This window comes from Serratia sp. GW822-FHT06E05, assembly GCF_058799445.1.
Genome location: NZ_JBXALM010000006.1, coordinates 1 through 55,900 on the forward strand (window position 1 = coordinate 1; position 55,900 = coordinate 55,900).

Below are 55,900 nucleotides of genomic sequence, written 5' to 3' on the forward strand. Positions count from 1 at the left end.
GTGGTGGGTGATGACGGGCTCGAACCGCCGACCCCCTCCGTGTAAAGGAGATGCTCTACCAACTGAGCTAATCACCCTCATTCTTCTCATTTCTTACTGCTTTACTGCTCAACAAGATGGTGGGCGATGACGGGCTCGAACCGCCGACCCCCTCCGTGTAAAGGAGATGCTCTACCAACTGAGCTAATCGCCCCGTCTTGTTGGAGTCGCATTATAGGGATAGTTGAAAGTGAGTCAACGGTTTTTAAAATGATTTCAATCGTTCGCCGCAAATTTAAACAGGATGCGATATTTATCGCCAGCAATGCTGATTCTTTGCACATTGTTATGCGAAAAGCGCCGCAGAGATGATGAAAGCTGATGCAGCAATATCGTGTCAGCGTTGAGGAATTAGCGCGTGGTGATACAATGTCGGCCACTTTTTTAAATTCCGAGCAATCGTCGGCAACCGCTGACATGCGTTGCGTAATAAGGCAGTGAACCCAATGAAAATCAAAACCCGTTTTGCACCGAGCCCAACCGGCTATCTTCACGTCGGTGGCGCCCGTACTGCGCTTTACTCCTGGCTATTCACTCGCCATGCGGGCGGTGAGTTCGTTCTGCGTATCGAAGATACCGATTTGGAACGCTCAACCCAGGATGCTATCGACGCAATTATGGATGGCATGAACTGGTTAAACCTGGATTGGGACGAAGGCCCGTACTTCCAGACCAAGCGTTTTGACCGTTATAACGCGGTGATTGACGACATGCTGGTGCAGGGAACTGCTTATAAATGCTATTGCTCGAAGGAACGTCTGGAAGCGCTGCGTGAAAAGCAGATGGAAAACGGTGAAAAACCGCGTTACGACGGCCACTGCCGCGACAGCCAATGCAGCCACACCGACGACGAGCCGCACGTGGTGCGTTTCCGTAACCCACAGGAAGGCTCGGTAATCTTCGATGACAAGATCCGTGGTCCGATCGAATTCAGCAACCAGGAACTGGACGATCTGATCATTCGTCGTACCGACGGTGCGCCGACCTATAACTTCTGCGTGGTGATCGACGACTGGGATATGGAGATCACCCACGTGATCCGCGGTGAAGACCACATCAACAACACCCCGCGCCAGATCAACATCCTGAAAGCGCTGGGCGCACCGGTACCGGAATACGCCCACGTTTCGATGATCCTCGGTGACGACGGTAAAAAGCTGTCTAAACGTCACGGTGCCGTGGGCGTGATGCAGTATCGCGATGACGGCTATCTGCCGCAGGCGTTGCTGAACTATTTGGTGCGTCTGGGTTGGTCACATGGCGATCAGGAAATCTTCTCTATTGATGAGATGAAAGAATTCTTCACGCTGGAAGCGATCAACAAATCCGCCAGCGCCTTCAATACCGAAAAGCTGCAGTGGCTGAACCATCATTACATTAACCATATGCCGGCCGAAGAAGTTGCCGTGTATCTGGCGTGGCACGTGGAGCAACTGGGCATTGAAACCCGCAACGGTCCAGAGCTGAAAGATATCGTTAAGCTGCTGGGCGAGCGCTGCAAAACGTTGAAGGAAATGGCTGAGTCTTGCCGTTACTTCTACGAAGACTTCAGCGAGTTCGACGCTGACGCTGCGAAAAAACACCTGCGCCCGGTTGCACGCCAGCCGCTGGAAGCGGTACGCGCCAAATTGGCGGCCATTACCGCCTGGACGCCGGAAAACGTGCATGACGCCATTCAGGGCACGGCTGATGAGCTGGGCGTCGGTATGGGCAAGGTAGGTATGCCGCTGCGCGTAGCGGTCACCGGTGCCGGTCAGTCACCAGGCATGGATGTGACCGTGCATGCCATCGGTCAGGCACGTTCTTTACAGCGTATCGATCTGGCATTGGCTTATATCGCCGGGCGTGAAGCTCAGGCCTGATAGTTTCTGAGCCCATAATAAAAAGCCCCGTGGAGCAATCCCGGGGCTTTTTTTGTCGCTGTCGATCAGGCCTGTTCAGCGGCCGGCACGGTGGGGCGGTAGGCGAGGAAGTACATCAGGCCGACGAAACCGGCGCCGCCCAGCGCGTTACCGAGAAACACGGCCGTGAAGTTGGGCAGGTATTGGCTCCAACTTAAACCACCGGCAAAAATGGCCGCCGGGATAATAAACATGTTCGCCACCACGTGCTGGAAGCCGATGGCGACAAACGCCATCACCGGGAACCACATGCCAATCACTTTGCCCGGCACATCCTTGCTGGCAAAGGCCAGCCACACCGCCAGGCACACCAACCAATTGCAGCCTACGCCGGATATAAAAGCGTGCAGGAAGTCGGCATCTACCTTGGCTTGTGCAATGGACAGGGTTTTGTGCAGGAAGGCGCCTTCGGTCAAGCCAAGCAGGTGGCCAAAGAAATAGGCGACGGCCAGGCTACCGGCGAAGTTGGCCAGGGTGACCCAGAACCAGTTGCGCACGACAGCAAGCAGCGAAATTTGGCGAGCAAACCAGGCTATCGGCAAGGTCATCATATTACCGGTCAGCAGCTCGCCGCCAGCCAGAATCGTCAGGATAAGCCCTATCGGGAAGACGGCAGCGCCCAGCAATGCGCCGAAGGAGCCCCATTCGGCCGGCAGGGTGCCGATCACGTGGATATCCAACAGGAAGCCGGTCGCGATAAAGGCACCGGCGAGAAAGCCCAGAATGAGCAGGTTGGCGAGCGACGCCCGGCTTTTGTTTACGCCGGCCTGAATGGCTAACGCAGCGATTTCTTTTGGTGAATGCAACGACATAACTGACTCGGTTTATTGTTGTGGGATTTAAGACGCGGGGAAGTCTATGCCTGTGGGCGAGATGACTCAAGGATATTTCGCTAACATTCCGTTAATTAAAAATCAACACAATGGATAAGGTTTTTTGTTTTTTGTGAAGTCAGGCGGCGATGGCTGATTTTTGTCCGTCATGGCGATTTTTTAGCGTGAAACGCGCTGATTTGGCGGCTTTTTCAGCGCTTGATCGACTAATTCAATTTAGCCGTTGACAGTTTTTCAGGGGTTTCATATTATGCGCCCCGTTCACAGGATTTCGTGATTGTGGATTGGGGCTATAGCTCAGCTGGGAGAGCGCTTGCATGGCATGCAAGAGGTCGACGGTTCGATCCCGTCTAGCTCCACCAACCTTTATCTCAGAAGGGTTGGGAAATACCGTAGCGCCGGTTAAAGCGTACCACTTTTGTGGGGCTATAGCTCAGCTGGGAGAGCGCTTGCATGGCATGCAAGAGGTCGACGGTTCGATCCCGTCTAGCTCCACCACCATTTAAAAAGCCGACCTTAGGGTCGGCTTTTTGCTTTCTGTCTTTTCCCATATTGAATCACCGTAACGCCTCCTGTTATGCCAGCAGTTACAGAAGAATCGCAGGCAATAAAAAAGGCCGCCGAAGCGACCTTTGCATGACTGGCTTTTAAGCTTAGCCCAGAACCAGGCCTGCGATCGACGCAGACAGGATGCTGACCAGCGTAGAACCGTAAACCAGCTTCAGACCAAAGCGGGAAACCACGTTGCCCTGGTGCTCGTTCAGCCCTTTAATCGCACCGGCTACGATGCCGATGGAAGAGAAGTTGGCGAAGGAAACCAGGAACACCGACAGGATACCCAGGCTGCGCGGAGAGAGTTCAGCAGAAACCTTCTGCAGCTCCATCATCGCCACGAATTCGTTGGAAACCAGCTTGGTCGCCATGATGCTGCCAACCTGCAACGCTTCGTGCTTAGGAATACCCATAATCCAGGCGAATGGATAGAAGAAGTAGCCCAGGATTTCCTGGAAGCTCAGGCCGAAGATGGCGCTGAACAGGCCGTTGAGCGCGGCGATCAGGGCAATAAAGCCGATCAGCATCGCAGCAACGATAATCGCGACTTTGAAACCCGCCAGGATGTATTCGCCCAGCATTTCGAAGAAGCTCTGGCCTTCGTGCAGGTTGCCCAGATGCAGCTCTTCTTCTTTACTGGTGTCATACGGGTTGACCAATGACAGCACGATAAAGGTGCTGAACATGTTCAGTACCAGCGCCGCCACCACAAACTTGGCGTCCAGCATGGTCATGTAAGCGCCGACGATGGACATGGAAACCGTGGACATCGCGGTTGCCGCCATGGTGTACATGCGCTTTTCTGACATCTTGCCCAGAATATCTTTATAGGCGATGAAGTTTTCAGACTGGCCCAGGATCAGCGAGCTGACGGCGTTGAAGGACTCCAGCTTGCCCATACCGTTTACTTTTGACAGCACGGTACCAATAATGCGGATGATAAACGGCAGTACTTTAATGTATTGCAGAATACCGATCAGCGCAGAGATAAAGACGATTGGGCACAGTACCTTCAGGAAGAAGAAGGCCAGACCTTTGTCGCCCATACCGCCGAATACAAAATCAGTCCCTTGCCCAGCAAACCCGAGCAGCTTGTCAAACAGCGCGGCAAATCCTTTTACAAAGCCCAAACCCGCTTCCGAATGCAGGAAAAAATAGGCCAGCAGTACTTCAATAACCAACAGTTGAATAACATAGCGAATGCGGATGCTTTTACGATCGCGACACACTAAAAGTGCCAGGATCGCGACGACCACTAACGCCAACGCAAAGTGCGCAATATGGGACATGTTTGCTCCAAACTTGAGGCAGGCTGAATTTCGGATGTCATTTTATGTAACGCCACGTTTAAAAACGAGAGCTCTATTGCAAATATGGAAAATCATAGGGGGAAACATCTTAAACTTGTACGGTAAAGCATAAAAAATCAAGAGGTTAATCAATCCATATGAAATTCATATTCTTGCGCTAAATGGATCATCCAAAGGATTTTTCCCAGGATAGAACTTCGTTCAGTGCGGTAAATGTTCACTTACCCGCCAAACCTTTCGTTAAACCCGTGGTTATTTTCTATCGCAGAGATAAGCATTACCGCTCTAAATGCACTTGATAATTATTATCATTTACATAATATAACCACAGGCTTAATAGAAGTAAGGGTTCAGAACATGCTGAACAGTGATGTGGTTGAAACCACCAGTCGTCCTGCCAGGAAGATCAAACTTTCCTTGATGGGCCCCGCATTCATAGCGGCTATCGGCTATATCGATCCCGGTAATTTTGCTACCAACATCCAGGCAGGCGCTTCCTTTGGCTACACCCTGTTGTGGGTGGTGGTGTGGGCCAACGTCATGGCGATGTTGATCCAGCTGTTGTCCGCAAAACTCGGTATTGCCACCGGTAAAAATCTGGCAGAGCACATTCGCGATCGTTTCCCGCGTCCGGCGGTTTGGGCCTATTGGGTTCAGGCGGAAATCATTGCCATGGCCACAGATTTGGCCGAGTTTATTGGTGCAGCGATTGGCTTCAAACTGCTGCTGGGCGTCACGCTGCTGCAAGGGGCGATCCTGACCGGTATCGCCACGTTCCTTATCCTGATGCTGCAAAAACGCGGGCAGAAACCGCTGGAAATGGTGATCGGCGGTTTGCTGCTGTTTGTTGCCGCAGCTTATATGGTGGAATTGGTATTTTCACAACCGCAGTTGGAGCCTTTGTTGAAAGGCATGGCGATACCGGACCTGCCGAACGGCGACGCGGTATTTTTGGCTGCCGGGGTGCTCGGCGCGACCATCATGCCGCACGTGATTTATCTGCATTCGTCATTAACCCAGACCGGCGGTGAGCATTCAAAAGCCGATCGCTACGCGGCCACCAAGTTTGACGTCGCCATTGCCATGACCATAGCCGGTTTTGTTAACCTGGCGATGATGGCTACCGCCGCTGCGGCCTTCCATTTTAACGGCCACAGCGGCATTGCCGATCTCGATCAGGCTTATCTGACGCTGCAGCCGCTATTGGGCCAGGCGGCAGCGACCATCTTCGGACTGAGTCTGGTCGCTGCCGGATTATCTTCCACCGTGGTGGGGACGCTGGCAGGGCAGGTTGTGATGCAGGGATTTGTACACTTTTATATTCCGCTGTGGGTGCGCCGGGTGGTCACCATGCTGCCGTCGTTTATCGTCATTATGATGGGCATGGACGCTACGCGTATTCTGGTACTGAGCCAGGTGCTGCTGAGTTTCGGTATTGCGCTGGCGCTGGTGCCGCTGTTGTCGTTCACCGGCAACCGCGAGCTGATGGGGGAGATGGTCAACAGCCGCAGCATACAGGCGATAGGGAAAGTGATCGTGCTGGTGGTGGTTGGGCTGAACGGCTACCTGCTGGTCAGCAGCCTTCTCTGAGCGGACACCAAATGAAAGGCCGACATTGAGTCTAATGCGGTTCACTAAAGCTCAATATCAGCGGAAACCCGGGTCGCCCCGGGTTTCTCGCTCTGTTAAATGCGGGAGATTAGGCGGGCTGACGACCTTTGGCCGTCAATCATCGTGGTCATGGTGGCGATGATCGCGATCGTCATGACGTCGGCCTTTCCCGTGATGCTTCTCATGGTGCTTATAATAGTGCTTATCGTATTTACGATAGCGCCCCTCATGATAGTAATAATTCTTGCGCCAGTAATTGTTGTCGCGCCAGCGATAACCATCCCAGTTGTAGCCCCGACGATTGCGTTCACCCAGGTACCGACCCTGATGGCCCTGCCACCAGTCGCGGTCGCGCCAGTCATAACCGTCCCAGTAACGGCCGCGATTGTCTTGCTCACCGATACGTAATGAGACGCCCGGCATCAGATCGATACTCAACCCTTCTGCCTGCGCTGGCTGGATGGCAGGCAGCATTGACACCACCAACAGAGCGGCCAATAACAGAGGTTTAAACATGAATGCTCCTTTCCGCCGTAGCGGCTTGGCCGGTTTTACAATTAATGAAGCGCGTTCATCAGTTTATAAAACAGCCTTATAGTTTTACCTGCAATATCGGCATATTAGCCTTTGTGGATAGGGTTGAATCTTAGCGGCATTCTTAAAAACGGGGCAGGGGGAGTGATTTAAGATTTGTCTGGCGCGGCAGGCGTTATCGCCGACGATAAACCGGCGATAATTGTAAGCGATTACATTAATATTTGCTCGATCTGCTTAATTTCATCATCGCTAAAGGTGCGGTTAGCCAACATGCCTACGGCGTCTTCAATTTGGCTGGTCTTGCTGGCGCCAATCAGTGCCGAAGTGACGCGATCGCCACGCAATACCCAGGCCAGCGCCATTTGCGACAGCTTCTGTCCGCGCTGCTGCGCCAGTGCATTAAGTCGACGAATTTTTCCCAGTTTATCCTCGGTGAGCTGATCGGGCTGCAGGAACTGGCTGCTGCTGGCAGCGCGTGAATCCTGGGGAATGCCCAGCAGATAACGATCGGTCAACAGGCCGCCGGCCAGCGGTGAGAAGGCGATAGAACCCACGCCGTGTTCTTCCAGCGTATCCAACAATTCTGGCTCCACCCAACGTTCGAACATGGAGTATTTCGGCTGATGGATCACGCAGGGCGTGCCGAGCTGCTGCAGAATGCTGAACGCCTGGCGCGCACGATCGGCAGGGTAGTTGGACAACCCGACGTAAAGCGCCTTGCCCTGTCGTACCAGCAAATCCAGGGCGGCCATGGTTTCTTCCAGCGGCGTATCCGGATCCGGTCGATGGTGATAGAAGATATCCACGTATTCCAGCCCCATGCGCTGCAGGCTTTGATTTAGGCTGGCGACCAGGTACTTTTTCGAGCCCCAATCCCCATAAGGCCCGGGCCACATGGTGTAACCGGCCTTTGACGAGATGATCAGTTCATCGCGCCAGGACTTCAAATCCGCCTTGAGAATGCGACCGAAGTTTTCCTCGGCGGAGCCGGGCGGCGGGCCATAATTGTTGGCCAGATCGAAATGGGTAATGCCGAGATCAAACGCGCAGTGAATCAGCTTGCGAGCGTTGTCATACAGCGTGACGTCACCAAAGTTATGCCATAAGCCAAGTGAAATGGCCGGGAGCTTTAGCCCGCTGCGGCCGCAGCGACGGTATTCCATACTTTGATAACGTGAAGAATCAGCCTGGTAGAGCATACGAACCCTTTTCAGCGGAGGTGAAATGAATTTTAGTGTATGCGCTTTCACCGCATTTGTCAGAGGCTGCGATCACGCTAAACAGCCTGTATATCAACATGGCTTATCAGAGCGGCCCAATGCCAGCCAATGGGGCAGGGATGTAACGCAGGGTTTCCAGTTACCTTTCAGACATAAAGTTCGAAATTTATACAACATCTTCGATACTTAATACTGAAAATCCTAACCCTTGGCAGGTGATGATCATGAATAAGAACTATACGGTGGCTGATTACCTACTCGATCGTTTAGCTCAGATCGGCATCCGGCACTTCTTTGGCGTGCCTGGTGACTATAACCTGCAGTTTCTTGATCACGTGATCGATCACCCGCAAATCACCTGGGTAGGGTGCGCCAATGAACTTAATGCCGCCTATGCTGCTGACGGTTACGCGCGTTGTAAACCAGCCGCTGCCTTGTTGACGACTTTTGGCGTAGGTGAACTGAGCGCAGTCAACGGTATTGCCGGCAGCTATGCCGAATACCTGCCGGTGATCCACGTGGTGGGCGCCCCGGCTCTGCGTGCGCAACGGGCTGGAGAATTGTTGCATCACTCCCTGGGCGACGGGGATTTTGGTCACTTCGCCCGCATGGCGAAAGAGGTGACCGTGGCTCAGGCCAGCCTCACCGCCGATAACGCCGAAGGGGAAATAGATCGCCTGCTGACTACCGCGCTGTTCGAGCGTCGTCCGGTCTATCTGCTGCTGCCGAGCGACGTGGCTGAAGCGCCGCTGGTGTCAAAGCCTGCCCCATTAATGCTACGACAGGCCAATCTTTCACCGGCATCACTGCAGGGCTTTATCGCCGCCGCACGGGAGTTGCTGTTACCGGCACGGCGGGTTTCTCTGCTGGCCGATTTCCTGGCCGAACGCTTCGGTGCTGAAAAGGTGCTGGAGCAGTGGATGAATGAGGTGGATATGCCGCATTCAACCTTGCTGCTTGGCAAGAGCGTATTGGACGAAACTCATGCCTGTTTCACCGGGACCTACGTCGGTGCGGCTAGCGAGCCACAGGTAAAACAGCTGATTGAGAACGCCGACGTGATCATTAATGTTGGTGTACGTTTTACCGATACCATTACCGCCGGATTCAGTCAGCACCTTCCTGCCGAGAAATGTATTGATCTTCAGCCCTTTGAAGCGCGTGTGGGGCAGCAGGTATTCAGTCAAATCCCGATGCGTGACGCGGTTATCGCGTTACACCAGTTAACGTTGTCGCTGACCAACCAATGGCAACGGTCAGAAATTAAACGTTCAGCGTTGCCGGATCCGAACGGCAGTGGTCTGGATCAGCACGGTTTCTGGCAACAGATACAGGGCTTTTTGCGGCCGGGCGATATCCTGCTCGCCGAGCAGGGGTCCGCCTGTTTTGGCGCGGCATCGCTAAGCTTGCCACAAGGCTGCCGTTTCATCGTCCAGTCGCTGTGGGGATCTATCGGTTACACGCTGCCGGCGGCGTTCGGTGCACAGACGGCGGAGCCGGAGCGGCGAGTGGTGCTACTGATTGGCGACGGTTCAGCACAGCTGACGGTGCAGGAATTGGGATCGATGTTGCGCGATGGGCTGAAGCCGGTGATCTTCCTGCTGAATAATGACGGATACACCATTGAACGGGCAATCCACGGCCCGAACCAGCGTTATAACGACATCGCTCATTGGAACTGGACCCAACTGCCGCAGGCGTTAGGTGCTGAACGCCAAGTGAAAGCGTTACGCGTTAGCGAACCGGAACAGCTGCGCCAGGCGCTGAGCGAAGTGGCCGACAGCCCACAGCTGGCCTTTGTCGAAGTGGTGCTGCCGAAGATGGACATTCCCGAACTGCTGCAAACGATCTCAAGTGCCCTTCAGTCACGTAACGCGGCGGCCTGAACCTGTTAGCTTTCCAAAAGCCGCTCCAGCATCCAGTACCCCGCCGGTCCCGGCGGGGTCAGCTTAGACCAAACCGCATCCACCGATATCAGCTTGGGCCAGCCGCGCGGACGCAGCTCGGTGAGCCTGTTGTGACCGTATTGCTGCACCAGCCAGCGGGGCAGTACCGCCCAGCCAAACCCTTGTTCCGCCATTTCCAGCAACAGCAGATAGCTGGGGGCTGACCATACCAGCCCGCCAGAGCGGGCGGTTTCGGCACCGGTATAGGTGTTCAGGATAAGTTGCCGCGTGCTGGACAGTTGTTCAGGCGTGGGCGAGGCAGTTTGCGCCATAGGGTGCGAATGTGCGACGAACAGCCCCATTTCGGTTTGCTCCGGCAGCCGGGCAAAGGCGATGTCTGGCGGATACTGTTTTTGCACCTCAACCATGCCCAGGTGCGCGCGACCGATTTGCAGCAGGTCAATCACGTCACCTTCTTCAGCGATCATCCACTCCAGTTCGATATCCTGATAACGCTGCTCGAACTGCTGCATCAGTCGGTCATGGTGTTTCGGCTGATAGGTATCGGAAAACACTACGCTTAAGCGCGGCTCTATATTGTCCGCCAGCCGAATGCTCAGGGCATCCAACCGTTCGCTGGCCGCAAGAATTTCCTGTACATGGCCCAGCACTTTCCGCCCAGCGGCTGTCAGTACCGGCTGGCGTGCCTGGCGATCGAACAGGATCAAACCCAGATCGGCCTCAAGGTTGGCGATGGCGGTACTGATGGTCGACTGGCTTTTACGCAGCTTACGGGCCGCGGCGGAAAAAGAGCCCAGGGCGGCGGCTTCAACGAAGGCCAGCAAAGCTTCGGGGGAGTAACGCATGATGTATCTACTTTATAGATGGAACCTATCTTTAATCTACTCAAAAACTCGATGATAATCACCTGGTTTTCATAGGAGGCGAATAAATTCGCTCCTGGTAACACGGGCGCGGCTTGCAGCGCCCCTACAAATTTATAAGGTAAAAAACAGGTGATGTATGCAACTGCAAAACAAGTCTTTCATTGAACGTATCGTCCACGCCGTCGGTTTTGAGGCTATCGCAGTGATGATTTGCGCCCCGCTGGGCGCCTGGCTGCTCAACCGTTCGATGGTGCAGATCGGTGCGTTGGCGGTGATGTTATCCACCGTCGCCATGGTTTGGAACATGGTTTATAACACGGTATTTGACCGCCTGTGGCCGGTGAGCCGTGTGGCACGTAATCTTAAAGTGCGGGTGTTTCACGCGCTGGGCTTTGAGGCCGGTTTTGTGCTGATCGGCGTGCCGATTGCCGCCTGGATGCTGAGCATTTCTTTCGTTCAGGCCTTTATGCTGGAGATCGGTTTCTTCCTGTTCTTCCTGCCGTACACCATGCTCTATAACTGGGTGTACGACACGCTGCGTCAGCGCTGGTTCGAGGCGCGCCAGCCGGTTAACTCCGGTGCGAAATAAGCCGTCGTATCCGTCGTGATTCTGAGGTAATGTCGAAGAATTACGGCGATGAAAACGAGGAGCAATGATGAAAGTGCTGGGACTGCTGGGCGGTATGAGCTGGGAATCGACCATTCCTTATTACCGCACGATCAATGAACAGGTTAAGCAACGGCTGGGTGGTCTGCATTCCGCTAAGATCGTGCTCTACAGCGTCGACTTTCACGAGGTGGAACGCCTGCAGCATCAGGGCGACTGGGACGGCGCTGGACGCTTGTTGGCTGACGCGGCGACCTCATTACGCGCCGCCGGTGCGCAGGCCATCGTCATTTGCACCAACACCATGCACAAGGTGGCGGATGCGGTCGAGCAGGCCAGCGGTTTACCGCTGATCCACATCGCCGACGCCACTGCGCTGCAGGTGCGCCAACAGGATATTCGTCGCGTTGGGCTGCTCGGTACGCGCTTTACCATGGAGCAGGAGTTCTACCGTGGGCGACTGCAGGAAAAGCACGGTATCGAGGTGGTCACTCCCGTAGCCGCCGATCGTGACATTGTGCACCGCATTATTTATGAAGAACTGTGCCTGGGTAAAATCCGCGATGCGTCGCGTGACGAGTATCGCCGCATTATCGGTGATCTGGAGCAGCAGGGGGCTCAGGGCATTATTTTCGGCTGTACCGAAATTGGTCTGCTGGTCAGCGCGCAAGATGCGTCAGTGCCGGTATTCGACACCACCGAAATCCATGCGCGCGCCGCAGCGGAATTCGCGCTGGCTTAATCTTCGCGCGGGGGAAGCTGTTTGCCCTTGCCCACCAGCATCAGCGGTTTGCCCGCCAGCACCAGCCAGGCGGGCAGCATCACGATGCACAGCACCGGCAGCAGATGCAGTTCCGGCACCACCGCAACGGCCATAAACAGGCTGAGCCAGCCGTCACGCGTGACCACCAGTACCAACCCCATAATGGCGCAAGAGACGGTAATGGCTGCCGGCACGGCCGGCACGTGCTGATGCAGCATCAGCCCCAAGGCTACGCCGACAAACACCGCTGGGAAGATGCGCCCGCCGCGAAAGCCACTGGCAGCGGCAATCACCAGCGCCGCCAGTTTAGTCAGCGTAATCAGCATCAGTTCCGTGACGGAGAAATTCTCACCGATGGCTAACTGCTTCATTTCGTCCAGCCCTTTGAACAGCGTGATTTCACCGCCGATCAGCGCCAGCAGGCCGAGCACAAAGCCGCCTAACCCCAGCATCAGCACCGGATTCTTAATCGAATGAAATAGGCGATGAATGTGCGGAAAACTCCACACGGCTACCATACCCAGCGCGATGGCGATCAGGGCGACTATCGAGCCGCTGAAAATATCTGCCAGCCGGGTCGCGGCATAGGCATCAATTTGCAGTGAGAAATTCGGGGTGAAAAATAGCTGGGTGGTGACCGCTCCCGCCGCTGCCGCCATCAGCGGGGCAAATAGCCTGTCCCACAAGGGAACGTCATTATTGCCCGCCAGGGTTTGCGAAAAGATCAGCGCCGCGGCGACCGGGGTGCCAAACAGCGCGCCGATGGTGCCGGCCGCCGCGAGAATAATCCAGTCCATACGCGGCACTTTCGGCAGCAAACGCGAACCTGCCGCCACCACCAGCGCAATATTGATGGCGGTGATCGGATTTTCTGGCCCCAAACTGACGCCGCCCGCCAGGCCAATAATCAACGCCAGCCCCAGCCCAGGCACCGCAGAAAGCGGCAACGGCATACCGATCAAAGACTCGGTCGCCGGATCCGGCCCTGCATGGCCGGGGAGAAAACGGATAATCAGCCCGACGGCGACGCCGGTGAGCGTTAACATGCCCACCAGCCACCAGGGGGAGTGAGTGTCGATATTCAACGCTGCGGGAACATTGACCCAGAGCAGCCGTTGCAGAGCCTCGGCGAACTTCATCACCAGAATGAGCACCAAACTTGAGGCAGAACCGATAATGAGAGCAGGCAGAGCGAAGGCCAACATGGCATTGGCGCGCGGGTGCAACATGCGGGGATCCCTTGTCAATGGCCCTCTGGCTGGCAGGGCGAACGGGTGATTGGGTTATAGCGCTAGCTTGCCAGACAATCGACACGCTGGCACGCAAAGAAATTTCCGGCTGGGCCAGCTCCACAGCGGAGTAATAGTGCCTACGAGTTATGACGGTTAACAGCTACTGCGCGACGTTTTTTGCCGCAATTTGTTTCAAATCGCCTTGAAGCCGCCAGGCTGAAACGTTTTTTGTGATCTGGATCGCTAATGGACGGCAGCGCGGAGGATGGTGATTGTTGTTTTTGCGGCGGGATTTTACAGTGTGGGCAGCTTTCTATTATTCATTTTGCGGAGAAGATACTGATGACCTATGCCCTCGTAGGTGATGTAGGCGGCACCAATGCCCGCCTGGCGTTGTGCACTGTGGCGACGGGTGAAATTACCCAGGCGAAAACCTATTCCGGTCTGGAGTTTGACAGTCTGGAGGCGGTGATCCGCCAATATTTGCAAGAGCATGATATTCAGGTGCAGGACGCCTGTATCGCGATTGCCTGCCCGGTCACCGAAGACTGGGTTGCCATGACCAATCACACCTGGGCGTTTTCGATTAAAGAGATGAAGGCCAACCTGGGGCTGAGCCATCTGGAAGTGATCAACGACTTCACCGCCGTGTCGATGGCGATCCCGATGCTGTCAGAAGACGACGTGTTGCAGTTCGGCGGCGGTAACGCGCAAAAAGACAAACCTATTGCGGTATACGGTGCCGGGACTGGCCTGGGGGTGGCGCATCTGGTGCACGTCAACCGCCGCTGGGTGAGCCTGCCGGGCGAGGGCGGTCACGTGGACTTTGCGCCGAACAGCGAAGAAGAGGACATCATTCTGGAGGTGTTGCGCGCCGAAGTGGGTCATGTCTCCGCCGAACGCGTCCTGTCCGGTCCCGGCCTGGTCAATCTTTACCGCGCTATCGTCAAGTCGGATAACCGGCTGCCGGAAAAGCTGGAGCCGAAGGACATTACCGAGCGCGCATTGGCCGACAGCTGCATCGATTGCCGTCGTGCCCTGTCGCTGTTTTGCGTAATTTTGGGCCGTTTCGGCGGCAATCTGGCGTTGAACCTGGGGACCTTTGGCGGCGTTTACATCGCCGGGGGTATTGTGCCGCGCTTTATGGAATTCTTTAAAGCTTCCGGTTTCCGTGCGGCGTTCGAGGATAAAGGACGTTTCAAAGATTATGTACGTGAGATCCCGGTATTCATGATCACCCATGGCCAACCGGGCTTGCTGGGTGCCGGTGCCCACCTGCGCCAGACGCTGGGGATGCATCTGTAACCTGACGCAGCGATAAAAAAGGGGCGCAACCCAGTGGGTTGCGCCCCTTTTTGCCGTCTAAGCTATCAGGCTTTAGCCAGATGCGCCGGCTCGAATGTTTCTTCTTCCTGCGCTACCGCTTTCGGTGCCTTGATGAACAAGGTGATAATCAGGGAAGCGATGGACAGCACGCCAATCACCATAAAGGTCGCGTGGAAGCCGCCGAAGTATTTGGCGACAAATGACCCTGCCAGCGCGCCCAAACCGAAGCCTTGATAGATGATGCCGTAGTTTTTGCTGTGGTTTTTCAGGCCGAAGAAGTCACCGACAATCGCTGGGAACACGGTGATGTTGCCCCCGAAGCAGAAGGCGACTGCGCCGACGCAGATAAAGAACAGTGTGTGATTCAGGGTGAGGAAGCTCAGCGCCACAATCGCCAGCACGGTAACCAGCATGGTGAAGCTGATGACGCGCATCCGGCCCACTTTGTCAGACAGCGTGCCCAGAATGATGCGGCCTGCGGTGTTAAAGATAGCGACGGCGGACACGGTGTTGGCGGCGGTCGCCAGGTCCATTCCGGCCAGTTGCACGCCCATGTCTTTGACGATACCGATCAGGTAGAGACCACTCATGCAGGCAGCGAAGAAAATCATGAACAGCAGGTAGGCTTCTTTGGTCGCCAGCATCTGGCGTACGCTGAAGTCGTTGCCCAGGTTACCCGCGCTCTGCTGTGCGGATTTGCTTGCCAGTACGGGTTCTTTCAGCAGCAGGGAGCCCAGAACAATCAGCGCCATAACAATGGCACCCCAGTAGAAGAAGGCACTGGAGACGCCCACGTCGGCAATCAGCGCGGCGTTGACGTATTTGAACAACAGGCTGCCGCTACCAAAAGCCCCCACAGAGATACCCGAGATCAAGCCTTTGTTGGCCGGGAACCATTTGATCAGGTTGGACAGGGTAGAGATATAGGCGATACCTACCGCGAAACCGACCACCACGCCGGCCAGCAGGTAAATCATGTCCAGCGAGCTGACGTAGGCGCTGGCAATCAGCCCAAGACCTACCAGGATACCGGAGAACAGCGTCAGGTTACGGATGCCGAAGCGTTCCTGCAGTTTGCCGGCAAACAGGGTGGCGAAGGCCAGGAAGAAGCTGGTGATGGAGAAGGTGGTGGCGACGTCACCGAGGCCCCAGTGGAACTTGTCGACCAGCGGCTGGTTGAACAGGCTCCAGGTATAGATAGTGCCGAGACCCATCTGGCAGATGATGGTGCCCAGAACGATTAAGCTGCGATTTACCGGTTTAGTGTTCATGGCCGGTCTCCTTCCTGTGTGTGTATTGCCGGGCGGTCAGCCGTTGGCGAGAATTTGCGGTAGCGTCTGTAGCCCCGCGGTATGGGCATATTATATGGCTGGTAGTACCACTCGGCGGCGGATCGGGAATGAGTTGCACAAGGGAAGGAATGAAATGCATCTGGCAGCGCATGAGTTGCCGTTTTAGGGGGTAAAAGGGGATGAAATGCAGCTGATGCCACGTGATCTACATCAAGAATATCAGCGATTTATTGTAAATCATCGGTGCAAGATTGTGGGTAAATTGTGAAGGATGTGTGCGAAAGGCGTAAATGGGCACTGTTCCTATAGAGCGGCGGCGGGCACAGGCCTATGTTAGCGGTGAACGGACGGGTTCCGCTTTGCAGGAGTCGTTAAGATGAAAAAAACAGTGTTGTTACTGGCCGCACTGCTGTCGCTGCCGTTAGTGAGCCATGCGGACGTGTCCATCGGTGTGAATGTGCCGGGGCTTTCGTTGCATATCGGCGATCGCGATAATCGCGGTCACTATTGGGACGGCGGTCGCTGGCGCGATCCACGCTGGTGGGCTGAACATCGTGGCTATGAACGTCCGCGTGGCTATTACTATGGCCCACCACCGCGGGTGATCTATTACGGTCCGCCACGGCGCGAATGGCGCGATCGCCCGCATTACCGCATGCCGCCTCCGCCACCGCCAGGTTATTACTACGGGCCGGGGCCACGCTGGTAGCCGCTGGCGATTACAGGCGCATCAGCTTGCGAAACTCTTTGACCTTGCTGCGGCTGACCGGCACTTCAAAATCGAGGTCGCTCAGCCGCAGAATATAGGTGTTATTGAACCAAGGGACGATCTCGCGAATTTTTGACAGGTTGACGCAGTAGGAACGGTGGCAGCGGAAGAAATGCTCCTCGGGCAGGCGGCCGTAAAATTCGGTGATGTTCATCGGCATCACAAACTCTTCGCGCCGGGTGTAAACCCGCGTCACTTTCTCATCGGCGGCGGCATAGTAAATGTCGTTGATGTCGGTAACGATTATCCGCTCGTCTTTGATCAGGTTAATGCTGTGGCTGCTGCGGTTCGGTGCGCTGGCCTGTTCCGGCAGGTGGGCCGGGCGGTTATGCAGCGCCTCCAGCTTTTGCAGCATGGTGACGATGCGTGCCTCGTGATAGGGCTTGAGGATGTAGTCAAACGCTTCGATTTCGAACGCTTCCACCGCATGTTCTTTATAGGCGGTGATAAACACTATCGAAGGCCGGTGCGCAAATTTGCTGATGTTTTGCGCCAGCAGTACGCCGTCCAATGACGGAATATTGATGTCGAGGAAAATGGCGTCGACCTGGTGGTTTTGCAGGTATTTCAGCACGTCCAGCCCGTCATCGAAGGTGGCTTCGATGACGATATTGCTGTGTTTCTTGATCAGATAACTGAGCTCCTCCTGAGCGAGAAACTCGTCTTCGACAATGATGGCTTTCATGATGGCTCTCCGGCTGGCAGCGCGCTGTTATCCACCGGCAGTTTGCCGCCGTTTTTGCTGATGTAAAAGGCAATCTCGGTGCCGGGTTCCAGACGGCGAATTCGCAACCCTTCGCCGTACAGCAGGGAGACGCGATGATGCACGTTCAGCAGGCCGATATTGTGCCCAGGCATCTCATTGCGGGCGACGCGTTCGATGACCTGCGGGTCGATACCGTGACCGGTATCTTTGACCGAAATCCTGACCCGATCGCCCTGATCTTTCACCGCAATCACCACTACCCCTTTGCCCTTGCACGGTTGAATGCCGTGCACAATGGCGTTCTCGACCAGCGGCTGGATCAGCAGGCTGGGAATACGCACCGAGATGTCGTCATCGATATCATAGATCACCGTCAGCTTGGCGCCGAAACGCGCCTGTTCGATGGCGATGTAATCTTGAATTTGATGCAGTTCCTTGCGGATGTCGATCAACTCGTCGTTCAGCTCCAAATTATAACGCAGGTAGCGCGACAGGTTGATAATCAGCTGACGAGCGGTGTCCGGATTGATGCGGATCGAGGACGAAATGGCGTTCAGGGCGTTGAACAGGAAATGAGGATTAATCTTGCTCTGCAGGGCGCGCATTTCAGCCTTGTCCGCCATTTGACGCAGATGCTCAATACGCGAGACCTCCATTTGGGTGGAGATGATCTGCGACAGACCGACCGCCATCACCTTCAGCGTATTGGTGATCTGGTGGGCGTGGCAGTAGTAAATTTTCAGCGCGCCGGTCACTTTTCCCTTTTCCCACAGCGGGATTACCAACTGCGAGTGGATCTGCGGCGTGGCCGGGTTTTCCAGGTTATTTTTGATGATGATCTTGCCGTGCCGGATGCTTTCGCGGGTGACGCGACTCAGCCCTTCACGCCCAATGGGGTATGCCTCTTCGCCCACGCCGACGTAGGCCAGCACCTGGTGGGTATCCGTGATGGCTACCGCATCGGCCTGAATGTCATGACGAATGATGTCGCAAATGGTGGCCAGCGTTTCGCTGTTGATATTACGGAAATAGGGCAGCGTTTTGCGGGCAATATCCAGCGCCAGCTTGGCTTGCCGCGCGGCAATCACTTCTTTTTCGTCTTCCACGCTCTGCACCAGCAGCACGATCAGGCCGATGCACACCGTGCCGAGGATCATCGGCAGGGCGATTTTGGAGACAATATCCAGCCCCAGCTCGGTCGGCTTGGCCCACAGCACGATCAACAGCATGGTCAGACATTCGCACAGCATGCCGCCGACGATCCCGGCGCGCCAACGCTGCTCTTTCTTCACCTTCAGGTTGATATAGCCGGCGCTGATACCGGCAATGATGCTGGTGATCAGACAGGGAACCGAGGTGATACCGTCGATATCAATCAGGTAGCGGTGCACCCCGGCGATAATCCCCGTGACTATCCCTACCCAGGGGCCGAACAGGATGCCGCCGGCCATGATGGCGATCACCCGCACGTTGACCAGCGAGCCTTCCACGTTGACACCTGAATAGGTGCTGAACAGCGCAAACAGCGAGAAAATGGCGGTGACCATGCCCAGTTCTAGCGGCGTATGGTCCTCTTTTTGCAGCAACTGGCGGAACAACCGGGTGCGAGTGAGGAAAAACAGGCAGATCAGCATCAGCGCTGCGCGATCGAATACCGCTAACAGCATTTCAAAAAAAGGGTGCACGACGGGCTCTCGCTGCGGCGGAAAGATAGGGCGGAGTATATCACAGCGGATTGGCCCCGTGGCGGCCGGCGGCGCACCACGGGGACGCGGTTATTTGATGCCTAACTGTTCTTTGCCGAGTGGGGTCAGCAGGTCGACCGTGGCGCGCCCGTCGAAATCCACCTCGAAATCATCGGGGGCGAAATCCGGCGGTGTTTTGCCGCTCATAAAACTGGGCAGTTGGCGTTGCAGGTAAGCGTCGTTCTTCTCGCAGCCTGGTGCGGCGGCGATGTACATCACGTTGCTGTCGAACTCGCCGTTATGTTCGTTTTCCACCGCATGGATCACGTCGCAGTGCCAGAACACCGTGTCGCCCGGTTCCAAATCGGGAATAGGGGAAATCCCACTTAATAAAAGGGGATGCCATTTTTCGGAGATCGACAGCGCTCGGCCTGGCGCGGCATCGCACAGATCGTCATCCGCGACGTCATCCTGCAGCGCACGCAGCAACACGTAGGCCATGGCGTTGGCAATCGGCACCAGGTTCAGCGTGCCGGCGTGGGTACGCTGCGGCGTTAATGCTGTCCAGCCCTGGAAGGTGCGGAACATCGAACACACCGCCGGTGACGCGATTTCACGAACTTCGGTGCGACCATCGGCGGCAAAGGGATCGTAAGCCTGCCAGTTGCCTGAGAACACGTGACGATAGACGTAACGGAAATTCTCATCCAGCCAGCGTTCGATGGTGCCGCTGTCGACGTGCGGCGACAGGCCGAGCGAAGAGGAGTTTGGCGGACGGCGGCGGGTGCGATCGGCATAGGTGGTAACGCGCGTCGGGTCAAAGTGCTGTTTGCCGTTACTCTCGGTTTCCCACAGGCTGTTGAGGAACACCTGCACAGCGTGCATGCGCGCGTCCTGACGCGCTTCCACCTGCGGTTTTGACCAGTAAATACCGTAGATTTGCGGTTTGCTGGCGGCCAGTTTACCGAAGTAGTTATCTTCGGCAGCGCCTTTCAGGCGTTCAACGAAGTTGTTGCGCTCAAGGTAGTTGCCAACTTCCCGGTTCCAGGCTTCGGCTTTATCGCGAGGAAACACGCCGCGGATGGCGCAGGCACCACGCTGTTTGATCAAGGCTTTTTGCTGCTCGCTGACGCGTTGCTGCAGAATATCTTCGGCATCAATTTGCGGCACCGGGTTCTGACCGGCGGCCAGTTCCTGGCGAATTTGTTCAACCTGCTGGCGGATGTTGTCTTCCAGCGCCAGAAAGGTTTCGCGGTAATTTGGCAAAGCCTGTCGCAATTGCCGTTTGACGGCGGTAATGGCGCTGGGAATATCGTCAATCAGTAAGGAAGCCATGGTGTTCTCCTCGCGCTGCCGCTGGGCAACGACGGACGGTTGTAGGGGACCGGGTAAGGCGTTATGGTTTTGTTGTTTTGACGTTAATGATTATCTAAATTTAATAGAGGAAAATAAAGGGATATCTTTCATTCGTAACTTCCTCATTTTCGTTTTTCGGAGATTTTAGATGAAACTGGTCACTGAACGTTTGACCCTGCAGTCGATAACGGCCAACGATTGGCCGCTGTTTCTGCGCCTGTATCAGGATCCCGAGGTGATTCGTTATATCGCCGATCCGCTCAGTGAAGCAGAAATTCGCACGCGCTTTGAAGCCAGACTCCCTGTCTGGGACAAATATGGGGAGCAGTGGTTGTGCCTGGTAATGCGAGAAAAGGCCAGTGGAGAAGTGGTAGGGATGACCGGTTTTCGTCCGCAGTGGTTACCTTACCAACAGGCGGAAGTGGGCTATGGCAGTTTGCCGTCCGGGCAGGGCAAGGGCTACGGCAAGGAGTCGCTGCGGGCGGTGCTGGATTTCGGTTTTAACGCCTGCGATTTTCATAAGCTGACGGCCACCGTGACCGAAGGTAATATCGCCTCGCGCCGACTGCTGGAGTCATGCGGTTTCTTGCTGGAGGGGACGTTGCGCGATAACTACCGGCTGGCGGGACAATGGCGCGATGACTGGCAGTTCGGGCTGTTGGCGAGGGAGTTCAGGGCCGGTAAATAAAAATATTGCGCGAGGTATCGACAAGCCTGCCGGGGCTGAGATATGTTCAATATCCGGTCAATCGACAGATTGGCCAGCGTCGCTCGGATGGTCCGGGCGCTAACGTCACTTTGAGGTCCCTATGGCTGATAATAGTCCGCAACGCCGTTTCACGCGTATTGAACGTCTTCCCCCTTACGTATTCAACATCACCGCCGAACTCAAGATGGCTGCACGCCGTCGCGGCGAGGATATTATCGATTTCAGCATGGGCAACCCCGACGGGCCGACGCCGCCGCACATTGTGGAAAAACTCTGCACCGTTGCGCAGCGTGACGACACCCACGGCTATTCCACCTCGCGCGGTATCCCGCGTTTGCGCCGTGCGATTTCACGCTGGTATGCCGACCGCTACCAGGTGGAGATCGATCCCGAAACTGAAGCCATTGTCACCATTGGTTCGAAAGAAGGCCTGGCGCACCTGATGCTGGCGACGCTCGATCATGGCGATACCGTGCTGGTGCCGAACCCGAGTTACCCGATCCATATTTACGGTGCGGTGATCGCCGGCGCGCAGGTGCGTTCTGTGCCGCTGGTGGACGGCGTGGATTTCTTTGGTGAGCTGGAGCGCGCCATTCGTGAAACCATTCCGCGTCCGAAAATGATGATCCTCGGCTTCCCGTCGAACCCTACCGCCCAGTGCGTTGAGCTGGACTTCTTCGAACGCGTGGTGGCGCTGGCTAAGCAATACGACGTGCTGGTGATCCACGATCTGGCTTACGCCGACATCGTTTATGACGGCTGGAAAGCGCCGTCGATCATGCAGGTGCCGGGTGCCAAAGATATCGCGGTAGAATTTTTCACCCTGTCGAAAAGCTACAACATGGCGGGTTGGCGCATCGGCTTTATGGTCGGCAACCCGGAGCTGGTCAACGCACTGTCACGCATCAAGAGCTATCACGACTACGGGACGTTCACCCCGCTGCAGGTCGCCGCGATTGCTGCACTGGAAGGCGACCAACAATGCGTACTGGATATTGCAGAACAGTATCGCCAGCGCCGTAACGTGCTGGTCAAAGGGCTGCATGAGGCGGGATGGATGGTGGAAAATCCGAAAGCTTCGATGTACGTTTGGGCCAAAATCCCCGAGCCTTATGCGCATCTCGGTTCGCTGGAGTTTGCCAAACGCCTGTTGGCGGAGGCCAAGGTCTGCGTATCGCCAGGCATCGGCTTTGGCGATTATGGCGACACCCACGTGCGTTTTGCATTGATTGAAAATCAGGATCGTATCCGCCAGGCGGTTCGCGGTATCAAAGCGATGTTCCGTGCTGACGGGCTGATCAAGCCGGTCAAGAGCAGCACCCCGGCCGCGACCAAGTAATGCCTTCAGGCCGGTGCATTCGCGCCGGCTTTTTTCTTCCCACTAAGGTTTTCTTCATTATTTACCCACTATGATCCAATAAGATTTTCTTTATTTATTTGGAAGCCTGTATGGGTAATCGTTACGCAAAATCGCAAATTGTTTTGCACTGGCTGACGCTGCTGATGGTGATCCTCACCTATGCGGCGATGCTGCTGAAGAACTCGGTACCGGATGATCTGGCGTCGCTGGTAAAAAATCTGCATTTTAACTTTGGGCTGGCGGTCTTTTTGCTGATGTTCATCCGGTTGGGATTACGTCGGCGTTATGCTACACCGGCAACCACGCCGCCGCTGGAAGAGTGGCAGGAATGGGGTGCAAAAATCTTTCATGCGTTGCTCTATCTGCTGTTTCTAACGTTGCCGGTGTTGGGCGTACTGACGCTGGCTTACGGGGGAAAGGAGTGGGTTTTGCTGGGCTGGCAGGTCCCGCAGTTTGTTACGCCAGAGCCGTGGTTGCGCCGGATAATCAAAAGTACGCATGAGACCCTGGCCAATACCGGTTACTTTATTATTGGCGCGCATGCGTTGGCGGCGCTGTACCACCACTATCTGCGTAAGGACGATACCTTGCGCCGCATGATGCCGGGGAAATAGCCGGGGAGCAGAAACAACAAAGGGGCGCTGGTGCGCCCCTTTATCTAAATTCCCGGTCATGCCTTGGTTATGCAACCATCAGCATAAAGGTGCCAATCCATGTCACCAACATGAATGAAACGCCCATAACAAAATATTTCACTGAACAACTCCCGTTTGGAGTCCCTCGCAAGCCAATGATCCCGATTGTTGTGCTGAGTATTTTGTGGGTAGTCCAGGGCAAATAGGCGGATCCTTCAAAAGGAAGAACAACGTCCTCGGCCACGGATTACCCGGTCGTCGCGCTTCATAGTCCTTGAGGTAAAACATGAACCACGACAGGATCGGCGCTAATGTACTCCCATTGCCAGCCTGATTACAATACTGTGTTTTTGATCACATTTTTTGGCGATTTCTTAACCAGCACTGACTGTTTTTAAACGATTTTTATTTACCTTTTTTATCAGGCAAAAGAGGATTAGCCCGCTGACGCGGGCCTTATAATTATGCTTGCTGTGATGTTATGAAAAGGGATCAGGCGACGGCGTTGGCGCCGGTCAGCAGGATGACCCAGAAGACAAGGCACGACAGCAGAATAACGGTCCAGATATTGCGGCGACTCCACTCCATTTTTAGCCTTCACTTTTTGCTTTTGGTGATTCGGTAACGAACACATCGGCGAAAAGTGAAGAATATTTAGCCCCCGACAAAAATATTTTTCTTAACCCCGACGAACTTCTGCTACCGAGGTCTGGACTTCATAGCCCAACAGGTAAAGCGCCTGTTCCAGCGCTTCCACCTTTGAGGCATAGGCCACATCCAGCAGGCGATCCATCTGGCCGGCGTTAAAGCCCAGTTTGCGCGCCAGATCGGCTTTGGAGGTGGCACTGGCCAGCATAATGTTATGCAGTTCGAGTTTTAGCTTCACCAACACCGGCAGGTGGATAGCCAATTCATCCGGCAGAGCAGGGGAAGGGGCAGGCACCGTACGGCCTTCTTCCATTTCCATGGCGATGGCAAGCAGCAGGCTTTCCTGCGCTTCCAGCTCGATATCTTCACGTTTATAGCAGGCGGCCTGCTGTTCAGGAAAATCGCGAAAGTGAATCTGCCAGGCGTCGCTTTCGTTATCGAAGGCGTAATGGGCGGGGTAGTGGCAAGACATGGCATTTCCTGTTTGGGCCGGGAGAGATGTGGCATTGTGACCGCTTGCCCCGCAGATAGCCAGCGGCGACGCGCCTAACCGGCTTTACGTGCCAGGAACCCTGAGGGCAGCAGCAGTGCGCACAGCAGCCCTAACAGGCTTATCAGGATCAGCCAGCGTTCGACAGGGCCGGGATGGTAGTTATTCACCACGCTAAGTCCATACAGCATCAGGGCCAGCGGCCAACCGAGCGTGCCGATGTCGTTGAACCGAAAGGCGGTTCGGGCGACAAACCACAGGGTTAACCCTATCCAGCCCAGCGACCACAGCATTATGCACAGCAGGTAGACGAACACCGCAAAAAACTCGCCGATGTCGCTGTGTGCGTAGACACGAAACCGATTTTCATCCAGATAGGGCGACAGATAGGACAACAAGATCAGGCCAGCGGCGAAAATAAGCATGGAGAAAAGGTAGGTGCGGCGAGTAATACATTTTTTAAAGGTGTTTTTAGCGATCTGTCCGAGAGAATCCAAAATTACACTCCGTTGTATCAGTCATTGCCGACGGGAAGAGCCACTAAAAAAGCAGCGTAGGGAGGCTTTGCGTCGAGTCAAAATGAGAGTTTATCTCATTTAATCAAGGTTTAGGTTTTTGTCTGTATCGCGGACTTACCCTAAGTGGTGCTTTGTTTCTGTGCTTTGTATCACATTTCGAAAATACTTCGACTTGTTGCTCTGTGATGAGCGACATAATCCAGTTTGTTCGCACCCGACAATGGATTAACATAACCCACACTTATCACTGGCCTGGCTTATATGGATATCCGATGCGTCATTTAGTTGTTCTTCTCCCTCTGCTTACCTTACTCACTGCCTGTAGCAGCGGGCCGAAGTCGACCCCGTCCGTGCCTCAGGACAACGCCGTAAAAGGAGGATTCCTGTTGACGCCGGCGCATTCCGGTCAGCCGTTGGGCGGCGATTTCGCCAATAACCCGAACACCGCCCGCTTTATCGATAAAATGGTGCGGGAGCACGGTTTCGATCGCCAGCAACTGCATGACGTATTGGCGCAGGCCCGTCGGCTGGATTCCGTGCTGCGGCTGATGGATCGTCAGGCGCCGACGCCAAGCACCCAGGGACCGACCGGGCCAAACGGCTCCTGGTTGCGTTATCGTAATAAATTCATCACCCCGGACAACGTGCAAAACGGTGTGCAGTTCTGGAATCAGTACCAGGACGCGTTGCAGCGTGCCTATCAGGTTTACGGCGTACCGCCGGAGATCATTGTCGGTATTATCGGCGTTGAAACCCGTTGGGGCCGCGTGATGGGTAAAACCCGCATTATCGATGCGCTGGCGACGCTGGCCTTCGACTATCCGCGTCGCGCCGACTACTTTGCCGGCGAGCTGGAAACCTTCTTGCTGATGTCGCGCACCGAAGGGGATGACCCGTTGGAGCTGCGAGGTTCATTCGCCGGGGCAATGGGTTACGGTCAGTTTATGCCGTCTTCATTCAAGAGCTATGCGGTTGACTTCAACGGTGACGGCCACATCAACCTGTGGGATCCGGTGGATGCCATCGGCAGCGTTGCCAACTACTTTAAAGCACACGGTTGGGCCAAGGGTGAACCCGTGGCAGTACAGGCAAATGGCCAGGCGCCAGGATTGGAAAATGGGTTTAAAACCCGCTATTCCGTCGCCAGTCTGGCGGAGGCCGGGTTGAGCCCACAGGGATCGCTGGGCGACAATCAGGAAGCCAGCCTGCTGCGTCTGGATGTTGGCACCGGTTATCAGTATTGGTACGGTCTGCCAAACTTCTACACCATCACTCGCTACAACCACAGCACCCATTATGCGATGGCGGTTTGGCAGTTGGGTGAAGCGGTGGGCCGGTCGGCACGCGGCGGATTCTGATGCAGGATCAGCAATGAAAAAGGCCGCATAAGCGGCCTTTTTTACATCGGTGACAATCAGAAATCGTAGCGCAAACGCACCAGAGTCATGTCGCCGAGGTTATCGGTGCTGGACGTCAGTACGTGTTCCACGTCCACACGGAAGCCGTAATCAAACTGTACCGTCACGCCAAGACCGTTATCGAAACGCTGATAGTTGCGGCCGGTTACGTACTCAAGACGGTCACCCATAAAGTACGGCATCACGGATTTCACCGCATATTGGCCTACCGGCACAGTATACCCCGCCAGATATTCAATCCCCCAGGCATCGCCGGCGAAGTAGTCGTTAACGTTGGCTTTTTTGGTGGTCAGGAAGTTGTTGTACCAACCGCCGCCGAAGGTCAGGGTCCAGTTGTCCGGCTTCCAGCTGATCGCCGTACCGACAATATTCTGATCGTAATTTTTCGAGCCGCTGGTGGAAGGATTGCGCATCTCGGCGCGGGTATAGTTCCACGCGGTACCCCAGGTCAGGTCCGGTGTCAGATGGTAGTCCACGCCCAGTGAGCCGCCGCCCTGGCGTTTATAGCGCAGACCGTTGCCCGGCAGGTATTCGCCATCGCTGAACAGGTAAGAGGCATAAACATCCGCATCGCCGAAGCTGTTTTTGTACTTCAGCATCTTGCGTGAACGGTAGGAACCGTCGTAATCGCCGTTGATGCCGTTGCCTGGCGCCTGAGCCAACATGTCATAGTCCCAGATATCGGTTTTGGCACCGACCACGTCATAGTAAATGCTGTTTTGCTGGCCGAAGGTCAGCTGCCCCCAGGTTTTGCTTTTCAGGCCGGTGTAGAGCATACGGCGGCTGGTGTCATTGGCGCCGTCGGCGTAGTGGTTATCCCAGTTGAACAGCGCAGGAATATTGACACCCAGCTCGTAATAGCTGATCCAGCTAATATCATCGAACAGGTAGTAATCGGCGGCAAAGCGGAAACGGGTACCGCCGTCGAAACCGTTACGTTTGTAAGAGCCCTTATCGCCATCGCCGGTCATATTGTTGAACTGCGGGCGGATGCTGCCGCCAACGGTAAAGTTAAGACGGCTCAACGGATCGCCGGCCTGTGGGTCCTGCTTCAACAATGTGATCTCAGCCTGGGCAGCGAAAGAAGCACTGCCAACGACCAGTCCCAGAGCTATAGCCTGAGTTAATGTGCGCAATTTGTATGTCATTTTTTATCCCTGTGTATAGATTGCCAACCTCTCCGAAACCCTCTGGCATCAGTGAGTTGCCCAGGCTGTTTTCTGAGCGTTTTCATTGTTTTTTGGCGTGAGTAAAGCGGAACGCATATGTAACACAATGTGCGTCACAATGAGTTACTTTTCTTGCTAATTATTTGGTTTGTTTTTAACCGGCTCGATGCTGGGGAGAGGCAAGGTGAGCGAAAAATGCTCAGCTGGAGGGCGTGGGGGAGGTCAATCTTCGGATGAATTCATCTAACACAAAGCTCTATATTTATCACTTGTCAGAGAATGGCATATACCGTGTAATTTCATCGTAACGAAATATATTTAAATGGATTTTACGCCTTGTTATTTAACACGGGTTATTTACAAGTCAGATGAAATTGATAAGGGTTGTGGAGGTTATTATGAAAGGATGTTTCATACTGTTAATCGGGCTTTTTTCAATGCCGTTAATGGCGGCTGAATCGCATGTTTGTCAGTCAAAATCTTATGATTATGCCAGTGTCGGGGAGATGCGGCTGAGTGATGATACCTTGTTTAACTGTCGCGACATTGGCCGCATGACTATTCCGGATCTCGCTAAACGAGGTTGGAAGGTCATTCATGTGGCACAACAAACTGAATATACCGGGGATACTGACAGCGACAGTGAAGTGATTAAAATGTACCAGGAAATATTGGTCTTTAAAGAATAATTTTTTCGGCTTCCCTCGATTTTATTGTATATCACCTGATTATTCGTGGTGAGGGAGGCGTGCATTTATAACTCAGCGGTTTGCGGGAGGCTAGATGAGTGCCAGAAATAATATAGACGGCAAAGCCGGCGCCGCCATGGTGATGATATGTGCCATATGGGGGCTGCAGCAGGTTGCGATCAAGGCAGCCGAGCCGGATATTTCCGCCGTGCTGCAAATTGCCATCAGATCAGGGATTGCCGCTTTGGCGGTCTATCTCTTGGCGCGTTTTAAAGGCGAAAAGTTTTTATTGGATCCCCGCACGCTGTTAGCCGGTTTCGGCGTTGGGCTGTCGTTCGCGCTGGAGTTCTTTTTCGTTTCTGAAGGCTTGCGCTATACCAGCGCCTCGCACATGGCGGTCTTTCTGTACACGGCTCCCCTTTTTTCTGCCATCGGACTGCATTTTTTCATCAGGCACGAGCGTTTGTCGGCTGTACAGTGGGCCGGTATTGCCATCGCTTTCTGCGGTGTGGTGCTTGCGATTTCCGCTATGGGTGAGAGCTCTGGGGGCGTGAATCAGCTGCGTGGCGATATTTATGGCTTATTAGCGGGGTTATCCTGGGGCGGTTCTACAATCCTTATTCGAACAACCGGTTTGGCGAATTGCTCGTCAAAACAGACGCTGCTGTTCCAACTGACGGGCGCCTGCATTGTGCTATCCCTGTTGGCGATGACGATGCAGAACGTACATTTCACGCTGAGTTCCGTGGCCTGGAGCAGTTTGGTATTTCAAACGGTTATCGTCTCATTTATCAGTTATTTAATTTGGTTCTCCCTGCTGCGTCATTACCAGGCTTCTTCGCTGGGTATCCTGACGTTTATGACGCCTATTTTTGGCATTCTGGCCGGCGTGGTGATCTTGGGAGAACCGCTGCAGATCGAGTTCGTCTTGGGTTCAGTGCTGATCGTTTTGGGGCTTATTGTCGTGAGCTGCTCATATTTGTTTTATTTTACCAGAAGGATTGCACCAAAAATATAAACTATGGACGTTGATATTCATACCTATCAGATAAACTGTGAAAGCCAATTCATTATTACCGTACAAGTGTCAAAATATGCCTGGGGTTATCCTTTGATCACCTTAAGCGATAATGGTGATTTCTTTGTAGTGAAAAATACGAAACGGGGGGAATTATCAAACCAAACTCCGGTTGAAATAATAAACTTTGCTAATAACTATGCTGTGGTGTGGGATAACAGCCGCAAGCATATTTATTATTCAAAGGCCGGACGATTGTACAGCTGTGCGCTTGAGTTTTCGTATACTCCGAAAAAATGGTGATCATTTCGATCTTTTCGCCTTTGGCCCCTCAGACCAGAGGGGTTATTTTCATCATCCATTCTTTGAATGCGATAATCTTAGGCCACTGACGCCCAGAGAGCGTCGACATAAAATAGCTGTGTTCGCAGGGCAAGATCATCTCGGTAAACGGGATAATCAGTTCGCCGCTTTTGATCCAGTCCTGCACCAGATTGAGTCGCCCCATCGCCACGCCAAGATGCTGAGTTGCCGCCAACACCGCCAGGTCCGAACGGTCGAACTCCATGCTTTTGGCGTCGGTATCCAGGCCCAAATCAAAATGCTGTGACCAGATCTGCCACTCGTCTTCACCGGAGTTGTATCTGTCATGCAATAGAGTGCAGTCTGCCAGGTTCCCAGGCGCATTATAAAGGTTATGCGTTTTGGCGTATTTCTCCGTGCAGATTGGGACCATGGACTCCCGCATAAAGATTTCGTCCAGCTGTTTATCCGATGGTGGACGGCCAAAATACATGGCTAAATCCACGCCCCGATTGGCCAAATTGATATTTTCCTGCCCGGTGAGAATGTTTAAATGAATGGTCGGATGCAGAGCAATAAAATCGCCGATGCGGGGTATCAGCAAACACTGGACCAGAGAGGGGTGAGAATAAATGGTCAGGCTGCCCGTCAGCTCGCGGTTTTTGATATCCAGGATTTCCTGTGTCAGGGCATCGAAGGAATGATTTAACGCCCATTGCATTCTCTCGCCATCCGGTGTTAGCGTAATTCTGCGGTGGAATCGTTGAAATAAAAGAAACCCCAGCTCTTTTTCCAGCAGGTTAATTCTGTGGCTTACGGCGCTGGGAGTAATAGACAGTTCTTCTGCCGCCAGTGAAAAAGATAAATGACGGGCGACGCATTCAAAAGTATGCAGACGAGAAAATTGATAGCTGGTCAGCGGGTTTGCTCGTCGTGAATATTTTTTGTTGGGAAACATGCTATTACTCCATCCGGATCATTTGCCAATATTAACATTTTAACGGAGGGAACTAAAATACGATTTTAAGTTTTTTAATGCTGTAGGTGTGACCGTTTAATTTGTCATTTTTAAGCGTGATGAAAATATTTTTTAGCCTGAGAATACTAATCACTGATTTGCAGTAAGTGATCTTTTCGTGGTGCGGCAGGAATACGGATTTTTGATGTTAGGGCAAGAGGGAGAGTCCGTTGCCCTAAAGTTCTGATTACCACATCAAATCATCAGGGACGACAAAATCGGCGTAAGGATCTTCTTCGTCTTTGGCTTCCTGGCTGAGTTCAGCGCTCAGTACAATATAGCTTGCATCGCGCTGTGCAATTTTATTGGCCACGACCGCAGGGATAATAGCATATTCACCCTCAGGGTTATTATCACTAACCAGCCGTGCAATGGCGAGACGCCCATTAATTAACTGAGATTGAGTCAGTTTATCCACGCGTACATTTTTAATTAAATTGTTGTCTGTGAAGTTATAACTAATGTCACCATTTGAAATGACGATCCTGTTCATTTCAATCAGCTGCTTTACCTGAGCTTTATATTCTTTAGATAAAGCGGCCTGCTTTTGCTGTTCACTCAGCTGTTTATCGCGCTCTATTTGCGCCTTTTTGTTGATTTCAACGGCTTCTCTTGCCTCGCGAGCCTGAACGCGTGATTTTTTCGTGGTTCTTTGTACTTTCTCCAGCTTTTTACTGCTTACTAATCCCGCTTTGAGCATCTGCTCTTGTAATGTCAGCTTTGTCATGTTCGTTTCTAAAATCGATCAAATAGTATCTGTGATTATACCTTTAATATTCGACGTTGTGCCAGATTGTGGGCGAGAGGATGCATCATTCTGATAAAACGGGGTTTATTGACCAAATTTGAAGTTCGATAAATCACTCAGGATTGGAGGGGGCGTACGTCGTGTGTTAGTGGGTGAGGCAGAGGCGAGTATATAAATTAATGGTGTCCCCGACTGGAATCGAACCAGTAACTAGCCCTTAGGAGGGGCTTGTTATATCCGTTTAACTACGGGGACGCTGCGGGCCGGCAACCTAGGCTGCCGGGGCAGTATACCTTTTTTTACCCGCAGAATAAGCGCTTAGCGGTGCGTTTGCTCATTCCCTCGCCAATATGCGGTGATTTTCGCGCGCTGCGCTGATCGCGATCACGGTTTTCTCGCCTTGCCGCTTTGTTTTTCCGCCGCCAGCCGCTCTGCCTTGTTTTTGTCGCTCATGTCGTTGCGGATCTGCGCATGGCTGATCAACGCAAAGATAAAGGTGCCACCAATAATGTTGCCGGCCAGCGTTGGAATAGCGAACGGGTAGATAAAATCATGCCAGGGAATGACGCCACTAAACACCAGATAAAGGATCTCTACCGATCCCACCACGATGTGGGTCAGATCGCAGATCGCCACCAGGTAGGTCATCAGTACAATCACCCAAATCTTGGCGGCCCCGGCGGAAGGGAACATCCACACCATGGTGGCGATGATCCAGCCCGCCAGAATGCCGTTGGCAAACATTTCGGACGGCGAGTTTTTCATCACTTCTTCCGACAGGCTAACGAAGGCGCTGCGGGTGTTCTCGTCGAAAATCGGCATGTGGATAAACGCCAGCGACGCCAGCCCGGTCCCCACCAGGTTCCCCAGCAGCACCACGCCCCACAGGCGAAACAGAAGCAAGAGGTTTCTCGACGTCGGTTTTTGCATGATCGGCAGTACCGCGGTGACGGTATTTTCGGTAAATAGCTGTTGGCGGGCCATGATCACGATGATAAAGCCAAAGGTGTAGCCGATATTTTCGATAAAGAAGCGGCTGGGATCGTCCGGCAGGCGGGCGTGGAAGATGCCTTTCGCCATCAGTGAGGCTCCCATCGACAGCCCGGCGGCCACCGCTGACCACAGCAGTGCCAGCCAGTCGCGCTCCAGCTCTTTTTCGCCTTCCATGCGGATCAGCTCATGCACCGCCGCTGCACGCGAGGGCAGGTTCTCTTCCTTTACCTCAATTTCGCTCTTGCCCTGTTCATGCTCTTTGCTTTCTACCTGCAGGCTATTTTCCTGCTCTGCATCCGGGCGCTGCTGCTGATTGCTCATTATCCGTTATCTCCATCAAAGACTGTCAGGGTCATGATTAAGCGTAGTTGGCTCAGGGAAGCTGTGAAAGCGATGTGGCAAATTGCAGAAAAAAGTAACAAGAGTTTAACGTTGCCGGGTTTTTCTACGCATTTTTGATCTGGGGCGCAATATTACCCCTATTGGAGTAGTTGAGGGGCCCGCTGCGGGCTACGTGCTGCAGATGGCTTATGCTATGATCGCTATCCCAAAGAAAAATATGAGTTCTCCCGATGCTGGAAGCTAAAAATCTGAGTTGCGTCCGTGATGAACGCACCCTGTTTAGCGCGTTAAGCTTTACGGTAAAACCGGGCGATATTATTCAGGTGGAAGGGCCGAACGGCGCGGGAAAAACCAGCCTGCTGCGCATTCTGGCGGGCCTGGCAAGACCGGAAAGCGGAGAAGTCTGCTGGCACGGGCAAAATACGTTGCGTCATCGCGAACGTTATTATCAGGATTTGTTATTCCTCGGCCATCAGCCGGGGATTAAAACCATGTTGACGCCCTTTGAGAACCTGCAGTTTTACCAGGCGGTGCGCGGTGCGCCCGATCGTCAGGCCATTTGGCAGGCGCTGGAGCAGGTCGGTCTGGTGGGTTATGAGGATTTACCGGTGGCGCAGCTTTCCGCCGGTCAACAGCGGCGTGTGGCGTTGGCGCGGTTGTGGCTCAGCAGTAGCCCGCTGTGGATCCTGGATGAGCCGCTGACGGCGATAGACAAACAGGGTGTGGCTGAATTAATAAGCCTTTTTGAGCAACATGCTCAGCAGGGCGGCATGGTATTGTTGACCACGCATCAGGATTTGGCCGGCGCAACGCAGGCGGTAGGGAAAATAAGCCTGACGGAAAACCGCGTGGAGACTCTTTAATGTTTTTGACTGTATTGCGCCGTGAGCTGAAGATTGCCTTTCGCAAAGGGTCCGAAATCGTTAATCCGTTGTGGTTCTTCCTGATCGTTATCACGCTGTTTCCGTTAGGGATTGGGCCAGAACCGCAACTGCTGGCGCGTATATCGCCGGGGATTATCTGGGTGGCGGCGCTGCTGGCGGCCCTGCTGTCGCTGGAGCGTTTGTTTCGCGATGATTTCCTCGACGGCTCGCTGGAACAACTGTTGTTATTGCCAACGCCGCTGCCGATGACGGTGTTAGGCAAAGTGTGTGCTCACTGGGTAGTAACAGGCTTACCCCTGTTGATCCTGTCGCCGCTGGTGGCGCTGCTGCTGTCGTTGGACACTCACACCTGGCTGGCGGTGGCGTTTACGCTGTTGCTGGGTACGCCGACGCTGAGCCTGATTGGCGCTATCGGCGTGGCGCTGACCGTCGGGTTGCGCAAGGGGGGCGTGCTGCTGAGCCTGCTGGTGCTGCCGCTGTATATCCCGGTGCTGATATTTTCCACCGCCGCTATCGACGCCGCCTCTATGGGCATGCCGATAGACGGTTACCTGGCGATACTGGGCGCGATGCTGGCGGGAAGTATAACGCTGGCGCCTTTCGCCACCGCAGCGGCGCTGCGAGTGAGCGTGCACTAGCTAACTTATTGAAACGCGGGTTAACGCCACCAAGAGCGTGTTCCACCGCACAAGCAATTTTCGTCGCCCCGGTAAACGGGGCGGCCACCGTATAAATTTACCGTGAGCAATGACGACAATGTGGAAATGGTTACATCAGTTTGCCCAGCCTGAACGGCTGTATCACGTCTGTGGCCGCTTTATCCCCTGGCTGGGACTGGCCGGAGCGGCTTGCCTGTTGCTGGGTTGGGTCTGGGGATTCGGTTTCGCACCCAAGGATTACCAGCAGGGCGATAGCTTCCGCATCATGTATATCCATGTGCCGGCGGCGATGTGGTCGATGGGGATCTATGGCTCAATGGCGGTAGCGGCGTTTATCGGCCTGGTGTGGCAGATGAAAATGTCCGATACCGTGGTGGCGGCGATGGCACCGGTCGGCGCGGTGTTTACCTTTATTGCGCTGGTCACCGGCTCCGCCTGGGGCAAGCCGATGTGGGGCACCTGGTGGGTGTGGGACGCCCGCCTGACGTCTGAACTGGTGTTGCTGTTTCTTTATATTGGCATTATTGCGCTGTACAACGCCTTTGAGGACCGCCGCCTGGCGGGCCGCGCCGCCGGCATTCTGGTGCTGGTCGGGGTGGTGAACATCCCGATCATTCACTTCTCGGTCGAATGGTGGAACACGCTGCATCAGGGTTCCACCAATATGCAACAGAGCATCGCGCCAAGCATGCGCACCCCGCTGCGATGGGCAATCCTCGGTTACCTGCTGTTTTTCATCACTCTCACCTTGCTGCGCTTGCGCAATCTGATTTTGTCTCAGGAACGCCAGCGCCCTTGGGTGGCAGGGCTGGTTAACAAGGAGCGTCAACCATGAATGCAGCCTTTACTTCCTGGCAGGCGTTTTTCGCCATGGGCGGCTATGCCTTCTACGTTTGGTTGGCGGTAGCCGTAACCCTGCTCTCGTTGCTGGGGCTGGTGGCCCACACTTTCTGGCAGCGCCGGCAATTGCTGGATGAGATTGGACGCCGTCAGGCACGCGAAAGACGTATTCGTCATTCGCAGCAGTCGAAACAAAAAACCGCTAACCCGCGGGAGAAATCATTGTGAATCCTCGTCGTAAAAGTCGCCTGTATTTGGCGATCGTAGTGCTGATCGGCGTTGCGCTGACCGCGACTCTGATGCTGTATGCGCTGCGCTCCAACATCGATCTGTTTTATACCCCAAGCGAAATTCTGCAGGGCAAGGGCGAAAATCATGAGAAGCCGGAGGTGGGCCAACGCCTGCGCATCGGTGGCATGGTGATGCCGGGTTCGGTAAAGCGCGATCAGAAAACGCTGCAGGTCAGTTTCAAAGTTTATGATGCACGCGGTGCAATCGACGTCACTTACACCGGCATTCTGCCGGATCTGTTCCGTGAGGGGCAGGGCGTGGTGGCACAGGGCGTGCTGGGCGAAGGCAACGTGGTGAATGCGCGTGAAGTGCTGGCGAAACACGATGAAAAATACACGCCGCCGGAAGTGGCCGACGCGATGAAAGAAAACCATAAGGGGCCAGCTTCGGCCTACGCCAACCCGCAGAACGAGGGCGCTAAATCATGATGCCGGAAACGGGAAGTTTTCTGCTATGCCTGGCGCTGGCGATTTCGCTGCTGCTGAGTATTTACCCGCAGTGGGGCGCGGCGCGTCAGGATCGTCGCATGATGGCGGTGGCGCGCCCACTGACCTACGGCATGTTTGCGGCTATCGCCCTGGCGTTCATCTGTCTGGTGCACGCCTTTGTCGTTAATGACTTTACCGTGGCCTATGTGGCCGCCAACTCCAACACCCAACTGCCGGTGTATTACCGCATTGCCGCCACCTGGGGCGCCCACGAGGGATCGCTGCTGCTGTGGGTGCTGTTGCTGAGCTGCTGGTCGCTGGCGGTGGCGCTGTGCAGCCGTTCGATGCCGCAAGATGCCGTGGCGCGCGTATTGTCGGTGATGGGCATGATCACGGCAGGTTTCCTGCTGTTTATCATCATGACCTCCAACCCCTTCACCCGTACGCTGCCGAACTTCCCGATCGACGGTAGCGACCTTAACCCGCTGCTGCAGGATATCGGCCTGATTTTCCATCCGCCGCTGCTGTACATGGGGTATGTCGGTTTCTCGGTGGCCTTTGCTTTCGCCATCGCTTCACTGATGGCCGGTCGCCTGGATACGGCCTGGGCACGCTGGTCGCGCCCTTGGACCACGGCTGCCTGGGTGTTCCTCACCATGGGCATCGTGCTGGGCTCCGCCTGGGCCTATTATGAACTGGGCTGGGGCGGCTGGTGGTTCTGGGATCCGGTCGAGAACGCTTCATTTATGCCGTGGCTGGCCGGTACCGCGCTGATGCACTCGTTGGCGGTGACCGAGAAACGCGGCACTTTCAAAGCCTGGACGGTATTGCTGGCGATTACCGCCTTCTCATTGTGTCTGCTGGGCACTTTCCTGGTGCGCTCCGGGGTGCTGGTTTCGGTGCACTCCTTTGCTTCCGACCCGGCACGCGGCATGTTTATCCTCGCTTATCTGGTGATCGTGATAGGCGGTTCTCTGCTGCTGTATGCGGTCAAGGGCGGGCAAGTGCGCAGCCGGGTGCAGCACGAAACCTTCTCGCGTGAAACCTTCTTGCTGGGCAATAACGTACTGCTGATCGCCGCCATGCTGGTGGTGCTGTTGGGGACGCTGTTGCCGCTGGTGCATAAGCAGTTGGGCCTGGGCAGCATTTCTATCGGCGAACCGTTCTTCAACACCATGTTCACCTGGCTGATGGCACCGATGGCGTTGCTGATGGGGATTGGCCCGTTGGTGCGCTGGCGCCGCGACGAGCCGACCAAGCTGTGGCGCCGCCTGAGCGTGGCGCTGGTGATTACGCTGGTGCTGTCGATCCTGCTGCCGTGGCTGTTGCAAGACAGCATCGCCGGCATGACGGTGGTGGGGCTGATCATGGCTGTTTGGGTGATAATCCTGACGCTGATGGAACTGCACGAACGTGCAACGCATCGCCACGGTTTCTGGCGTGGGCTGAGCCATCTTTCCCGCAGCCACTGGGGGATGGTGCTGGGTCACCTTGGCGTGGCGGTAACGGTAATCGGCATTGCCTTCAGCCAAAACTACAGTGTGGAACGTGATGTCCGCATGAAAGCCGGCGACAGCGTGGATATCCATAACTATCACTTTGTGTTCCGTGACGTGCACGATATTCGTGGGCCGAACTACAGCGGCGGCGTCGGCATTATCGATGTCACGCGCAACGGCAAGCCGGAAGCGACGTTGCACGCGGAAAAACGCTATTACAGCGTGGCGCGCAGCATGATGACCGAAGCGGCGATTGACGGCGGCTTCAGCCGCGACCTGTACGCCGCGCTGGGCGAAGAGCTGGACGACGGCTCTTGGGCAGTGCGGTTGTACTACAAACCTTTCGTACGCTGGATCTGGTTCGGCGGGGTGTTTATGGCGCTGGGCGGTATCCTGTGCATACTCGATCCGCGCTATCGGATGAGCAAAAAACTCAAGCGTGAAGGCAAGCTGGAGGAGCAGGCATGAACCGTAAGCTGCTGTTTATCCCATTAATCCTGTTCCTGCTGCTGGTGGCGGCGTTTATGGTGCAGCTGACGCGCAACGCCGGTGGCGAAGACCCGACCATGCTGGAATCGGCGTTGATCGGCAAGCCGGTGCCGGCTTTCAAGCTGGAATCCCTCGACCAGCCTGGCAAGACTTACGACCAAGCGGTGCTGCGCAATGGCAAACCCATGCTGCTGAACGTCTGGGCGACCTGGTGCCCAACGTGCCGTGCCGAACATCAATACCTCAATACGCTGGCCGCGCGAGGTATCCGCGTGGTGGGGCTGAACTATAAAGACGATCGCGGCAAAGCGGTGACCTGGCTGAACTCGCTGGGCAACCCGTACGCGCTCAGCCTGTACGACGGCGACGGCATGCTGGGGCTGGATTTGGGCGTGTACGGCGCACCGGAAACCTTCCTGATCGACGGGCAGGGCATTATCCGCTACCGCCACGCCGGAGACATGAACGAGCGCGTTTGGCAGCAGGAAGTGCTGCCGCTGTACAAAAAATATGGGGGTGAGGCATGAGGCTGCTGACCCTGATATTTGCCGCGTTACTGAGTTGGAGCGCCGCGGCGGCTATCGACACTTATCGGTTCAATTCGGTCGAGCAGGAACAGCAATACCGGGAGCTGACCGAACAGCTGCGTTGCCCGAAATGCCAGAACAACAGCATCGCCGACTCTAACGCCATCATAGCGGCCGATATGCGTACCAAGGTGTACGAGTTGATGATGCAGGGGCAGAACAAGCAGCAGATTATCGACTATATGGTGGCGCGCTACGGTAATTTCGTCACCTACGAACCGCCGGTGACCCCGGCGACGCTGATCCTGTGGGTAGGCCCGTTGCTGTTTGTGTTGATCGGCGGTGCGGTAGTGATACTGCGCACCCGCCACCGTCGTACCGGTGCCGTTAACGCTAACGATGAATTCTCCGAGCAGGAGCAACAGCGTCTGGCGGCGCTGCTGAAAGAGACTGACAGGAAGAAACCCTAATGGCTTTTTGGCTGATTATTATTGTCCTGCTGGTGGGCGCTGCGGCGTTGCTGGTGGTACCGGCGATGCGCCACAGCGGTAAAAGCACCGCGGCGAGCCGCGATACGCTGAACAAGGCGTTTTATCAGGATCGTCTGCATGAGCTGGAGCAGGACGAACAGCAGGGCGTGGTTGCTGAGCGCCCTGAACTGGTGAAAGAGCTGCAACAAAACCTGCTCAATGACATCCCTGGCCAGCAGAATACGCAGGAGAAACCCATTAACCGCTGGGCACTGGTGCCTGGGGTTGCCTTGCTGGTGGTGGTCACCCTTGGCTTTTATCTGAAAACCGGTGGGTTGGCGCAGGTACTGGACTGGCAACAGGTCGAGGCGCAAATGCCGGATCTGCGCGCGCGCGTCGCTAATGAACGCGCCCAACCGTTGAGCATGGAAGAGATTGCTCGCCTCGGGCTGGGGCTGCGTACCGCGTTGCAGCAGGACGATCGCAATATCAACGACTGGATGATGCTGGGTCGTGTGGGGATGGCGCTGAATAATGCCACCACCGCCACTCAGGCATTTGCTCATGCTTATCAACTTGATCCGAATAGTCTGGAAGTCCGTCTCGGCTATGCAGAAGTCTTGACGAGATCCAACGATCCGGAGGATAACAAGCAGGCCACTCAGATGCTGCGCAAGATGATCGCCGAAGATCACACCAATATGCGCGTGCTGAGCCTGTTGGCGTTCAACGCCTTCGAACAGGGGGATTTCAAGCAGGCGATTGGCGCCTGGCAGGTTATGCTGAAGTTGTTGCCAGCCAATGATCAACGCGCCGAAGTGATAAAGCGCAGCATTGAACAAGCAAAAACACAGGCGGGCGAAGAAACTGTTAAACTTGGCATTAACGTGACGTTATCGCCACAGGCGACGAACGCTTTGCCGCAGCAGGGGACGCTGGTAATTTCAGTGACCGATGGCACCAATCCAGTGCCGGTTGCGGTAAAACAACTGCCCTTAAGCCGTTTCCCGCTGTCATTTTCTCTGGATGACAGCAACGCCATGATGCCTGAACGCCTGCTTTCGGCTCAGCATCAGGTCAAGGTGCGGGTGCGAATTTCTCAGGATGGTCTGGCCACGCCACAGGCGGGTGATTGGTTCGGCGAGAGTGCGCTGCAGAATTTCAGCGGCAAAGAGCAGATTGACGTTCAGATAAACAAACAGGTCCCTTAAATAAAAAGACCGAACGTGTTTTTATGGAGAAAAATATGAACTTTCGCCTGACTGGGCTGGCTTTCACAACGGTGTTATTGGTGGGCTGTGCCAGCGCGCCACAAGATGAACCACAAGGGCGATCCGATCCTCTGGAAGGATTTAACCGGACGATGTTCAACTTCAACTATAACGTCCTGGATCCGTATGTACTTCGCCCGGTGGCCGTGGCCTGGCGCAACTACCTGCCCATGCCGGCGCGTAATGGGATAAGCAACTTTACGTCTAACCTGGAAGAGCCGGCCAGCATGGTCAACTCCTTCCTGAAAGGCGACCCCTATAAGGGGATGATCCACTTTAACCGTTTCTTCCTCAACACCCTTCTGGGGATGGGCGGTCTGATCGACGTGGCCGGGATGGCTAACCCGAAACTGGCTCGCGAAGAGCCTAACCGTTTCGGCAGCACCCTGGGGCATTATGGCGTCGGCTACGGTCCTTATGTGATGTTGCCGGGCTACGGCAGTTTCACCCTGCGTGAAGAGGGCGGTGACTGGGCGGATACGGTCTATCCGGTGCTGAGCTACCTGACCTTCTGGATGTCGGCGGGCAAATGGGTGGTTGAAGGGATTGAAACCCGTGCCGAGCTGTTGGATTCCGACGGCCTGCTGCGCAACTCTTCCGATCCGTACCTGATGGTGCGCGAAGCCTACTTCCAGCGTAACGACTTCCTGGCGAACGGCGGCTCGCTGAAACCTGAGATCAATCCGAACGCTCAGGCGATCCAGGGCGATCTGGACGAGATCGACTCGCAGTAATCTCGCTCGGTGAAGGAAAAGAACCCGCTTTGATGGCGGGTTTTTTTATGCTTTGAGATCGGCGGGCAAAAAAAAGCGCCCTAAGAAGGGCGCTCCTGGCTTCGTCATCGAAAAGATTAGAAGCGGTAGTTGAAGTTGGCGCCGTACAGCCAGGCCTTGCCCACGGATTCGAAGGTATATGGACCTTCTTTGATGGTGACTTTCTGGCCGTGCATGTAGGAAACACCGACGTCAACTGAGGCGTCTTTGTTGAATGCGTAGCTGGTACCTGCGCTCAACCAGAAGCGGTCCTGATCCGGGATAGAGATAGAACGGTTCTGGGCCGGCACCGGGCTGTCATCGAAGGCGATACCGGTACGGAAGGTCCAGTTATCGTCGTAGAAGTAGGTAGTACCCAGTGCGATGCGGTAAGCGTCTTTAAAGCCTTCGTGCTTCTCAAACAGGGTTTGACCGTTGTTGCCGGTAGCTTTCAGCTCCTGGAACTGGCTCCAGCTGGTGTAAGCCAGGCTGTAGTGGATAGCCCACTGCGGTGCAACCTTGTTGTAACCCGAGATTTCCCACATTTCCGGCAGGTTCAGATCCAAAGAGCCTGGGATGGTGGTGCCGTCGGTGCCCATTGGTAGGCCGAGAGCGCCAAGGCGCGAGTTATAGGCGGATGGCAGGCTGCTCTTGTAGTCGCCGTCAAACTTGATTTTGACTTCGGAACGGTAGGTGAAACCGTAACGGTTGTTTTCATCCACTTCGTACAGAATGCCGGCGTTCCAGCCAAAGCCCCATTTGTCACCCTTCAGGTGAGAAATTTGAGTATCCGCCGGGATCTGTGAGACCGGGCCGGCCAATTGAGGTGGCAACTGGCCAGAACCTGCGATCAACTTCGGCAATTCACCGGCATAACGCTCGAGCTTGGCTTTGGCGTAAACCGCGTCAAAGCCCAGACCGAAGCTGAATTGTTGGTTCAGACGGTAAGCACCGCTCAGGTTCAGGTTAAGTGTGGTCAGGTCAGTTTTACCGCCGTAAGCCCCTGCGGTGTAACCGTCGTTGAATTCTGTCGCCAGGCCGTAGTTGCTGGTGACCGAGCCGCCTACGGCAAACTGATCGTTAATCGGTTGAACATAATGCAGGTTTGGCACCCAGGCGGTAGGGGCGATGTTCTTGGAGTCGAGGCTGGCACCGGAAGGTGACTTGCCGGAGATATCTACATCCGGATCGATAAACACCGCACCGAAGGAAAGTTCCGGGCGGGTATACATCATCAGCAGGGCCGGGTTGCGGCTGGCGGAAGCTGCAGTATCCGCCATGGCGCCCTCGCCAGAATACGAACGTCCTAAACCAGCTGATGAAAACTCATTCAGCTGGAATCCTGCGGCAGACACGTTTGAAGAAATAATTGCCACTGCAGCTGCGAGAGCTGATTTAGTAAATAGGTTTTTCTGGCTCATGACCAAAACCTCATTATGTGTTTATTATTTAAACTATGTTACTTAAAGTAACAAGGAGCGCGGGATTGTAGGGTCCGTTATCATTCAGACAAATCAGACCAGTGGCTGAATTATAGGTCCGACCTGTGAAAATGTTGCAACAATGTTTTTGAGATATTTCCAAATTGATATCAAAAAGGAGATCTGCATAACAAAAAACCAGCGATGCATAACAATATTCTTACCATTCCTTAGCAGACGTCGATTTTCATTTGTGATTTCCATCACTTAAAACACCTATAAAAAGTAAGTGCTAGTGATCGGTTTCATCGCAGAGTAAAATAAACGCAGAATCTTGTGTCTTTGCGCCAGTAGCTAAATGGCAATTTGGACTCGCGTAACGGCGGTCCCTGAGGAGAATGAATCATGTCCAATCCAATTAATAAATGTAGTGCCCAGGAAACTGCCGCCTGTTGCTGTGTTGATGTCGGTACCGTGATGGACAATACCGATTGCACCGCCTCCTACAGCCAGGTGTTTGCCAATCAGCAGGATGCAGAAAAAATGTTGGCCACGTTGACCGAAAAAGCCCGCGGTGTGGAATCCGACCCTTGCGACATCAGCAGTAGCATTAAACCGGTTGACGGTGGCGTGGAACTGGTGGCTGATTTCACCTTCGCCTGCCAGGCAGAAACCCTGATTTTCCAGCTCGGCCTGCGTTAATCACGGCTTTAAAACGGTGCGGGGTCATCCCGCACCGCTCGCTTCCTCCCCAATCCCCCTCTAGAAAGTTGCTCCTGCTCTCAGTTTTCACTTCTGCCGGTTTGCCAAATGTAAACATTTGGTTAACAATGACCCCATCAGGTCAGACCTCTTCTTGACCGTTGCGCTGGCGTTATTCTCTTCAGGAGCGTTTATGAGTAAGGCACTGCCGTTGGTGACCCGTCACGGTGACCGTATTGCGATTGTAAATGGACTGCGGACCCCCTTTGCCAAACAGGCGACCGCTTATCACGGCATTCCAGCGGTGGATCTGGGGAAAACGGCGGTAAGTGAACTGTTAGCCCGCAGCGGTATCGATCCGGCGCTGATTGAACAACTGGTGTTCGGCCAGGTGGTGCAAATGCCTGAGGCGCCGAATATTGCGCGTGAAATCGTGCTCGGTACCGGCATGAGCGTGCATACCGATGCTTATAGCGTGTCGCGTGCCTGCGCTACCAGCTTCCAGGCGATTGCCAACGTGGCGGAAAGCATCATGGCAGGCAGCATCAGTATCGGCATCGCCGGTGGCGCTGACTCTTCTTCCGTTCTGCCTATCGGCGTCAGTAAAGCGTTGGCGCGCACGCTGGTGGACGTTAACAAAGCCCGTACCCTGTCGCAGCGTCTCAAGCTGTTTAGCCGACTGAAGTTCCGTGACCTGATGCCGGTGCCGCCGGCAGTGGCGGAATATTCTACAGGGCTGCGCATGGGCGATACCGCAGAGCAAATGGCGAAAAGCCACGGCATCACCCGGGAAGAGCAGGATGCGCTGGCGCACCGCTCTCACCAACTGGCTGCCAAAGCCTGGGAGCAGGGGCTGCTGCGCGACGAGGTGATGACGGCCTATGTGCCGCCATACCGTACGCAAATCACCGAAGACAACAACGTTCGCAAAGATTCCAGCCTGGCGTCCTACGCAAAGCTGAAACCGGCATTCGATCGCAAGCACGGTAGCGTTACCGCAGCCAACAGTACGCCGTTGACCGACGGTGCGGCAGCGGTGCTGATGATGAGTGAGTCGCGAGCGAAAGAGTTGGGGTTGCAACCGCTGGGTTATCTGCGCAGCTTTGCCTTCTCCGCCATCGATGTGTGGGAAGATATGCTGCTCGGGCCGTCTTACGCTACGCCGCTGGCGCTGGATCGCGCCGGTATCGGCCTGGCCGACCTGACCCTCATCGACATGCATGAAGCCTTTGCTGCCCAGACCCTGGCGAACCTGAAAATGTTTGCCAGCGACGAATTTGCTCAGAAAAAGCTGGGCCGCAGCCGGGCGATTGGCGAAGTGGACATGGAAAAATTCAACGTATTGGGTGGCTCAATTGCTTATGGTCACCCATTTGCCGCTACCGGCGCGCGCATGATCACCCAAACGTTGCACGAGCTGAAGCGTCGTGGCGGCGGACTGGGGCTGACGACCGCCTGCGCAGCCGGAGGGTTAGGGGCCGCAATGATCGTAGAGGTGGAATAATGAGCTTTGAAAACGCATTGCATGAACAGCGGGCCAAACCCTCGGCCTTTCAACTGACCCTTCGTCCGGACAACATTGGTGTGATCACCATCGATGTTCCGGGGGAGAAGGTAAACACCCTGAAGGCCGAGTTTGTCGAGCAGGTCAACGACGTACTGATCCGCGCGCAGCAGCATCCGGCGCTGGAAGGGCTGGTGATTATCTCCGGCAAGCCGGATTCGTTTATTGCCGGGGCGGATATCAGCATGATTGCCGCCTGTACCACCGCCAAAGAAGCCGAAGCGCTTGCGAAAAAAGGGCAAAGTACGCTAGCACAGATTGCCGCATTCCAGGTCCCTGTGGTGGCGGCTATTCACGGCGCCTGCTTAGGCGGCGGGTTGGAGCTGGCGCTGGCGTGCCACAGCCGCGTTTGTTCTCTGGATGACAAAACCGCACTCGGCCTGCCGGAAGTGCAGCTTGGTTTGCTGCCGGGCTCCGGCGGCACCCAGCGTTTGCCGCGGTTGATTGGTGCCAGCAAGGCGTTGGACATGATCCTGACCGGCAAACACATTCGGGCGCGTCAGGCGTTGCGCATGGGGTTGGTGGACGATGCCGTGCCCCAGTCAATTTTATTGCAGGCTGCCGTCGAACGGGTCAAGCAAGGCTGGCAGAGCCGGCGCGAATTGCCGTGGCAGGAGCGTTTGCTCAACGGCCCGCTAGGCAAAAGCCTGCTGTTCAGCATTGTGCGCAAGAAAACGCTGGAGAAAACGCACGGCAATTATCCTGCCGCAGAACGCATTATTCAGGTGGTGCGCACCGGTCTGGATCACGGCAGCGCCAGCGGTTATGAAGCCGAGGCGCGGGCGTTTGGGGAATTGGCCATGACCCCGCAGTCCGCCGCGTTGCGCAGCCTGTTCTTTGCCTCTACCTCCTTGAAGAAAGAACGCGGTGGCAATGCACAACCTCATGAACTGCACCGTATCGGCATTCTGGGTGGCGGCCTGATGGGCGGCGGTATCGCCTGTGTGACCGCCACGCGGGGTGGTTTGCCAGTGCGGATTAAAGACGTTAACGAAACGGGCATTAACCACGCGTTAAAATACAGTTGGGACGTGCTCGGCAAGCGGGTACGCAGTAAACGCATGCGCCCGGCGGAACGGCAAAAACAGATGATGCTGATCTCCGGTTCGACCGATTACACCGGTTTTGAACGGGTGGACGTGGTGATTGAGGCGGTGTTCGAAGACCTGGCGCTGAAGCAGCAGATGGTGGCCGAGATAGAACAGCACGCGGCGCCGCACACCATCTTTGCCTCCAATACCTCATCGCTGCCGATTGGCCAGATTGCCGCCAAGGCGCAGCGCCCTGAGCAGGTGATCGGCCTGCATTATTTCAGCCCGGTGGATAAAATGCCGTTGGTTGAGGTGATCCCACACGCTACCACCAACGAAGAAACCATTGCCACCACCGTGGCGCTGGCGCACAAGCAGGGCAAAACGGCGATCGTGGTGGCCGATCGCGCCGGTTTCTACGTTAACCGTATTCTGGCTCCTTATATAAATGAAGCGACTCGTTGCCTGCTGGAAGGTGAGCCGATCGAAGCGTTGGACAAGGCGCTGGTGGATTTCGGTTTCCCGGTTGGGCCGATAACCCTGCTGGATGAAGTGGGCATCGACGTCGGTACCAAGATTATCCCGGTGCTGGTAGAGCAGTTAGGGCCGCGCTTTGCCGCTCCAGCCGCCTTCGAGGCGGTGTTGAAAGACGGACGCAAAGGGCGCAAAAACGGCCGTGGTTTTTATCTCTACCCCAGTGAAGGCCAGCAGCGTCAGCGGAGCAAGCGCGCCGATACCTCGGTCTATCTTTTGCTGGGCATCACGCCGAAGTCGCATTTACAACCGGCCGTCATCGCTCAGCGTTGCGTAATGATGATGCTCAATGAAGCCGCACGTTGTCTGGATGAAGGCGTGATCCGCAGCGCGCGCGACGGCGATATCGGCGCGGTGTTCGGTATTGGTTTTCCGCCGTTCCTCGGCGGGCCTTTCCGCTATATGGATCAGTTGGGGGCCGATAAGGTGGTTAAAACGCTGGAATACCTGCAGCGGCAGCACGGTGAATATTTTGCGCCTTGCGAACGCCTGCAGCGCATGGCTCAGCAGGGTGAACGCTTCTATCCGCAGGGGACCTGAGCGGCGCGGCGACGTGATTTGTACTAGAGTAGGATCAAGGTTGCATGTGATCACTATCACTCCTTGCAATACCGGTAATCCCTGACCCTATACAGGGAGATAGGGACGAGGTAACGTAGCCTGATGGCGGTGAAAGGCTGGCCGCCATCAATAAAATTCATGATGAGAAGGTTAAAATTTAACCTGTTGAATTGGTTGTTATGTGAGCGCTGAATTCCCGTTACGGCGCCATTGATGTAAAAAACAGCATTTTCTTTACGTGAACTTTCAGGCAAAATGCCCGGCCGCCATAAAGAGACGGCGCGTTATCGTTTCAAAGCGTTTGCTTTGGGGTTGTAAAACTCGGCGATACAGCACGCTCGGCGTTTCTGTATAGCGTTATTTTGTCAACAACAGCGGTGCAATATGCAAGTTTTGATTATGCGTCACGGAGAGGCGGCACTTGATGCGGCCAGCGATTCGGTAAGACCTCTTACTGTTTGTGGCCGTGATGAGTCACGTCAGATGGCGGCCTGGTTAAATACCAAGTCTGTGGATATTGAACGCGTGCTGGTCAGCCCGTACCTGCGGGCAGAGCAGACGCTGGCTACGGTTCGCGAGGCCTTGACCCTGCCGGCAAGCGAAGAAGTGCTGCCTGAGCTGACGCCGGGCGGAGATGCCAGCCTGGTCGGCAGCTACCTGCAGGCGCTGGCGCAGCAGGGGGTTCACGCGGTGCTGATCGTCTCCCACTTACCGCTGGTGGGTTACCTGGTGGCGGAACTCTGTCCGGGCGAATGCCCGCCGATGTTCGCGACCTCGGCAATTGCCAATGTCGATTTGGCCGCCGACGGCAGCTACGGTAAATTTGAGTGGCAGGTGAGTCCATCGCAGGTGATGGCTAAAGTATAAGGCACCCCAGGGCGGGGCCAAAACGAAAGGGCGATGTCAAACATCGCCCTTTGTCATTTCTGCCGTTCACTCAGCCAGTTCGACCAGCAGTAAAATCGCCGCGCTGCCGCCCCATTCTTTGGGCGCCTGGTGAAACACCAGCACGTCTGGGTGCTGCGCCAACCATAGCGGCGTCTGCTGTTTGAGAATGTGCTTGCCGTGACCGTGCATCACGCAGGCGCAGTGCACGTGTTCGCGCTTGCAGGCGGCGATCAGCGCCCCCAGCTCTTGCTTGGCCTGCATCTGGGTCAGGCCATGAAGATCGAGAAACAGCTCCGGTGAATAATCGCCACGGCGCAGCTTTTTCAGTTCAAAGGCACTGTAACCGGGGCGCACATAGCGCGTCGGGCCTTCCTCTTCCAACTGTGGCTGGTATTCATCCGAGAAATAATAACTGGCGTCTACCTGTTCCTGAAGCAGGCGCTGTGGAGCAATTTTCTTGGTGACAGGCTTGGGTTTACGGTGGACGATGGTGTCCTGACGCAGCTTTTTTGCGTCTACTACCGACTCTCTGAAGAGCTGCAATTCATCTTTGCTCAGAGGGTGCTTGTTCTTCATTTGGAATTCACCGGAAATCATTTATCGCGATAGTTTACCTTGTCGCGGGTCTCTGTCGACGCAAAATTCACGCCAGAATGAAAAGCGCAAGGGGTTAGCGTGATTTGTCGCGGGCTTCATGGCAAACTATGCGGCTAAATCATGAATCACAGTGCCTGCCGGAGGGCAAATTGGACAAAATTTTCGTCGAGGAAGCAGTGAACGAACTGCACACCATTCAAGATATGCTGCGCTGGACGGTCAGCCGTTTTAACGCCGCTGATATCTACTATGGTCACGGAACCGATAATCCGTGGGACGAAGCGGTGCAATTGGTGCTGCCAAGCCTGTTCCTGCCGCTGGATATTCCAGAGGACATGCACACCGCCCGTTTGACCTCCAGCGAGCGCCACCGCATCGTTGAGCGCGTGATCCGCCGCGTCAACGAACGTGTCCCGGTAGCCTATCTGACCAACAAAGCCTGGTTCTGCGATCTGGAATTCTACGTTGATGAGCGTGTGCTGGTTCCGCGTTCCCCGATTGGCGAACTGATCAACGATCGCTTCAGCGCCCTGATCCCGCACCCGCCGCGCCATATTCTCGACATGTGCACCGGCAGCGGCTGTATCGCCATTGCCTGCAGCTACGCTTTCCCGGAAGCGGAAGTTGACGCGGTCGATATCTCCAGCGACGTGCTGGCGGTGACCGAGCGCAATATTCAGGCGCTCGGCGTTGAACAACAGGTGATCCCGATCCGTTCCGATCTGTTCCGCGATGTTCCCGCGATCCAGTACGATCTGATCGTCACCAATCCGCCGTACGTGGATGCGGAAGACATGTCCGACCTGCCGCAGGAATTCCGCTTTGAGCCAGAGTTGGGCCTGGCGGCCGGCAGCGATGGCCTGAAGCTGGTGCGCCGTATTCTGGCCTGCGCGCCGGACTACCTGAGCGACGACGGCGTGCTGATTTGTGAAGTGGGTAACAGCATGGTACATCTGATGGAACAGTATCCGGATATTCCGTTCACCTGGCTGGAGTTTGAAAACGGCGGTGACGGCGTGTTCATGCTGACCAAGCAGCAACTGGTGGATTGCAAAGAGCACTTCAGCCTCTACCGCAGCTAAGCATTCTTCGGGCCTGCTTTGGCGGGCCCCACAAAGATAATAATTAAGGGTAAGGAGCCGCGATGGCAGGAAACAGTATTGGGCAGATTTTCCGCGTCACCACATTTGGTGAATCTCACGGTGTGGCGCTGGGATGTATCGTAGACGGTGTACCGCCGGGTATCCCGCTTACCGAAGCCGATCTGCAGCACGACCTGGACCGTCGCCGTCCAGGCACCTCTCGCTATACCACTCAACGTCGCGAACCGGATCAGGTACGTATTCTTTCCGGCGTGTTTGAAGGTGTGACCACCGGCACCAGCATTGGGCTGATGATAGAAAACACTGACCAGCGTTCACAAGATTACGGCGCTATCAAAGACGTGTTCCGTCCGGGGCATGCGGATTACACCTACGAGCAAAAATACGGCGTGCGCGATTATCGCGGCGGTGGTCGTTCTTCGGCTCGTGAAACCGCCATGCGCGTTGCGGCAGGGGCTATTGCCAAGAAATATCTGCTGCAGAAATATGGCGTACAGGTGCGCGGCTATCTGGCGCAGATCGGCGACGTGGTCTGCGAGCTGAAAGATTGGGAGCAGGTTGAACAGAACCCATTCTTCTGCCCGGATCCCGATAAGCTGGAAGCCCTGGATGAACTGATGCGTGCGCTGAAGAAAGAGGGCGACTCCATTGGCGCCAAGGTCAGCGTGATTGCCGAAAACGTGCCGGTTGGCCTCGGTGAGCCGGTGTTTGACCGCCTCGACGCGGATCTGGCCCATGCGTTGATGAGCATCAATGCGGTGAAAGGCGTGGAAATCGGCGACGGTTTCGCGGTGGTCAACAAGCGCGGCAGCGAAAACCGTGATGAGATCACCCCGGAAGGCTTCCAGAGCAACCATGCAGGCGGCATTCTCGGTGGCATCAGCAGCGGTCAGCCGGTCATTGCTCACCTGGCGCTGAAACCTACCTCCAGCATTATGGTGCCGGGCAGAACCATTAACCGTCAGGGCGAAGCGGTGGAGATGGTCACCCGTGGCCGTCACGATCCTTGCGTAGGCATTCGTGCGGTGCCGATTGCCGAAGCGATGATGGCGATTGTGCTGATGGATCACCTGCTGCGCCAGCGTGCGCAAAACGGTGATGTGGTCTCTAACGTTCCACGCTGGTAACTCCCATGAAAAACTGGATGTTGGGCATCCTTGCCCTGATGGCTTCGGGCTCCGCCCTGGCGCTGACGCCGTGGCAGAAGATCGACCACCCGGTGGCCGGCGCGCCGCAGGCAGTGGGCGGTTTTGCCAATGGTTGCATTATCGGCGCTCAGCCGTTACCGCTGAACTCACCGGATTATCAGGTGATGCGACCCGATCAACGCCGTTACTTCGGCCACCCGGATCTGCTGGCGTTTATCCAGCGGCTGAGCAGCAAAGCCAACCAAAGAAATTTGGGCACGGTGCTGATCGGCGATATGGCGATGCCGGCCGGTGGGCGCTTTAGCAGCGGCCATGCCAGCCATCAGTCCGGGCTTGATGTCGACATCTGGTTACAGTTGCCGCGCCAGCGTTGGAGTGCGCAGCAGTTGCTGAAGCCGCAACCGATCGATCTGGTTTCCAGCGACGGCAAGCAGGTGGTTGCTCGCCAGTGGCAGCCGCAGATTGAATCGCTGATCAAAGCGGCGGCACAGGATCAGGAAGTGACGCGCATCTTCGTTAACCCGGCGATCAAGCAGCGTCTGTGTCTGGATGCCGGTGCCGATCGCGACTGGCTGCACAAGGTGCGCCCGTGGTTTGGTCATCGTGCCCACATGCACGTGCGTCTGCGTTGCCCGGCAGGCAGCCTGGAATGTAAAGAACAGGATACGCCGCCGCCGGGCGACGGTTGCGGTGCCGAGCTGGCAAGCTGGTTCGTGCCGCATCAGCCGAGCGCCAAACCGGGTAAACCGGTGCCGCCGCCGTTACCGCCGACCTGTCAGGCTTTGCTGGATAACCATTTCGCTGCGGAATAATATACCCAAAGTAATTGGAGTTGCATCAAGGCGGTAAGGGAAGGAATCCCGATGAGCTTACACGAGTAAGTGATTCGGGTGAGTGAGTGCAACCAACACAGATGCAGCTTCAAGTAAGAGGGGTATAAATGGACTGGTTCGTCGTAGGCCCCGAGATGCTCGGGGTTTTGTTTGTGGTGGCGTTACTCGCAGGCTTTATCGACTCTATCGCCGGCGGCGGCGGGCTGTTAACCGTACCGGCACTGCTGGCGGTGGGGGTTCCCCCGGCGCAGGCGCTGGCGACCAACAAGCTGCAGTCGGTGGGCGGTTCCCTCTCCGCCAGTCTGTATTTTATCCGCCGACGAGCGGTCGATCTCAACGATCAGAAGCTGACCATTTTGCTGGCCCTGATCGGTTCCGTTGCCGGGGCTGTGCTGGTGCAGCACATGCGCGCCGATCTGCTGCGGCAAATGCTGCCGTTATTGGTGATCGGCATCGGCCTGTACTTCCTGCTGACGCCGCGTTTGGGGGAAAACGATCGGCAGCGCCGTTTGAGCGCCTTGCCGTTCGGGCTGGTGGCCGGTGGCTGCGTCGGTTTTTACGATGGCTTCTTTGGGCCCGGTGCCGGTTCCTTCTATGCGCTGGCCTACGTGACGCTGTGCGGTTTTAACCTGGCCAAATCCACCGCGCACGCCAAGGTGCTGAACTTCACTTCCAACTTTGGCAGCCTGGTGTTGTTTATCATTGGCGGCAAAGTGCTGTGGGGCATTGGCCTGGTGATGCTGGTTGGGCAGGTGCTCGGTGCGCGCCTCGGGGCTCACATGGTGATGACCCGCGGGCAAAAGCTGATCCGACCGATGATCGTCATCGTTTCTCTGGTGATGAGCTGCAAGCTCTTGTACGACAACCACGGCGCTGAAATTCAGCAGTGGTTGGCCCTGCATTTTTAGCATGCTAAAAGAGCGGTAAAATGAAATAATTACCTCTTTATTTTTGTGGTTATTGGATTTTTATTTATGTCAGACACACAGGCTACCCATCAATATGAGCAACTGATTGAAATTTTTAATCAGTGCTTCAGCGATGAATACAACACGCGACTGGTCAAAGGCGACGATGAACCGATCTATTTGCCGGCCGACGATCAACTGCCGTATAACCGGATCGTTTTTGCCCATGGCTATTACGCCAGCGGCATGCATGAAATCTCGCACTGGTGCATCGCCGGCGAACAGCGCCGCAAGTTGGTAGATTTCGGTTACTGGTACTGCCCGGACGGGCGAGACGCGCAGACGCAAAGTGAATTTGAAGCGGTGGAAATTAAACCGCAATCTTTGGAATGGATGTTCTGCGTCGCCGCCGGTTTCCCGTTCAACGTCAGTTGCGACAACCTCAACGGTGACTGCGAGCCGGACCGCATTGCCTTCCAACGCAAGGTGCGCGAACGGGTGCTGCTGCTGTTGGAGCAGGGAATACCCACAAGACCTGCGCGCTTTATTCAGGCGTTACAATCGTTTTACAATACGCCACCGCTGGCGGCGGAGCATTTTCCCTATCCGGAAGATCTCAACTGACTATACCCTAAATACTTGGAGTTGCATCGCGGCGGCAAGCCTGCGAGTCCCTGGGAGCATAGTCCACTATGTGACCGGGGCGAGTCGGCGCAGCCAACAAAGAAGCAGCTTCAAGTATGACGGGTATATATGTTTAACTGAAAATAGATACCCATTAGCTTCCAAGCTGTAGCTAGGCGGCAAGCAAACAAATCCCCAGGAGCTTACTCAGGTAAGTGACTGGGGTGCGTGAGCGCAGCCAACAACGCTGGAGTTTGAAAGATGAAGGGTATGAGAGGAAATTTGATGATCGCAGAATTTGAAGCGCGCATTTTGGCGCTGATTGATGACATGGTAGAGCACGCCAGCGATGATGAACTGTTTGCCGGTGGCTACCTGCGCGGTCATCTGACGTTGGCGGTTGCCGAGGTCGAAGAGCTGGGTGAACACTCCGCTGAAGCGCTGAAGGCGCAGGTGGAGGGCAGCCTGCATAAAGCCATCGCCGCCGGTGAACTGTCACCACCGGATCAGGCATTGGTGTATGGCATGTGGGAAACGCTGTACAAAACGGCATTGCCTACCGCCTGATAGTGCTTCTGCAGGGCGCTGTCGCCGGTGCCCTGCGTGATTTTTCTTACGCTACCGCACGTCCCTTCAGTAATTTCCTTACCCACATTCTATTCGGGTTCAACGCCGCTAACAGGTCTGCGTCGCCCGGCAAAGGTTCGCCAAATAGCTGCGCCGCCAAAATCTCTGCCGCCAGCGGGGCCGAGCACAACCCGCGAGAGCCTAACCCGCCAATCATGAACAGATTGGGGTAGCTCGGCGCATTGGCGATAGCTTCACCGCGTTGGTGTTGACGTTGCAGATCCTGGTACTGCGTTAGCGTGGCCTGGTAGTCGGGCACTGCACCTACCATTGGCAGGTGATCGCGAGTGGCGCTGCGTACGCCGCAGCGGGCCTGGCGGTCGCTGACGTCCACCTCCAGCGGCCAGGTTTGATCAGGCAGGCAACGCAGCAGGCGAGCCCGATTTTCCTGCTGCTCTTCTTCGCGGTATTCGGTGGCGGTCTCGCCGCGCTGGTAACTGGCGCCGATACAGTGCTGCTGATTATTGGCATTCACCGGTGTCAGATAGCCGTCGTAACACAGCACCTGCTTCAATGCACTCAGCTGCGGCGTGGTAGGAATATGGGATACCTGACCGCGCACCGCATAAACCGGCAGCGCTTCACTTTGCATCAGTTCGGATAAGCGATGGCCGTTGGCCAGAATCACCGTCGCATGCTGCCGAATTTCACCTTGGCTAAAGCTGAGTTGCCAGCCTGCTTCTTGCGCGGTCAGAGCGCTGAGCGTAGCGTCATAATGGCAGCGCATCCCTTGACGTTGCGCCAGCGCAATCGCACTGCGCGTCAGCTCGGCCGGACACAGCCAGCCCCCCTGCGGGTAGTTAATGCCGCCAAAACCGCTGTCGACGCCGCACAAGGCGCTGAGCGTAGCGCGGTCGGCCGGCATGGCGAGCGGCTGCGGCCATTCAACCGCCAGCATCTTGGCAATTTTCCCGGCGCTCTTCTCGTCAAAGGCCAGTTGGATCACACCGCACCACTGATGGTCGAATTCCACGCCCTGTCGCACCAGTGCATCGTACTGACGACGGGCAAACGGAAACGCGGCGCTGAAGAAATTTTCCAGCGCATCGGCTCGGCCGTTCAACAAAGGGTAGAGTGCGCCCTGACGGTTGCCTGATGCCCCTTCGCCCGGCTGCGGATCTGCGCAATACAGCGTGACTTTTGCGCCGCGTCGCAACAGGGCGAGGGCGGTTAGCGCGCTGGCGACGCCGCCGCCAATGATGGCGATATCATCGGTATTCTCCGCCACCGGGCGCATCAGCCAGGGAGCAGGGTGAGCGACGGCCGGCGCATCGGCAGGCAACTCGCCGGTCAGCATCTCTCGCTTCTGGCCGAAGCCTTTGGTTTTGATGACATCAAACCCTGCCTGCTGTAAGCCGCGACGCACGAAGCCTGCGGCGGTAAAGGTGGCAAGGCTGCCGCCCGGCCGGGCAAAGCGCGCCATGGCGCTGAACAGCTGCTCCGTCCACATATCAGGGTTCTTTGCCGGGGCGAAGCCATCGAGGAACCAGGCGTCGATTTGACGGTTAATGCTGGCGTCGAAGTGAGGCAGCAACGCGTTCACGTCGCCAAACCACAGATCGAGCGTGATGCGCCCTTCGGCCAGCAGCAGGCGGTGGCAGCCCGGCAGTGGCAACGGCCATTGAGCGCGTAATTCATCGGCATATGGCGCCAGTTCCGGCCAGCGGGCATGCGCCGCCGCCAAATCGGCCTGCAGCAGCGGGAATTTTTCAAAGCTGATAAAGTGCAGGCGCTGAAGCGGGGCGTCCGGCATCGCCGTGCGGAAACCGGCAAAGGCCTGCCACAGCGTCAAAAAGTTAAGCCCGGTGCCGAAGCCGGTTTCCGCCACGATAAACAGCGGGCGAGGGTGGTCGGCAAAACGTTGCGGCAGTCGGTTGCCCATGAGAAACACATAGCGGGTTTCTTCCAGCCCATCCTGATTGGAAAAGTAGACGTCATCAAACTGTTTCGAAACAGGTGTACCCTGTTCATTCCAGGATAACGCTGCGGTTTGGATCGGGGCGTGGCTCACGGTTAGTTGCTCGTAACTCAAGGGGTGACGGGATTCTAACGGCGCTGGCGCTATGGCGCAAACTGGATAAGAATAAAGCTGAAAAACGCTGATCGGACTTGTTCGGCGTACATCTGTACGCTAAAGTGCGATGCAAAATCCCGAATGTAAAATTGTGGAAGAGGTATTGAATGAAACGTGCAGTGATTACTGGCCTGGGAATCGTCTCCAGCATTGGTAACAACCAGCAGGAGGTCCTGGCGAGCCTGCAGGAAGGTCGTTCTGGGATCACTTTCTCCCAGGAGCTGAAAGATTCCGGCATGCGTAGTCACGTATGGGGCGATGTTAAACTGGACACTACGGGTCTGATTGACCGTAAAGTGATGCGCTTTATGAGCGACGCGTCCGTTTATGCCTATCTTTCCATGGAAGAAGCCATCAAGGACTCAGGTCTGGCTGCCGATCAGGTTTCCAACGATCGCACCGGTCTGGTTGTTGGCTCAGGTGGTGGTTCTCCGCGCAACCAGGTTGCCGGATCCGATGGCATGCGTGCCAAAGGCCTGCGCGGCGTTGGTCCGTACATGGTGACCAAGGCTATGGCTTCAGGCGTTTCCGCTTGCCTGGCAACCCCGTTCAAAATTCGTGGCGTTAACTATTCCATCAGCTCTGCCTGCGCAACCTCTGCACAC

At 55.4% G+C, this 55,900-nt stretch carries 55 protein-coding genes and 5 tRNA genes (1 of these 60 cut by a window edge); 37 read left to right on the plus strand and 23 right to left on the minus strand.

Going from position 1 to position 55,900, the window contains the following annotated elements; translation table 11 throughout:
* Position 1 precedes the first annotated feature (1 nt).
* Positions 2-77: transfer RNA gene (locus tag AC1RKC_RS14910), tRNA-Val, on the minus strand.
* A 40-nt stretch (positions 78-117) separates the two neighbouring features.
* Positions 118-193 (minus strand) — tRNA-Val (locus AC1RKC_RS14915).
* Positions 194-485: 292 nt separating this feature from the next.
* On the opposite strand from AC1RKC_RS14915, the gene gltX reads away from it, so the two are divergent.
* Complete coding sequence (gltX, locus tag AC1RKC_RS14920; protein WP_020827961.1) at positions 486-1,901, plus strand: glutamate--tRNA ligase; 1,416 nt, start codon at positions 486-488, stop codon at positions 1,899-1,901.
* Positions 1,902-1,966: 65 nt separating this feature from the next.
* Here gltX and AC1RKC_RS14925 read toward each other — a convergent pair whose 3' ends face one another.
* Positions 1,967-2,752, minus strand: coding sequence for a formate/nitrite transporter family protein (locus tag AC1RKC_RS14925; RefSeq protein ID WP_020827960.1), 786 nt, complete (start codon positions 2,750-2,752; stop codon positions 1,967-1,969).
* Positions 2,753-3,059: 307 nt separating this feature from the next.
* Here AC1RKC_RS14925 and AC1RKC_RS14930 point away from each other — a divergent pair.
* Both AC1RKC_RS14930 and AC1RKC_RS14935 read left to right on the plus strand, forming a co-directional pair.
* Positions 3,060-3,135: transfer RNA gene (locus AC1RKC_RS14930), tRNA-Ala, on the plus strand.
* 60 nt (positions 3,136-3,195) lie between these two features.
* Positions 3,196-3,271, plus strand: a tRNA-Ala gene (locus tag AC1RKC_RS14935).
* Positions 3,272-3,426: 155 nt separating this feature from the next.
* Here the strand turns inward: AC1RKC_RS14935 and AC1RKC_RS14940 are convergent.
* The gene (locus tag AC1RKC_RS14940) at positions 3,427-4,614 is read right to left on the minus strand and encodes a NupC/NupG family nucleoside CNT transporter (protein ID WP_020827959.1); all 1,188 of its coding nucleotides are present in this window, start codon (positions 4,612-4,614) and stop codon (positions 3,427-3,429) included.
* Between the two features lie 378 nt (positions 4,615-4,992).
* Here AC1RKC_RS14940 and AC1RKC_RS14945 point away from each other — a divergent pair, with 378 nt between their 5' ends.
* Positions 4,993-6,225, plus strand: a complete 1,233-nt coding sequence (locus AC1RKC_RS14945; RefSeq protein ID WP_122079947.1) for an Nramp family divalent metal transporter — start codon at positions 4,993-4,995, stop codon at positions 6,223-6,225.
* A gap of 135 nt (positions 6,226-6,360) precedes the next feature.
* Here the strand turns inward: AC1RKC_RS14945 and AC1RKC_RS14950 are convergent, their stop codons facing one another.
* Together AC1RKC_RS14950 and mgrA are read right to left on the minus strand one after the other, a co-directional pair.
* Positions 6,361-6,762, minus strand: coding sequence for a DUF2502 domain-containing protein (locus tag AC1RKC_RS14950; RefSeq protein ID WP_493092267.1), 402 nt, complete (start codon positions 6,760-6,762; stop codon positions 6,361-6,363).
* Positions 6,763-6,992: 230 nt separating this feature from the next.
* Positions 6,993-7,982, minus strand: coding sequence for an L-glyceraldehyde 3-phosphate reductase (mgrA, locus tag AC1RKC_RS14955; protein ID WP_493092268.1), 990 nt, complete (start codon positions 7,980-7,982; stop codon positions 6,993-6,995).
* A gap of 245 nt (positions 7,983-8,227) precedes the next feature.
* On the opposite strand from mgrA, the gene AC1RKC_RS14960 reads away from it, so the two are divergent.
* Positions 8,228-9,889: an alpha-keto acid decarboxylase family protein gene (locus AC1RKC_RS14960; protein WP_116690033.1), complete on the plus strand. Its 1,662-nt coding sequence runs from the start codon at positions 8,228-8,230 to the stop codon at positions 9,887-9,889.
* Between the two features lie 5 nt (positions 9,890-9,894).
* On the opposite strand, the gene AC1RKC_RS14965 is transcribed toward AC1RKC_RS14960, so the two are convergent.
* Positions 9,895-10,755 carry a LysR family transcriptional regulator gene (locus AC1RKC_RS14965; protein WP_020827954.1) on the minus strand — a complete coding sequence of 287 codons (861 nt, stop codon included), beginning with the start codon at positions 10,753-10,755 and terminating at the stop codon, positions 9,895-9,897.
* Between the two features lie 157 nt (positions 10,756-10,912).
* Here AC1RKC_RS14965 and AC1RKC_RS14970 point away from each other — a divergent pair, with 157 nt between their 5' ends.
* Together AC1RKC_RS14970 and AC1RKC_RS14975 are read left to right on the plus strand one after the other, a co-directional pair.
* Complete coding sequence (locus AC1RKC_RS14970; RefSeq protein WP_020827953.1) at positions 10,913-11,365, plus strand: multidrug/biocide efflux PACE transporter; 453 nt, start codon at positions 10,913-10,915, stop codon at positions 11,363-11,365.
* Between the two features lie 67 nt (positions 11,366-11,432).
* A complete protein-coding gene (locus tag AC1RKC_RS14975) occupies positions 11,433-12,125 on the plus strand; it encodes an aspartate/glutamate racemase family protein (protein WP_020827952.1) in 693 nt (230 codons plus the stop codon).
* Here the strand turns inward: AC1RKC_RS14975 and AC1RKC_RS14980 are convergent.
* Complete coding sequence (locus AC1RKC_RS14980; RefSeq protein ID WP_020827951.1) at positions 12,122-13,375, minus strand: ion channel protein; 1,254 nt, start codon at positions 13,373-13,375, stop codon at positions 12,122-12,124. The two genes, AC1RKC_RS14975 and AC1RKC_RS14980, sit on opposite strands and share 4 nt — an antisense overlap.
* A gap of 342 nt (positions 13,376-13,717) precedes the next feature.
* Here AC1RKC_RS14980 and glk point away from each other — a divergent pair, with 342 nt between their 5' ends.
* On the plus strand, positions 13,718-14,683 hold the full coding sequence (glk, locus tag AC1RKC_RS14985) for a glucokinase (RefSeq protein WP_122080658.1): 966 nt from the start codon (positions 13,718-13,720) through the stop codon (positions 14,681-14,683).
* Between the two features lie 65 nt (positions 14,684-14,748).
* On the opposite strand, the gene AC1RKC_RS14990 is transcribed toward glk, so the two are convergent.
* Entirely contained in the window at positions 14,749-15,975 is a 1,227-nt protein-coding gene (locus AC1RKC_RS14990; RefSeq protein ID WP_020827949.1) for an L-lactate MFS transporter, read from the minus strand.
* Positions 15,976-16,372: 397 nt separating this feature from the next.
* On the opposite strand from AC1RKC_RS14990, the gene AC1RKC_RS14995 reads away from it, so the two are divergent.
* Positions 16,373-16,705, plus strand: a complete 333-nt coding sequence (locus AC1RKC_RS14995; RefSeq protein WP_020827948.1) for a DUF2502 domain-containing protein — start codon at positions 16,373-16,375, stop codon at positions 16,703-16,705.
* 10 nt (positions 16,706-16,715) lie between these two features.
* Here the strand turns inward: AC1RKC_RS14995 and AC1RKC_RS15000 are convergent, their stop codons facing one another.
* The 3 genes from AC1RKC_RS15000 to AC1RKC_RS15010 all read right to left on the minus strand — a co-directional run bounded on the left by AC1RKC_RS15000 (position 16,716) and on the right by AC1RKC_RS15010 (position 20,491).
* Positions 16,716-17,450, minus strand: a complete 735-nt coding sequence (locus AC1RKC_RS15000; protein WP_174574500.1) for a LytR/AlgR family response regulator transcription factor — start codon at positions 17,448-17,450, stop codon at positions 16,716-16,718.
* The gene (locus AC1RKC_RS15005; protein WP_493092432.1) at positions 17,447-19,138 is read right to left on the minus strand and encodes a LytS/YhcK type 5TM receptor domain-containing protein; all 1,692 of its coding nucleotides are present in this window, start codon (positions 19,136-19,138) and stop codon (positions 17,447-17,449) included. The genes AC1RKC_RS15000 and AC1RKC_RS15005 overlap by 4 nt, the downstream gene beginning before the upstream one ends.
* 108 nt (positions 19,139-19,246) lie before the next feature.
* Positions 19,247-20,491, minus strand: a complete 1,245-nt coding sequence (locus AC1RKC_RS15010) for a DUF1479 domain-containing protein (RefSeq protein ID WP_046373009.1) — start codon at positions 20,489-20,491, stop codon at positions 19,247-19,249.
* Positions 20,492-20,660: 169 nt separating this feature from the next.
* On the opposite strand from AC1RKC_RS15010, the gene AC1RKC_RS15015 reads away from it, so the two are divergent.
* The 3 genes from AC1RKC_RS15015 (at position 20,661) to AC1RKC_RS15025 (ending at position 23,195) form a co-directional block, all read left to right on the plus strand.
* Positions 20,661-21,200 carry a GNAT family N-acetyltransferase gene (locus AC1RKC_RS15015; protein ID WP_115058379.1) on the plus strand — a complete coding sequence of 180 codons (540 nt, stop codon included), beginning with the start codon at positions 20,661-20,663 and terminating at the stop codon, positions 21,198-21,200.
* Positions 21,201-21,321: 121 nt separating this feature from the next.
* A complete protein-coding gene (alaC, locus tag AC1RKC_RS15020; RefSeq protein WP_258090612.1) occupies positions 21,322-22,560 on the plus strand; it encodes an alanine transaminase in 1,239 nt (412 codons plus the stop codon).
* 110 nt (positions 22,561-22,670) lie between these two features.
* A complete protein-coding gene (locus AC1RKC_RS15025; RefSeq protein ID WP_261157417.1) occupies positions 22,671-23,195 on the plus strand; it encodes a cytochrome b in 525 nt (174 codons plus the stop codon).
* Positions 23,196-23,262: 67 nt separating this feature from the next.
* On the opposite strand, the gene ypdK is transcribed toward AC1RKC_RS15025, so the two are convergent.
* The 3 genes from ypdK to AC1RKC_RS15040 all read right to left on the minus strand — a co-directional run bounded on the left by ypdK (position 23,263) and on the right by AC1RKC_RS15040 (position 24,851).
* Positions 23,263-23,337, minus strand: a complete 75-nt coding sequence (ypdK, locus tag AC1RKC_RS15030) for a membrane protein YpdK (RefSeq protein ID WP_104410986.1) — start codon at positions 23,335-23,337, stop codon at positions 23,263-23,265.
* 558 nt (positions 23,338-23,895) lie between these two features.
* Positions 23,896-24,336, minus strand: a complete 441-nt coding sequence (locus AC1RKC_RS15035) for a type II toxin-antitoxin system HicB family antitoxin (protein WP_142814742.1) — start codon at positions 24,334-24,336, stop codon at positions 23,896-23,898.
* Between the two features lie 74 nt (positions 24,337-24,410).
* Complete coding sequence (locus tag AC1RKC_RS15040; RefSeq protein ID WP_116690035.1) at positions 24,411-24,851, minus strand: hypothetical protein; 441 nt, start codon at positions 24,849-24,851, stop codon at positions 24,411-24,413.
* Positions 24,852-25,144: 293 nt separating this feature from the next.
* Here AC1RKC_RS15040 and mltB point away from each other — a divergent pair, with 293 nt between their 5' ends.
* Positions 25,145-26,230, plus strand: coding sequence for a lytic murein transglycosylase B (gene mltB, locus AC1RKC_RS15045; protein WP_234529616.1), 1,086 nt, complete (start codon positions 25,145-25,147; stop codon positions 26,228-26,230).
* A 56-nt stretch (positions 26,231-26,286) separates the two neighbouring features.
* Here the strand turns inward: mltB and AC1RKC_RS15050 are convergent, their stop codons facing one another.
* Positions 26,287-27,438: a porin gene (locus AC1RKC_RS15050; RefSeq protein ID WP_493092269.1), complete on the minus strand. Its 1,152-nt coding sequence runs from the start codon at positions 27,436-27,438 to the stop codon at positions 26,287-26,289.
* A gap of 419 nt (positions 27,439-27,857) precedes the next feature.
* On the opposite strand from AC1RKC_RS15050, the gene AC1RKC_RS15055 reads away from it, so the two are divergent.
* The 3 genes from AC1RKC_RS15055 to AC1RKC_RS15065 all read left to right on the plus strand — a co-directional run bounded on the left by AC1RKC_RS15055 (position 27,858) and on the right by AC1RKC_RS15065 (position 29,469).
* Positions 27,858-28,148 (plus strand): hypothetical protein, encoded by a 291-nt coding sequence (locus AC1RKC_RS15055; protein WP_020827936.1) that lies wholly within the window; start codon positions 27,858-27,860, stop codon positions 28,146-28,148.
* A gap of 94 nt (positions 28,149-28,242) precedes the next feature.
* The gene (locus AC1RKC_RS15060; protein ID WP_174574498.1) at positions 28,243-29,166 is read left to right on the plus strand and encodes a DMT family transporter; all 924 of its coding nucleotides are present in this window, start codon (positions 28,243-28,245) and stop codon (positions 29,164-29,166) included.
* A gap of 3 nt (positions 29,167-29,169) precedes the next feature.
* Positions 29,170-29,469, plus strand: a complete 300-nt coding sequence (locus AC1RKC_RS15065) for a hypothetical protein (protein ID WP_493092270.1) — start codon at positions 29,170-29,172, stop codon at positions 29,467-29,469.
* Between the two features lie 28 nt (positions 29,470-29,497).
* Here AC1RKC_RS15065 and dsdC read toward each other — a convergent pair whose 3' ends face one another.
* From dsdC to AC1RKC_RS15085, 4 genes are all read right to left on the minus strand, one after another.
* Positions 29,498-30,427, minus strand: a complete 930-nt coding sequence (dsdC, locus tag AC1RKC_RS15070; protein WP_493092271.1) for a DNA-binding transcriptional regulator DsdC — start codon at positions 30,425-30,427, stop codon at positions 29,498-29,500.
* 247 nt (positions 30,428-30,674) lie between these two features.
* On the minus strand, positions 30,675-31,214 hold the full coding sequence (locus AC1RKC_RS15075) for a DUF2058 domain-containing protein (protein WP_020827932.1): 540 nt from the start codon (positions 31,212-31,214) through the stop codon (positions 30,675-30,677).
* A gap of 201 nt (positions 31,215-31,415) precedes the next feature.
* Positions 31,416-31,490: transfer RNA gene (locus AC1RKC_RS15080), tRNA-Arg, on the minus strand.
* A gap of 129 nt (positions 31,491-31,619) precedes the next feature.
* Positions 31,620-32,549 (minus strand): formate/nitrite transporter family protein, encoded by a 930-nt coding sequence (locus tag AC1RKC_RS15085; protein ID WP_128864632.1) that lies wholly within the window; start codon positions 32,547-32,549, stop codon positions 31,620-31,622.
* Between the two features lie 251 nt (positions 32,550-32,800).
* Between AC1RKC_RS15085 and ccmA the strand changes: the two genes are divergently transcribed.
* The 10 genes from ccmA to mlaA all read left to right on the plus strand — a co-directional run bounded on the left by ccmA (position 32,801) and on the right by mlaA (position 40,662).
* Positions 32,801-33,433: a cytochrome c biogenesis heme-transporting ATPase CcmA gene (gene ccmA / locus AC1RKC_RS15090; RefSeq protein WP_020827926.1), complete on the plus strand. Its 633-nt coding sequence runs from the start codon at positions 32,801-32,803 to the stop codon at positions 33,431-33,433.
* A complete protein-coding gene (gene ccmB / locus AC1RKC_RS15095; protein ID WP_044552718.1) occupies positions 33,433-34,092 on the plus strand; it encodes a heme exporter protein CcmB in 660 nt (219 codons plus the stop codon). Before ccmA ends, ccmB begins: the two co-directional genes overlap by 1 nt.
* A 118-nt stretch (positions 34,093-34,210) precedes the next feature.
* Positions 34,211-34,948, plus strand: a complete 738-nt coding sequence (locus AC1RKC_RS15100) for a heme ABC transporter permease (protein WP_020827924.1) — start codon at positions 34,211-34,213, stop codon at positions 34,946-34,948.
* Positions 34,945-35,181 (plus strand): heme exporter protein CcmD, encoded by a 237-nt coding sequence (gene ccmD, locus AC1RKC_RS15105; RefSeq protein ID WP_020827923.1) that lies wholly within the window; start codon positions 34,945-34,947, stop codon positions 35,179-35,181. The genes AC1RKC_RS15100 and ccmD overlap by 4 nt, the downstream gene beginning before the upstream one ends.
* On the plus strand, positions 35,178-35,672 hold the full coding sequence (gene ccmE, locus AC1RKC_RS15110) for a cytochrome c maturation protein CcmE (protein ID WP_116690041.1): 495 nt from the start codon (positions 35,178-35,180) through the stop codon (positions 35,670-35,672). The genes ccmD and ccmE overlap by 4 nt, the downstream gene beginning before the upstream one ends.
* Positions 35,669-37,639: a heme lyase CcmF/NrfE family subunit gene (locus AC1RKC_RS15115; protein WP_020827922.1), complete on the plus strand. Its 1,971-nt coding sequence runs from the start codon at positions 35,669-35,671 to the stop codon at positions 37,637-37,639. Before ccmE ends, AC1RKC_RS15115 begins: the two co-directional genes overlap by 4 nt.
* The gene (locus tag AC1RKC_RS15120; protein WP_020827921.1) at positions 37,636-38,187 is read left to right on the plus strand and encodes a DsbE family thiol:disulfide interchange protein; all 552 of its coding nucleotides are present in this window, start codon (positions 37,636-37,638) and stop codon (positions 38,185-38,187) included. The genes AC1RKC_RS15115 and AC1RKC_RS15120 overlap by 4 nt, the downstream gene beginning before the upstream one ends.
* Positions 38,184-38,657 carry a cytochrome c-type biogenesis protein gene (locus AC1RKC_RS15125; protein WP_020827920.1) on the plus strand — a complete coding sequence of 158 codons (474 nt, stop codon included), beginning with the start codon at positions 38,184-38,186 and terminating at the stop codon, positions 38,655-38,657. The genes AC1RKC_RS15120 and AC1RKC_RS15125 overlap by 4 nt, the downstream gene beginning before the upstream one ends.
* Positions 38,657-39,868 (plus strand): c-type cytochrome biogenesis protein CcmI, encoded by a 1,212-nt coding sequence (gene ccmI, locus AC1RKC_RS15130; protein WP_334647992.1) that lies wholly within the window; start codon positions 38,657-38,659, stop codon positions 39,866-39,868. The genes AC1RKC_RS15125 and ccmI overlap by 1 nt, the downstream gene beginning before the upstream one ends.
* A gap of 35 nt (positions 39,869-39,903) precedes the next feature.
* On the plus strand, positions 39,904-40,662 hold the full coding sequence (gene mlaA, locus AC1RKC_RS15135; protein ID WP_020827918.1) for a phospholipid-binding lipoprotein MlaA: 759 nt from the start codon (positions 39,904-39,906) through the stop codon (positions 40,660-40,662).
* 116 nt (positions 40,663-40,778) lie between these two features.
* On the opposite strand, the gene fadL is transcribed toward mlaA, so the two are convergent.
* Entirely contained in the window at positions 40,779-42,101 is a 1,323-nt protein-coding gene (gene fadL / locus AC1RKC_RS15140; protein WP_048762973.1) for a long-chain fatty acid transporter FadL, read from the minus strand.
* 405 nt (positions 42,102-42,506) lie between these two features.
* Here fadL and AC1RKC_RS15145 point away from each other — a divergent pair, with 405 nt between their 5' ends.
* The 4 genes from AC1RKC_RS15145 (at position 42,507) to sixA (ending at position 47,360) form a co-directional block, all read left to right on the plus strand.
* Entirely contained in the window at positions 42,507-42,803 is a 297-nt protein-coding gene (locus AC1RKC_RS15145) for a YfcZ/YiiS family protein (protein ID WP_020827916.1), read from the plus strand.
* 193 nt (positions 42,804-42,996) lie between these two features.
* Positions 42,997-44,307 (plus strand): acetyl-CoA C-acyltransferase FadI, encoded by a 1,311-nt coding sequence (gene fadI, locus AC1RKC_RS15150; protein ID WP_044552712.1) that lies wholly within the window; start codon positions 42,997-42,999, stop codon positions 44,305-44,307.
* The gene (gene fadJ / locus AC1RKC_RS15155) at positions 44,307-46,472 is read left to right on the plus strand and encodes a fatty acid oxidation complex subunit alpha FadJ (protein ID WP_256813459.1); all 2,166 of its coding nucleotides are present in this window, start codon (positions 44,307-44,309) and stop codon (positions 46,470-46,472) included. Before fadI ends, fadJ begins: the two co-directional genes overlap by 1 nt.
* Before the next feature lie 405 nt (positions 46,473-46,877).
* Positions 46,878-47,360, plus strand: a complete 483-nt coding sequence (gene sixA / locus AC1RKC_RS15160; RefSeq protein ID WP_041414795.1) for a phosphohistidine phosphatase SixA — start codon at positions 46,878-46,880, stop codon at positions 47,358-47,360.
* A 66-nt stretch (positions 47,361-47,426) separates the two neighbouring features.
* Here the strand turns inward: sixA and smrB are convergent, their stop codons facing one another.
* Positions 47,427-47,957, minus strand: coding sequence for an endonuclease SmrB (smrB, locus tag AC1RKC_RS15165; protein ID WP_041415545.1), 531 nt, complete (start codon positions 47,955-47,957; stop codon positions 47,427-47,429).
* A 170-nt stretch (positions 47,958-48,127) separates the two neighbouring features.
* Here smrB and prmB point away from each other — a divergent pair, with 170 nt between their 5' ends.
* From prmB to AC1RKC_RS15195, 6 genes are all read left to right on the plus strand, one after another.
* A complete protein-coding gene (gene prmB / locus AC1RKC_RS15170; RefSeq protein ID WP_041415542.1) occupies positions 48,128-49,060 on the plus strand; it encodes a 50S ribosomal protein L3 N(5)-glutamine methyltransferase in 933 nt (310 codons plus the stop codon).
* A gap of 62 nt (positions 49,061-49,122) precedes the next feature.
* Positions 49,123-50,208 (plus strand): chorismate synthase, encoded by a 1,086-nt coding sequence (gene aroC / locus AC1RKC_RS15175; RefSeq protein ID WP_020827910.1) that lies wholly within the window; start codon positions 49,123-49,125, stop codon positions 50,206-50,208.
* 5 nt (positions 50,209-50,213) lie between these two features.
* Entirely contained in the window at positions 50,214-51,041 is an 828-nt protein-coding gene (mepA, locus tag AC1RKC_RS15180; RefSeq protein ID WP_115058389.1) for a penicillin-insensitive murein endopeptidase, read from the plus strand.
* 128 nt (positions 51,042-51,169) lie between these two features.
* Entirely contained in the window at positions 51,170-51,970 is an 801-nt protein-coding gene (locus AC1RKC_RS15185) for a sulfite exporter TauE/SafE family protein (RefSeq protein ID WP_046373022.1), read from the plus strand.
* A gap of 66 nt (positions 51,971-52,036) precedes the next feature.
* Positions 52,037-52,594 (plus strand): elongation factor P hydroxylase, encoded by a 558-nt coding sequence (locus tag AC1RKC_RS15190; RefSeq protein WP_020827907.1) that lies wholly within the window; start codon positions 52,037-52,039, stop codon positions 52,592-52,594.
* 285 nt (positions 52,595-52,879) lie between these two features.
* On the plus strand, positions 52,880-53,161 hold the full coding sequence (locus tag AC1RKC_RS15195) for a YfcL family protein (protein ID WP_020827906.1): 282 nt from the start codon (positions 52,880-52,882) through the stop codon (positions 53,159-53,161).
* A gap of 46 nt (positions 53,162-53,207) precedes the next feature.
* On the opposite strand, the gene mnmC is transcribed toward AC1RKC_RS15195, so the two are convergent.
* Complete coding sequence (gene mnmC, locus AC1RKC_RS15200; protein WP_493092272.1) at positions 53,208-55,232, minus strand: bifunctional tRNA (5-methylaminomethyl-2-thiouridine)(34)-methyltransferase MnmC2/FAD-dependent 5-carboxymethylaminomethyl-2-thiouridine(34) oxidoreductase MnmC1; 2,025 nt, start codon at positions 55,230-55,232, stop codon at positions 53,208-53,210.
* 170 nt (positions 55,233-55,402) lie between these two features.
* Between mnmC and fabB the strand changes: the two genes are divergently transcribed.
* A protein-coding gene (fabB, locus tag AC1RKC_RS15205) for a beta-ketoacyl-ACP synthase I (protein ID WP_020827904.1) crosses the window boundary here: on the plus strand, positions 55,403-55,900 show its beginning. Its footprint extends 717 nt past the window's final position; the window shows 498 of its 1,215 coding nt (coding positions 1-498); it begins with the start codon at positions 55,403-55,405; its stop codon lies off the right edge, out of view.

Coding starts and splice junctions, on each gene's coding strand:
- gltX (WP_020827961.1), top strand. CDS start 486: ATGAAAATCAAAACCCGTTTTGCACCGAGCCCAACCGGCTATCTTCAC.
- AC1RKC_RS14925 (WP_020827960.1), bottom strand. CDS start 2,752: ATGTCGTTGCATTCACCAAAAGAAATCGCTGCGTTAGCCATTCAGGCC.
- AC1RKC_RS14940 (WP_020827959.1), bottom strand. CDS start 4,614: ATGTCCCATATTGCGCACTTTGCGTTGGCGTTAGTGGTCGTCGCGATC.
- AC1RKC_RS14945 (WP_122079947.1), top strand. CDS start 4,993: ATGCTGAACAGTGATGTGGTTGAAACCACCAGTCGTCCTGCCAGGAAG.
- AC1RKC_RS14950 (WP_493092267.1), bottom strand. CDS start 6,762: ATGTTTAAACCTCTGTTATTGGCCGCTCTGTTGGTGGTGTCAATGCTG.
- mgrA (WP_493092268.1), bottom strand. CDS start 7,982: ATGCTCTACCAGGCTGATTCTTCACGTTATCAAAGTATGGAATACCGT.
- AC1RKC_RS14960 (WP_116690033.1), top strand. CDS start 8,228: ATGAATAAGAACTATACGGTGGCTGATTACCTACTCGATCGTTTAGCT.
- AC1RKC_RS14965 (WP_020827954.1), bottom strand. CDS start 10,755: ATGCGTTACTCCCCCGAAGCTTTGCTGGCCTTCGTTGAAGCCGCCGCC.
- AC1RKC_RS14970 (WP_020827953.1), top strand. CDS start 10,913: ATGCAACTGCAAAACAAGTCTTTCATTGAACGTATCGTCCACGCCGTC.
- AC1RKC_RS14975 (WP_020827952.1), top strand. CDS start 11,433: ATGAAAGTGCTGGGACTGCTGGGCGGTATGAGCTGGGAATCGACCATT.
- AC1RKC_RS14980 (WP_020827951.1), bottom strand. CDS start 13,375: ATGTTGCACCCGCGCGCCAATGCCATGTTGGCCTTCGCTCTGCCTGCT.
- AC1RKC_RS14990 (WP_020827949.1), bottom strand. CDS start 15,975: ATGAACACTAAACCGGTAAATCGCAGCTTAATCGTTCTGGGCACCATC.
- AC1RKC_RS14995 (WP_020827948.1), top strand. CDS start 16,373: ATGAAAAAAACAGTGTTGTTACTGGCCGCACTGCTGTCGCTGCCGTTA.
- AC1RKC_RS15000 (WP_174574500.1), bottom strand. CDS start 17,450: ATGAAAGCCATCATTGTCGAAGACGAGTTTCTCGCTCAGGAGGAGCTC.
- AC1RKC_RS15005 (WP_493092432.1), bottom strand. CDS start 19,138: ATGCTGTTAGCGGTATTCGATCGCGCAGCGCTGATGCTGATCTGCCTG.
- AC1RKC_RS15010 (WP_046373009.1), bottom strand. CDS start 20,491: ATGGCTTCCTTACTGATTGACGATATTCCCAGCGCCATTACCGCCGTC.
- AC1RKC_RS15015 (WP_115058379.1), top strand. CDS start 20,661: ATGAAACTGGTCACTGAACGTTTGACCCTGCAGTCGATAACGGCCAAC.
- alaC (WP_258090612.1), top strand. CDS start 21,322: ATGGCTGATAATAGTCCGCAACGCCGTTTCACGCGTATTGAACGTCTT.
- AC1RKC_RS15025 (WP_261157417.1), top strand. CDS start 22,671: ATGGGTAATCGTTACGCAAAATCGCAAATTGTTTTGCACTGGCTGACG.
- AC1RKC_RS15035 (WP_142814742.1), bottom strand. CDS start 24,336: ATGTCTTGCCACTACCCCGCCCATTACGCCTTCGATAACGAAAGCGAC.
- mltB (WP_234529616.1), top strand. CDS start 25,145: ATGCGTCATTTAGTTGTTCTTCTCCCTCTGCTTACCTTACTCACTGCC.
- AC1RKC_RS15050 (WP_493092269.1), bottom strand. CDS start 27,438: ATGACATACAAATTGCGCACATTAACTCAGGCTATAGCTCTGGGACTG.
- AC1RKC_RS15055 (WP_020827936.1), top strand. CDS start 27,858: ATGAAAGGATGTTTCATACTGTTAATCGGGCTTTTTTCAATGCCGTTA.
- AC1RKC_RS15060 (WP_174574498.1), top strand. CDS start 28,243: ATGAGTGCCAGAAATAATATAGACGGCAAAGCCGGCGCCGCCATGGTG.
- AC1RKC_RS15065 (WP_493092270.1), top strand. CDS start 29,170: ATGGACGTTGATATTCATACCTATCAGATAAACTGTGAAAGCCAATTC.
- dsdC (WP_493092271.1), bottom strand. CDS start 30,427: ATGTTTCCCAACAAAAAATATTCACGACGAGCAAACCCGCTGACCAGC.
- AC1RKC_RS15075 (WP_020827932.1), bottom strand. CDS start 31,214: ATGACAAAGCTGACATTACAAGAGCAGATGCTCAAAGCGGGATTAGTA.
- AC1RKC_RS15085 (WP_128864632.1), bottom strand. CDS start 32,549: ATGAGCAATCAGCAGCAGCGCCCGGATGCAGAGCAGGAAAATAGCCTG.
- ccmA (WP_020827926.1), top strand. CDS start 32,801: ATGCTGGAAGCTAAAAATCTGAGTTGCGTCCGTGATGAACGCACCCTG.
- ccmB (WP_044552718.1), top strand. CDS start 33,433: ATGTTTTTGACTGTATTGCGCCGTGAGCTGAAGATTGCCTTTCGCAAA.
- AC1RKC_RS15100 (WP_020827924.1), top strand. CDS start 34,211: ATGTGGAAATGGTTACATCAGTTTGCCCAGCCTGAACGGCTGTATCAC.
- ccmD (WP_020827923.1), top strand. CDS start 34,945: ATGAATGCAGCCTTTACTTCCTGGCAGGCGTTTTTCGCCATGGGCGGC.
- AC1RKC_RS15115 (WP_020827922.1), top strand. CDS start 35,669: ATGATGCCGGAAACGGGAAGTTTTCTGCTATGCCTGGCGCTGGCGATT.
- AC1RKC_RS15120 (WP_020827921.1), top strand. CDS start 37,636: ATGAACCGTAAGCTGCTGTTTATCCCATTAATCCTGTTCCTGCTGCTG.
- AC1RKC_RS15125 (WP_020827920.1), top strand. CDS start 38,184: ATGAGGCTGCTGACCCTGATATTTGCCGCGTTACTGAGTTGGAGCGCC.
- ccmI (WP_334647992.1), top strand. CDS start 38,657: ATGGCTTTTTGGCTGATTATTATTGTCCTGCTGGTGGGCGCTGCGGCG.
- mlaA (WP_020827918.1), top strand. CDS start 39,904: ATGAACTTTCGCCTGACTGGGCTGGCTTTCACAACGGTGTTATTGGTG.
- fadL (WP_048762973.1), bottom strand. CDS start 42,101: ATGAGCCAGAAAAACCTATTTACTAAATCAGCTCTCGCAGCTGCAGTG.
- AC1RKC_RS15145 (WP_020827916.1), top strand. CDS start 42,507: ATGTCCAATCCAATTAATAAATGTAGTGCCCAGGAAACTGCCGCCTGT.
- fadI (WP_044552712.1), top strand. CDS start 42,997: ATGAGTAAGGCACTGCCGTTGGTGACCCGTCACGGTGACCGTATTGCG.
- fadJ (WP_256813459.1), top strand. CDS start 44,307: ATGAGCTTTGAAAACGCATTGCATGAACAGCGGGCCAAACCCTCGGCC.
- sixA (WP_041414795.1), top strand. CDS start 46,878: ATGCAAGTTTTGATTATGCGTCACGGAGAGGCGGCACTTGATGCGGCC.
- smrB (WP_041415545.1), bottom strand. CDS start 47,957: ATGAAGAACAAGCACCCTCTGAGCAAAGATGAATTGCAGCTCTTCAGA.
- aroC (WP_020827910.1), top strand. CDS start 49,123: ATGGCAGGAAACAGTATTGGGCAGATTTTCCGCGTCACCACATTTGGT.
- mepA (WP_115058389.1), top strand. CDS start 50,214: ATGAAAAACTGGATGTTGGGCATCCTTGCCCTGATGGCTTCGGGCTCC.
- AC1RKC_RS15185 (WP_046373022.1), top strand. CDS start 51,170: ATGGACTGGTTCGTCGTAGGCCCCGAGATGCTCGGGGTTTTGTTTGTG.
- AC1RKC_RS15190 (WP_020827907.1), top strand. CDS start 52,037: ATGTCAGACACACAGGCTACCCATCAATATGAGCAACTGATTGAAATT.
- AC1RKC_RS15195 (WP_020827906.1), top strand. CDS start 52,880: ATGATCGCAGAATTTGAAGCGCGCATTTTGGCGCTGATTGATGACATG.